Origin of the sequence: Brachybacterium aquaticum (assembly GCF_014204755.1) — a bacterium.
GTDB classification, from domain to species: Bacteria; Actinomycetota; Actinomycetes; order Actinomycetales; family Dermabacteraceae; genus Brachybacterium; species Brachybacterium aquaticum.
The window spans coordinates 2,728,414-2,784,665 of the sequence record NZ_JACHLZ010000001.1 but is presented as its reverse complement, the minus strand read 5'-3'; the positions used below and the strand labels follow the sequence as shown (position 1 = coordinate 2,784,665).

Genomic DNA, 56,252 nt, shown 5'->3' with positions numbered 1-56,252 from the left:
CGAGAAGGACGCCTTCGCGCGGGCCCTGTGCTCCCCGATCGCCGGCAGCGACCTGTCGCTCACCGCGATCTCCCACCGTCTGCGCGCACGGGGCCGCCCCATCAGCATCGCGACCCTCAGCAACTGGCGATCGGGGCGCAGCCTGCCCAGCGGCGAGCACTCCCTGGGCGTGCTTACCGCGCTCGAGGCGCTGCTGGATCTCGCCCAGGAGGTCGGCGTCATCGATTCGGGCCGCTCCGTGCAGCGCTTCGCGCACCGCGCCACGGTGCGTGCGCTGCAGTCCGGAGTGTGCCGGGTCCCGGTCGTGCACGTGCTCGATGCCGATGAGCCCGATCGTGCTCCGCAGGTGACGGTGCTGGAGGGCAGCTCCGTGGGGCCGACGCTGTGCTGGTCGGTCCGGCGCACCTACGGTGTGGAGCTGCTGGTCGACGGACGGCTCGACGCCGGGCAGGTCGCGGTTCTGAGCGATGAGGTCGACCTCCACCTCGAGGCCACCCAGGTCACCAGCGCGAAGTACTCCATCCCCCGCACTGCCAACGACGTCGTGCTCGAGGTCGAGTTCCGCGGTCGGAGGCGGCCGCTGGAGTGCGAGCGCTACCGCCGCACGGAGGCCGGCGAATCGGTGTCCCCGGTGCGGCTGGACCATCGGGGCCGGCTCCAGCTCAGCGAGTCCCGGTTCGACCCGGGCACTTTCGGGCTGCGCTGGGCCTGGGGGCCGGACGAAGACCAGGCGGAGGAGTGACCGCCCTGGTCGCAGACACGGTCCCGACGTAGAATCGACGCACCGAGGAGCGCTGCACGAGGAGGTGCGGACGATGGGCGAGACGGGCCGGACGATCCTGGTGGGCTACGACGACACCACCGCCTCGATGGCGGCGGTGCGCTGGGCGGCGGAGCTCGCCCGCGACACGAGGGCCGAGGTGCAGCTGGTCCACGCCTGGACCTGGCCGCTGCTGGGGCAGGGCGTCTCCGGACTCCCCGTGCTCGACCCGACCGGCCCCCGCAACCAGGCACGGCGCCTGCTGGACGATGCGGTCGACCGCATCACCGGCACCTTCCCCGAGGTCCCCGTGAGCGCCGAGCTCGTGGCCGGCATGCCGCGCGAGGTGCTCGAGGAGGCCTCCGGACGCGGCGAGATGCTGGTGGTCGGCACGCGCGGCCTCGGCGCGGTGATGGGCACCCTGCTCGGCTCGGTCAGCCGCGGCCTGCTCCACGACGCGGGCTGCCCGGTGGCGATCATCCGCTCCGACCAGCACCGCGCCGGTCCGGTGCTCGTCGCCTACGACGGCTCAGGCGTCGCGGGGGAGGCGGTCGACGTCGCCGCCGACCTCGCCGCAGCCTGGGGTGCGACGCTGCGCGTGGTGCACGTGCGTGCTACAGGCCACGCCCCCTACGAGAACGGCGGCGAGGCGTGGAGCGCCGGCCACCGCTCCCGCGGGACACTCGACGAGGGCGTGGACAGGGCGCGGGCACGCCATCCGGAGCTCACCGTCCAGTCCCGGACCCTCGAGGATCGCACCGTCGCGGAGGGCCTGCTGAGCGCGGCCGCCGGGGCGCGGATGCTGGTGCTCGGTCACCGCGGGCAGAGCCGCGGCCAGTTCGGCTCCACCGCCCACGCGACCGTGCTGCACGCGACGGGGAACGTGATCGTGGTGCGGCGCGGCCCGGCCGGGGGTGCGGCGTCGGAGAGCGAGGGGACGGGCGCGGCGGCCGACGGGGGCTCCCGCGAGTGAGTGCCCGCGAGGGCGCGTCTGCGAGTGATGTGACTCGCGTCCTGGCCGCTCCGGTTTGAACGCACGGTGGCCGGGCGGTTACCCTGGTCGACGGTAGCGTGTCCGAGCGGCCGAAGGTGCATCACTCGAAATGATGTGTACGGTAACCCCGTACCGCGGGTTCAAATCCCGCCGCTACCGCTCCTGACCTGGGGTTTCTCCCCGGTCGACGAAGGCCCCCGCCGATCCCGGCGGGGGCCTTCGTGCATGTGCGGACGCCGTCCCTACGGCCTCACTGATCCTGGAACGCCTCGTCCAGGTTCGTCTCGAGCAGGTCGGCGAGGGTCGTCAGCGACTCCTCGGCGCCCTCGCCCTCGGCGCGGAGCGTGACCTCGTCCCCGTGGCCGACGTTCAGGGTCAGCAGCATGAGGATGCTGGAGGCCCGGACCGGCGTGCCGTCGGTCGTCTCGATGGTGACGGGGGCCGGCTGCTCACTGGCGGCCTGGGAGAAGATCGCGGCCGGGCGGGCATGGAGGCCGCTCGAGCTCGCGACCTTCACGGTGCGTGCTGGCATCGCGTGCGCCTTTCTCGACGTGGAGGGCTCCAGGGTATCGCCGTCCGGAGGTCCGTGCGGCCAGCGGCCGCGGTTCGTCCCGAGGGGTCCGCGTCACCTCGCGTTCACCTCCCGTTCCCGAGAGAGATGCCGAGTCGGAGAGGTTTCGGACAATCGGCTGGAACTTCTCGTCCCCCGGGCGCGGGCGCGGATACGGTGACCCGGGCCGTCAGGGGTGTCGGGCCAGGGGGTGCCGGAGGGCCGGACCGGGGGTGGTCCGGTGGGTGCGCGGGGAGGGTCTTCACCCTCCTCGTCCCCTTCCCCGCATCTTCACCGAACGGTCCCGCCTCCTTCGCTGGGCAGCGAAATCGCTGGTCTACCATGAGTCAATGCCGAATCTCAGCGAGCGCGCTCCCGATCCCCGCCCCGCACGCACCCGAGCGGCGATCTTCGCCGCTGCCCGAGACCTCGGCGCCGACGACGGTGAGGTCACCGTCAACGCCCTCGCCAAGCGCGCCGGAGTCAGCCGCGCCGCCTTCTACAGCCACTTCACAGGCCTGGACGACCTCATGGGCGCGATGCTCCAGGACATGTTCGACGCCGCCTGGCAGCGCGGCCGCCTCGCCGGTGCCGCGGGCCGCACCATGGACGAGCACGTCCAGCACGGCTTCGCGATGCTCGTCGCCTACGTGGAGCGGCACCATGCCTTCCTGCGCGGTGCCCTGGACTGGAAGTTCACCCACCGCACCTACATGATCCTGGTCGAGACCGTGACCGAGCTGCACGTCGCGGCGATGGCGTACGTCGGCGAGGACGTGCCCGCGGTGCTGAAGTCCGAGGAGAGCTGCCGGGCGATCGCCGGGGCCGCCCTCGCCCAGTGCGCGCGATGGCTGGTGGACACCGACGCCCAGTGGCGCGCGGGCGTCGCCCCGGATGCGACCGGCCTGCTCGAGACGATCCTGCGCTTCGCCCCGTCCTGGTACACGGGCCTCGGCCTCGAGGATCCGGTCCCTGCCGAGCGCTGGATGGCCGAGTGCCGCACCTACGGCCAGGACGAGCCGGCCGGCGCCTGAGCCCCGTCGGCCGCGCGCCCCGCGCGCCCGCGCCCCCGCCTGCCGGGGCCGCCCGGCCCCGTCGGCCGCGCCCCTCAGCAGTCGCCGAGCAGGCGCAGCAGCACCCGTGCGCCGAAGCGGACCGCGTCCACCGGCACCCGCTCGTCGATCCCGTGGAATAGCGGGGCGAAGTCGAGGTCGGCGGGGAGCTGCAGCGGCGTGAACCCGTACCCGGCGATGCCGAGGGTGCTGAGCGGCTTGTTGTCGGTGCCGGCGCTGAGGCAGTAGGGGAGTACCTCGGAGCCGGGGTCCTCCGCCTGCAGGGCGCGGCTCATCGCGTCGTACAGATCCCCCTCGCGCGGGGCGTCGGCGTCGATGCCGAGGTTGTCGACGATCAGCTCGACGTCGGGGCCGATGAGTTCGCGCAGGAGGTCCAGCACGTCGTCGAGGTGGCCAGGCAGGTAGCGCACGTCGAAGCCGGCCTCGGCGGTCTGCGGGATGACGTTGACCTTGTAGCCGGCGTCGAGCTGGGTGAGGTTCGCGGAGTCGCGCAGGGTGCCGGTGACGAACTGGCGCGCCCCGCCCAGCAGCGGCAGGAAGGACTCGATGTCGCCCTCGTCCCAGCCCACACCGGTGATCTCGGTGACCCCGTCGAAGAGGGCGCGGACGCTGGCGACGTACTCGATCGGGAACTCGTGGTCGTCGATCGCGGTGATCGCGCGGGCGAGGCGCACGATGGCGTTCTCGTCGTTGGGGACGGAGCCGTGGCCGGCGCGGCCGGTGGCGCGCAGGCGCCCCCAGGCGTAGCCCTTCTCCGCGGTCTGGATGAGATAGGCGCGCACGTCGCCGCCGTCGTCCTTGCGCGGCAGGGTGATGGAGTAGCCGCCCACCTCGCTGATCGCCTCGGTGTACCCCTCGAACAGCTCGGGATGCTCCTTGACCAGCCACTTCGCGCCCCAGACGCTGCCGTTCTCCTCGTCGGCGAAGAAGATCAGGCGCAGGTCGCGCGGCGGGGTGGCGCCGGCGCGGGCGAGGTGGCGGACCACGGCGAGCATCATCCCGACCATGTCCTTCATGTCCACGGCGCCGCGGCCGTAGATCATCCCGTCGCGGATCTCGCCGCCGAAGGGGTCCACCGACCAGTCCTCGGCCTTCGCCGGGACCACGTCGAGGTGGCCGTGCAGGATCAGCCCGCCGCGCTCGCGGTCCTCGCCGGGGACCGTGACGAGCACCGTCGGCCGCCCGGGCGCGGACTCGTACACCTCGGGCTCGAGCCCGACCTCGCGCAGCTTCGCGACCACGTACTCGGCGGCCTCGGCCTCGCCCTTCCCCCAGGTCTCGGGGTCATCGCCGCCGAAGTTCGTGGTGTCGATCCGGATGAGCTCCTGGGTGAAGGTCACCGCCTCGTCCTGCAGCAGGGCGAGTTCGTCGGCGGTGGGGTCGGCGATCGGCATGGCGGGAACCTCCTCGGGGTCGGGGTCTCTCACCGTACTCGGCGGTGCGGGTGCGCGCGGACTTCGACGTCACCGTGGGACATGCGGCCGACGGGACCCGCGTGAGCCCCGGGCCCTGAGCGACCCCCGGGCGCTGAGCGGGCTCCGGGACCTGCGTGAGCCCCAGGGCCTATCCGGCCTCGCGCCGTACGATGGGCGCGTCCGTCGCCGACCCTGGAGCCGACCCCTGGAGGTGCGCGTATGAAGCCCGTCGACGAGCTGCGGGACCGCCTGGCGGAGGTCCGCCGCCGCGCCGAGGCCGGGACCGCCCGGTCGCTCGTGCTCGCGGACGCCCGCGCCGTGATGCCGGAGATCCCGCGGGACGCGGACGCCGGCCACCTCGAGCGCGCCGCCCGTCGCCTAGTGCGCCGTGCCGCGCAGGACGACTTCGCCCGCGAGGGCATCACCCGCATCCCGGTGCCGCGGGGCACCACCCGCGCCGCGCTGCGCGAGGCCGACGTCGCGGGCGACGCCCGCTTCCACGCCGTCGTGGAGGACGTGCTCAGCGGCATCGACATCGGCCCGAGCCCGCTCGAGGCCGACGACGCGGTCGCGCTGCGGGACTCGCGCACCTCGGCCGACGCCTATGGCCTCTCCCCGGAGGCCGCCTCGGATCTCGCCTCCTACCTGCTGGGACTGGCGTTCACGCTGCGGGAGGACGAGCACGATCTGGACGCCTACCTCGCCCGGCACGAGGCGCAGATCCGCCAGGACGTGCGCGAGGCGCTCGTGCGCACGGTCCGCGTGCCGCTCGAGCTGAAGGTGGCCCGCGACCGGCACAACCGGATCGAGAGCGGGCTGCGGCCCGAGCCTGACGATGTTCGGCCGACGGGGGCTGCCGGCGGCGCCGTCAGGTCCGGCGCGAGCGGCTGGGGCGGCGGCGGGGGCGGCAGGGCCGGGGGAGCGGCCGACGGGGCAGACGGCTCCGGCGGACGCGGGCGGCTGTCCGCGCAGGCGCGCGCGGCGATGGACCGCGCCCAGGCGGAGGCCGGGAAGGCAGCGCTCGGCGTGCTGCGCAGCGGGGCCGGACGCGCCTTCGAGCGCTACGGGCGCGGGGCGGAGAGCCGCGGGGCTGACAGTCGCGGTGCAGAGAGTCGCGGTGCAGAAAGTCGCGGTGCTGAGAGCCGCGGTGCAGAGTGGCCGGACGATCCCGCCCCGGACAGCACGAAGGGCGGGGAGCATGCGCCCCCCGCCCCGCAGTCGCCGCCGTCGTCCTGACGGGCGGCGGTCCGGCTCACTTCTCTCCGGCGAGGATCCGGTAGATCCGTCGCCGGTCCTCCTCGAGCAGCTGCGCGACCTCGCGCACCTGCTCGTCGGTGCCCGTGCGGGCGACCTCGCGGACCGCGCCGAGCAGGCCGTGGCCCAGCTCGCGCAGGTCGATGGCCTGGTCCTCGCCGTCCTGAGCGGCCGGCGGGAACGGATCGGGCCAGGACGCGGAGTTCTCCTCCACGTGGCTGCGGCCCGCCTCGGTGAGGCTGACGAGCTTGCGCCCGCCCTCGGGGGTGGAGGAGACGAGCCCCTCGTCCTCGAGCTGGCTGAGGGTCGGGTAGACCGCGCCCGGGCTCGGGCGCCAGCGGTCCCCGGTCCGCTCGGCGATGGTCTGCATCAGCTGGTAGCCGTGCATCGGCTCCTCGGCGAGGAGCAGCAGCACCGCGGTGCGCACGTCCCCGCGCGGGGCGCGGTGCGGGCCTCGTCGGCCGCCGCGGCGATCAGGGCCTCCGCGACGATCGCCGTCGCGACGGTCGGGACCGCCCCGTCGGCCGCGCCCGCCGCCCCGGCTCTCGAAGTCCTCGAAGTGGTGCCCCGCGGGATCGTGGTGGCGTCGGCCGCCGCGCTCGAAGCCCGGCTCGGTGCCGCGCCCGTCCTGCGAGAAGCCGCGTCCGCCCTGCTGGGGGCGGTGATGATGATGGTGATGGTGGCGTCGCATGTGCGACCCCCTTTCTATTGACGTGCTATCACGATATATCGCAACGTATCGCGAACGCAAGGGCCCGCCCGGCGCTGAGAGATTCAGCGCTGCGCGGGCCCGTGCGGGAATACGTGCGGACGGTCAGGGACGGGTCAGAGCCCGGCCTTCTCGGACAGCTGGCGCTTGATGCGCGCGAGCATCCCGGCCATGCCGTTCAGCCGCAGGGGGCTGACCACCTCGGCCAGGCCCAGCGAGTTCGTCACCGTCTCCGGGGTGTCCAGCACCTCGCCCACCGACCGGCCATCCAGCGCCTCGGCGAGGATCGACGCGAAGCCGCGGGTGGTCGGCGCCTCCTTCGGGGCGGAGAAGAACAGGTGCGCGGTCGCGTCCCGGCCCTGCCCCTCCACCTCGGTGATCAGGAAGATCGGGGACTGGCACTCGGGCACCGGCTCGAGCAGCTCGGGGTGCTCCGCGTAGCGCTCGGGCAGCTCGGGCAGGGAGTTGGAGAACTCCAGCAGCAGCTGCAGGCGGTCCCGACCGCCGAGGGCGTGGAAGTCCTCGGCGATCTCGGCGAAGCCCTCCGGCAGTGCGGCCGCGGAGTCCGTGCCGGTCGCGGTCATCGGGCGGGGACCTCGCCGGGCTCGGTGCCCTGGACGACCGGGACGCGCACGGCGTTGCCCCACTCGGTCCACGAGCCGTCGTAGTTGCGCACCGACTCGAAGCCGAGGAGGTAGGTCAGCACGAACCAGGTGTGCGAGGAGCGCTCGCCGATGCGGCAGTACACGATGGTGGGCTCGGCGGCCTCGAAGCCAAGCTCCTCCTGGTAGATCGCCTCCAGCTCCGCGCGGGGCTTGAAGCGGCCGTCCTCCGCGGCGGCGCGGGCCCACGGCACCGAGCGCGCGGTGGGGATGTGCCCGCCGCGCACGGTGCCCTCCTGCGGGTAGTCGGGCATGTGGGTGCGCTCGCCGGAGTACTCCTGCGGGGAGCGCACGTCGATCAGCGGACCGCCGAGGAAGCCCAGCACGTCGTCGCGGAAGGCGCGGATCCGGGCGTCCTTGCGCTCCAGGACCGGGTAGCCGGAGGTCGCGGCGGGGCGGCCCTCGTCGGACGTGGTCATCTCGCGGCCCTCGGCCTCCCAGGCCGTGCGGCCGCCGTCCAGCAGGCGCACGTCGGCATGGCCGAACAGCTCGAACACCCACAGGGCGTAGGCGGCCCACCAGTTGGACTTGTCGCCGTAGATCACCACGGTCGTCTCGGGGGTGATGCCGGAGGCGTCCATGAGGCGGGCGAAGCCCTCGCCGTCCACGTAGTCGCGGGTGACGGGGTCGTTGAGGTCCAGGTGCCAGTCGATCTTCACCGCGCCGGGGATGTGGCCGGTCTCGTAGAGCAGCACGTCCTCGTCGGACTCGACGACGACCAGGCCGTCGGTGTCCCCGGAGGCGAGGCGGTCGGCGAGCCACTGCGTGGTCACGAGCTTCTCGGGGTGGGCGTACTCCTGCAGGGCAGGGGTGGGATCGGCGGGGACGGTCATCACTTCACCTTTCGAGGGTCGATGGCAGACGGCACTGCCCCAGTCTGTCACCGACGCGCGTGCGGTGGTGGTCCGGGCGCTCCGCCCTGGGCGGACACGGGCGGCCGACGGGGCGGGCGGGGCCGGGAAGTGGGGCAGGCGCGGTGGGGCGGGCGCGGCCGACGGCATGCGGACACGCGCGTGTCCTGCCGGATGTGCTTCCCGTGGGGCCCGGGGCCTCCTACCGTGGGGCCATGATGGAGAACCTCGACACCGAGCCCGTCGTCCCCGCCCTCGATCTCACCGTCCTCGACTGCCCCGACGCCCTCCAGCTGGCCACCTTCTACGCAAAGCTGCTGGGCTGGCGGGTCGAGGAGGGCAGCGACGCCGACTGGGCGGAGCTGCTCCCGCCCGGCGGCCGCGTCAGCGCCGACGAGCCGGGCGGCCAGCCCTCCCTCGCCTTCCAGCGCATCGACGACTTCCAGCGCCCCACCTGGCCCACCGGGTCGCACCCCCAGCAGTTCCACCTGGACCTCTCCGTCACCGACATCGACGCCGCCGAGCCGCGGGCCCTGGCCCTCGGCGCCACCGTGCACGACCACCAGCCCTCGGCGTCGGGCAGCTTCCGGGTCTACGTCGACCCCGCCGGCCACCCGTTCTGCTTCACGCAGGCCGTCTGACCAGGCTCTTCGCTCAGCAGCACCTGCTGCAGCGTCAGCTGGCGAAGGGGGCGAACAGCTCCCGCACGCCCTCGGTCGTGACCTCGGCGCCGCTCTCCCGGGCGGCGCCGAGGTGCGTCTGGAGCAGGAGCCGCGCCTTCTGCGGGGGCAGCAGCCCGGCCATGGTCGCCCCGGCCTCCAGCAGGTCCACCTCCGAGCCCGGGTAGGCGTAGTGGTGGGTGGAGGTGCCGCCCGAGGGGATGCGGGTCGCGACCACCACGGGCGTGCCCGCCTCCAGCAGGGCGCGCAGCCGCGGCATCGCGGCGGGGGAGACGTGCCCCATCCCCACCCCGGCGATCAGGAGACCCGCGAGCTGCGCGGAGGGGACGTGGTCCAGCAGCTCCAGGTCCTCGTCCAGGCCCGCGATCAGCAGCGGCACCGGCGGGAAGCGGTCCGGGAGCGTCCCGCCGATCTGCGCGACGCGGGGTCGCGGGGCCTGCAGCAGGTGCAGGTCGTGCGCCTCGACGATCCCGAGCGGCCCCGTCGGCGCGGAGGAGAAGGCCGAGACGGAGCGGGACGAGGACTTGGTGACCTCGTCGGCCCGATGCGCATGCCCGTCGAACACCACGAGCACACCGAGGCCCCGGGCCGACGGCGCGGTGACCGTCCGCACCGCGTCGCGCAGGTTCGCCGGCCCGTCGGCCCCCACATCGCTGGCCGGGCGCATCGCCCCGGTGACCACGAGCGGCGCCTCGCGGTCCCAGTACCGCTCGAGCAGGAACGCGGACTCCTCCAGGGTGTCGGTGCCGTGGGTGAGGACCACCCCGTCGGCCCCGGCGTCCACCACGGCGCGCGCCCGGTCCAGGACCGCGGCGAGGTGGTGGGGGCGCACGTCGGAGGAGGACGTGTTCGCGAGCGTCTCGGGCAGCAGCTGCACATCGCCCGCGAGGGTCGCCAGCAGCCGGGCGGCGGCGCCGTCGTCGGGTCGGGCGTTGTCGCCCTCGCCGTCCTGGGACATGAAGATGGTGCCGCCGAGGGACAGCACCGCCACGGTCGCGGTCACGGCAGGTCGATCTCCTCGCCGAGGTAGAAGGCGGCGGTGCGCACCGATGCCTTGCGGGCCGGCTTGCGGTCGGCGCCCGCGGCGACGTGCGCCTCGTACCAGGCATCCGCCGTGGCGCGCGTGAACTCGGCGCCCTCGGAGGAGCCGGCGAACCGGCTCAGCCGCGGCAGCAGGTCCGCGCCCGCGTCCTCGAGGTGCAGAGTCAAGCCGTACAGCGCCGCATCCCAGGAGCAGCCGGTCGCGGCGGGGCCGAAGGTCGCCCAGTGGGCGTCGGCCGGGACGTTGTGGCGCAGGGTGAGGGTGCTGCGGGTCGCCGGGAAGGCGTCGGTCTCCTCGGCGTCGGTCTCCTCTGCGCCGATCTCCTCTGCGTCGGTCTCCTCGGTCGCGGGCTCGACGCGCAGCTCGAGGTCGCTCGAGCTCTTGCCGAACTCCCAGGTCAGCAGCGCCCGACGGGGCGGGTCGACCTCCTTCAGAGTCCCGTGGGTCTCCATGTCGGGCAGCTCGTAGCGGCCACCGGGGACCACGTCGCCGCTCGCGCGGCCGAACCAGCGGGCCAGGCGCTCGGCGGTGGTCAGCGCCTCCCACAGCGCCTCGGGGGCGACGTCGAAGGTCTGGGAGAGGATCACGTCGTTGCCGCGCTTGGCGGGGGCGACGGTGCGGGTGACGGCGGTCAGCTGCTGGGTGGGGGCGGTGGTCATGGAGTGCCTTCCTCGCCTCGGTGGGGCGCGGCGTCCTGACGACGCAGGCGCACGATCACCTCGGCGTGCTCGGTGTGCGGGAACATGTCGACGTAGCGACCGGCCGTGATGCGCAGCGACGGCATCGCGGCGAGATCGGTCGCCAGGGTGGTGGGGTTGCAGGAGGAGTAGAGGACGTCGCGGACCCCGGAGCGCTCGAGCCAGCCTGCCAGCTCCGCGCCCAGTCCGCGACGCGGCGGGTTCACGACCACCAGTTCCGGGGCGCCGGAGCGCTCCGCCTCGCGCGCGGCCCAGGCGGTCGCGTCGTCCGCGAGGAAGGTCGTGTTCGCAAGACTCAGGTGCGCGGCGCCCTCGCGGGCCCCGTCGATCGCCTGGGCGGAGACCTCCACGCCGGTCACGTGCGCGGCGGGCAGTGCGCGGGCGAGGTGGAGGGCGAAGCCTCCCAGGCCGCAGTACAGGTCCCAGACGCGCGGCGCCTGCTCCTCGCTGCTCGGGGTGAGCAGCTCCGTCGCCCAGGTCGCCCCCTGCCGGTACAGCTGCGCGGCGACCTCGGTGTTGGTCTGCAGGAACGACTGCGGGCGGGAGAACAGCGTGACGTCCCCGGTGCGCACGGCGAGGCGTCTGGTGCCGGCGAGGGCGATCTCGGTGTCGCCCTCGACGCGGGTGGTGTGCTCGGGGTGGATGTTCGCGCTGACGGACACGATCGAGGGATGCGCCTCGAGCAGCCGCGGCAGGTGCTCGCGGAGCCGGGGCAGGGCCTTCTCGCTGCGCAGCACGAGGCGGAGCAGGTGCTCCCCGTCCGGTGAGGCGGTGACCAGCACGTTCTTGATCTCGCCACGGCGGCGGGCCACGTCATAGGGCGGGACCTGGGCGCGACGGATCAGGGCCTTCACCCCGTCCAGGACCTCCTCGACCCCGTCCGGGTAGAGCGGGCAGTCGCACAGGTCGGTGCCGGCGCTCTGGCCGGGCAGGGTGAGGACCGGGTCCTGGGCGGTGCCGCCGACGGCCATCTTGCCGCGAGCGCGGAAGCCCGCCTCCGGGCCGAGGATCGGCGCGTCCCAGGACACCCCGGGGGCCAGGTGCGGGGCGAGCAGCGCCTCGACGCGGCCGGTGCCCTCGCGCAGCTGCCGTGGACGCGGCAGGTCCAGCAGCGTGCAGGACCTGCACGCACCGGAGTCGAAATGGGGGCAGCGCACCCGAGGAGTCTACGAGGCGCCCCGCCGGTGCGGGGCGGGGGTAGGGCGGGCAGAGGAGCGCGGGCGCAGGGCGACCGGTTCGTCTGTCGGACCCCGTGGGTACCGTCGCAGACGGGTCACGAGACGCGGCCGGACTTCCTCGGCAGAGGCCGCGCGGCAACCGGAACCGTCCCCGGTGCCCGTCGAGGAAGACCCGGCCGGAGGGCGACCGCCCATCCGGTCAGACGGCCCGCGCGGCCCTTCTCGGAAGGCCAGAGACATGCACGATCAGAACCGCCACCCCCAGCACGACGAGCATTGCGGCCCGCTCGGTCCCGGTGACATGGCCGCCCCCTCCGGGCGGCTCGGTCGCAGTTCCGCCGACGGCCGCGCCGGGGCCGAGGACGAGCACGCCGCGACCTGGCGCGACCAGCTGATCGAGCTGTCCCTGCCCGGCCTCGGCATGATCACCGCGAGCGCGGACCCGCTGCTGCTCGTCGATCCCGGCAGCGCCGGGGATGCGGCAGACTGGCCGGATCCGGCCGACGGGGTGGACGACGGCCCGTGGGACGACGACGGGATGGACTTCGACGGGATGGACGAGGACGGGTGGGACGAGGACGCCTTCCGCCGTCGGCCGCCGACCTCCCCGCCGCAGCCTGAGCGCGTGCGCCGCACCCTGCGGGATCGTCCGCCCCTCGAGCTCGAGCACACCTGGCTCGTCGTCCCCGCGCTCGGCCCGGTCCTGCCCTCCACCGCGCTGGAGGGGACGCCGGTCGGGGATCTCTCCGGACGTCGCTCCCCGATGGCGCCGCGGACCCCCGCCGAGGAGCCCGCCGTGCGCCCGAGCCGGGAGGGTCTGCAGGTCGGCGCGCCGGGAGAGGGCGGCCGGCGCCCGCCGCTGTCCCCGCGCCGCGGCTGGTTCCGGCTCCCCGCCGTCGCCGCCGCCCTGCGCGCTCGCGGCGGGATGGTGGGGCGGGGCGCCCTGGTGGGCACCCGCCGGGACTGGTTCGAGCCGGCCGTCGCCGTGCGCGAGGACCTGCTCGCCGCGCATCCCGACCAGGCCCTCGAGAGCGCCCTGGCCGTCGCGCGCGAGTTCGGTCAGCCGGCGGCGGTGCGTATCGGTCCGCGGGGCCTGGACGTGATTCCCACCGGCACGGATCCGCGGGTGCCGCTTCTGGAGGGTCTGCCGGTGCTGGTCACGGCCCGGCCGATCCACTGCCCGCTGCAGGGCGAGGACTGCGAGGATCCGTGCCGACCCGTCGGCGGGCCGTGGATCCGCGCCTCGCAGGCCGCGCAGATCGAGTGGGAGGCGCGCCGCTCCCAGGCCCTCGCCGTGCAGGGCTGCGGGGTGTGCTTCGGGGAGGCGCTGCCGCCTGAGCCTGATCAGCCACAGACCCCGCGCCTGTCCCGGGCGGTGCCCGTGGCGGACCTGGACCGGCTCCACCTGCGCGGCGGGGAGGTGGTGCGGATCGACCCGCTGGCCGGGAACCGGTGACGCCCCGGGTTGGTCAGGTCAGGAGAACCACTGCGTAGGCGGGCCCAGCTGCAGCAGCACGGTGAACACCACCGCGACCGCGACCAGGGCGATCACCACGGCGAGCACCGGATGGCGCAGCGCCCAGGCCACCAGCTTCTCCGGTGCGGTGCGGCCCGGCTCCTCGCGCAGCCGCCACACATCGCCGAGCAGGCCCTTGCGGTGCGCCCACCGCTCGAAGGGCACGGTGAGATAGGGGACGAAGGCGGAGCCTAGGCCCAGCGCCAGGCGCCCGAGGCTCCAGCGCTGGTCGACCGCGACCAGCACCGTCGCCACCACGTAGGAGAGAAACACGAAGCCATGCGCCGAACCGCCGATGCGCACCAGCGCCTCGGTGGAGCCCACCACATACTTCAGGAACATCCCCGCCAGCAGCAGGGTCCAGGTGACCATCTCGGCGAAGGCCAGTAGGCGGTAGAGGCGGGACGGGGTCTGGAACAGGCGCATGGTCTCTTCTCGGGCTCGCGGTCTCGTGTCGCCGGCAGGGGCGACGGGAGCATGGTGTCAGACGGGACTGAGCACCCGCCGAGGTAGGGGCGGGCGGTCGACTTCAGGGGGATACGCCCCCTGCGGCTCCTCTGGAAGGGTGAGGACATGACGACGCACACGATCCCCGGAGAGCTGTTCCTGCTGCTGACCACCGACGCCGGCAAGCAGGACTCGACCGCCTACCGCCAGCAGGCCCTCGCCGCCGCCGCGATCGCCGAGCTCGCCCTGCGCGAGCGCATCGCGCTCACGGACGAGCGCCGCCCGAAGGTGCAGGTGCTGTCCACCCAGCCCACCGACCTGCCCGTGCTCGACCAGGCCCTCGGCGCGCTCACCGAGCTGAACGGCAAGAACCTCCAGCACGTCATCGGCCACCGCACCATGAACCTCACCGAGGTCATCGGGCAGAGCCTCGCCGCCGCCGGGGTCGTGCAGCGCAAGGACGGCTGGTTCACCACCTCCTGGCCCACCCACGACGACACCGCGGAGCGCGCGCTGCGCGCCCGCCTCGCCGCCGCCCTGCAGGACCCGCGCCGCGCCAGCCTGCAGGACGGGATCCTGCTGGAGACCCTGCGGGCCATGCGCATCGCCCACCGCATCCTGAAGGACGACCTGCCCGGCCTCCCGCGCCGCGAGCTCGATCAGCGTATCGAGGCGCTGCGCATCGACCACCCGGCCGCCGCCGCGGTGCGCCGGATCATGGACGACATGACCGCGGTGCTCGCCGCCACCACGACCACCACGACCATCATGGCCGCCAGCTGAGCTGCTCCCCGACCCGTCCCGGAGCCCCTCCTCTCAGCGGCGCTGCGGCGCGCGGGTGGTGCGGGCGGTCGCCGGGGCCGTCCACGGATCCTCCGGCCAAGGATGCTTCGGGTACCGCCCGCGCATCTCCTTGCGCACCTCCTGGTAGGGACCGTCCCAGAAGGAGCGCAGGTCGTCGGTGACCGCGAGCGGCCGACGGGCCGGGGAGAGCAGGTGGAACAGCACCGGCACTCGCCCGCGCACGAGCCGCGGCGTCTCGGCGAGCCCGAACAGCTCCTGCAGCTTCACCGCCACCACCGGCCGGGCCGACGGGTCCTCCGGATCGGGGTAGTCGATCCGGGCGGTGGACCCCGAGGGGACCGCGAGCCGCTCAGGCACGAGCGAGTCCAGCTCCGCCGCCTCCGGCCATGGCAGCAGCGAGCGCAGCCCCGCGACCAGGTCGATCCGCTCCAGGCGCGTGGTGCGTGCCGAGAGCTGCGGGGCGAGCCACGTCTCGAGCCCGTCCAGCAGTGCCGCCTCGTCCATCGCCGGCCACGGTGCCCCGAGTTCGCGATGCACGAGTGCAAGCCGTGCCCGCAGTGAGGTTGCCGCCTCGCTCCAGCTCAGCGCGCTGAGCGCGTCGCGGCGCACCGCGGCGAGGACCGCGGGGACGGTGTCCTCCGCGGTCGCGGCGACCGGGGTGGAGGCCAGCTCGATCGCGCCCAGCGCCCGGCGGCGCCGAGCCCTGACCGTGCCGTTCTCGAGCACGGCGGTGCGCCCGTCGACTAGCAGCCCGGCACCGAGAGCGAGGGCGTCGGCCTCCGCGAGCGGGGCGGCGGCGCGCACCACCGCGCCGGTCCCGTCGGCCGCCCGCCCCTCCGCGCGCTGCACCTCCCACACCGCGAGCCACTCGACGCCGAGCAGGCCGCTGCCCTCGGGCAGCGCGGCACGCGTGCCGGAAGCGAGCAGGTAGGAGCGCGACCCCTCGCCGACCCGGCGCGCGATCCGCTCGGGCCGGGCGAGGGCGAGTACGGCCCCGGCCTGCTCGGCCGGGTCGGTCGCGGAGATCCCGGGCTCCTCGGGCGCCCCGCTCCTCGACGTCCCTCCCGACGCGAGGCGGGTGAGACGGTCCCGCTCGCGCCGCCACCGCTCCGCTCCCGGGACGCGGCCCGACCGCAGGTCGGTGAGCAGTCTCGGAAGGTCGGCGCCTGCCGGGCGGTGGTCGTCCGAGACCGCGGCGACCACCTCCGCGGCGATCTCCGCAGGCCGAGCTGCGGTGCTGTTCTGTGGCAGGCGGCGGGCGCCCTCGAGCAGGGCCCGCGCCTCGCGCACCCCGATCGGCAGGCGCGCGACCCGGGTCCCGGCCGGGGTGGGGCGGCCCTCGTCGTCCACGAGATCCAGGGCCTGGAGGGTCTGCTCGGCGGCGCGGATCTCCGCGGCAGGCGGCGGGGTCAGCAGCGGCAGACCCTCGCCGCGGGGCGTGCCCCAGCAGGCCAACCACAGCGCCGCATCGGTGAGGTCCGCGGCCGTGATCTCCGGCGGGGACTGCGCCGGCATGCCCGCGAGCTCCGCCTCGGAGAACACCCGCACCGCCCGGCCCGGGCCCTGACGGGCGGCACGGCCCGCGCGCTGCTCGATCGCGGCGCGGGAGGCGCTGACGGTGACAAGGCCCGACATGTCCCGGCCGCGGTCGCGCCGCACCTCGCGGGACAGTCCCGCATCGATCACCAGGTGCACGCCGGGGACGGTGAGGGAGGACTCCGCGAGCGCCGTGGAGACCACGATCCGGGGCGGCTCGCCGGGGCGGCGCCCGCTGGTCGCGCGGTCCTGCTGCGCGGCGGGGAGCCGGCCGTGCAGTGCCAGCACCTCCACCTCGTCGCTCCCCGCGCTGACCAGTCCCTGCAGACGATTCACCACCTCGTCCGCCTCCCGCGCCCCGGGCAGGAACACGAGCGCGTCGGTGCCCTGCTCGCGCTGGGCCCGGGCGGCCGTGCGGGCGAGATGGTCGAGGTACTCGCGGGTGACGCCGCGGGCGTCCAGGCGCGGCGCGGGGGAGGGGGCGTGCTCGATCGTGAGGGGGTGCAGGGCGCTCGGGACCTCGACGATCGCCGCACCGTCCAGCACCTCGGCGACCGCCGCAGCGTCGAGCGTCGCGGACATCGCCCCGACCAGCAGGTCCTCGCGCAGCTGCCCGGCCTCGGCGAGCATCCCCAGCAGCAGATCCGTCTCCAGCGACCGCTCGTGCACCTCGTCGAGCACGACCGCGGCGACCCCCGGCAGCGACGGATCGGCCAGCAGGCGTCGCAGCAGCACACCCGGGGTGAGCATCTCGACCGCCGTCTGCGGGCCCACCTCGCGCTGCCCCCGCACCGTGAACCCGACCGGCCCGCCGAGCGCGCTGCCGTCGAGCGAGGCGAGGCGCCGCGCGGCGGCGCGCACCGCGACCCGGCGCGGCTGCGTGACCAGGGTCAGGCCGCCCGTGACGTTCGCGACCAGCGGAGGGACCAGGGTGGTCTTGCCGGTGCCGGGCGGGGCGGTGACCACCATCGCCCCGCTGCGCGCAGCCTGCTCCAGCTCCTCCCGTGCGTCGGCGACGGGCAGACCGGCCCCCACGGCGTCGAGGTCGAAGCGATGCGGCGCAGGGCTCGGCGCAGCGGCGGACGCGGGGGAGGGAGCCATCCCTCCATGATGCCGCGCCGCGGGTCGAGCCCCGCGCGACCGGCCCGGCTGGTCCCCGTCGGCCGTGCCCCGCGCCGTCGACACCCGTCCACCACCCCGCCACCTTCTCCACCCCACCGGTTCATCCGGCGCTGATGGGATCGTCCGGACCCCCTCGCGATCCCCAGGAGCTCGCGTGCGCCCCAGCCCCCTCCACCTCCCCGCCTGTCGAGCCGCCGTCGGCCGCGCCGCCGCGGTCACCGGCACCCTTGCCCTCGCCCTGCCGCTGGCCAGCACCGTCATCGAGCCCGGTGCGCTGCTCGTGCTGGACCACGAGAACACCGTCGACGGCGGTTTCGACGTCGGCCTGGTCGGTGCGGACACCGTGCGCCTGTACGCCGCGGACGGCACCACCCTCATCGACGAGCTGGCCTGGACCGAGCACGCGCCCGCCACCTACATCGTCGTCGACGGGCAGATCGTCGCCTCCGCCGAGCCGACCAAGGGCGCCCCGAACTCCGGCCCCTACGTCGCCCCCGAGGTCCCGGGCGATCACCCCGATGCCGACGCCATCGACGTCACCGAGGTCTTCTCCGACGGCGACGACTGGGTCGAGGTCACCAACGTCTCCGATCGCGAGGTCGACCTCTCCGGCTGGTACCTGCTGGACGAGAAGGACATCCCCAACGAGGTCCCCGCCTACGTGCCCGACGGCACCGTCCTCGCCCCCGGCGAGAGCTACGTCTTCACCGGCATGCCCTACGGCCTCGGCCGCGGCGACTCCGCCCGCATCTTCACCCCCGACGGGGTTCTGGCCGACGGCACCACCTGGCCCGCCGGCGAGCATGCCACCCCCTCCTGGCAGCGCGGCACCGACGGCACCTTCTCCATGAGCCGCGTCGCCACCCCCGGCGCCCCCAACGCCCTCGGCGACGTGCCTATCAACGAGACCAACTCCTCAGGTGACGACTTCGTCGAGCTGAAGAACCTCGGCGACGCCCCGGTGGACGTCTCCGGCTACCGCGTCCTGGACGCCGAGGACGACCACGTCTACGTCATCCCCGGCGGCACCGTGATCGCGCCCGGCGCCCTGCTGCTGATCACCGGCGACCAGCTCGGCTACGGCCTCGGCGACGAGGGCATGGTCCGCCTGCAGGATCCCAGCGGCGCCCTGCTCGGCCAGCTCTCCTGGACAGCGCACGTCACCCGATCCTTCGCCCTGTGCGCCGACGGCTACCTCCCCTCCGGTGCCGCCACCCCGGGCGCCGAGAACGACTGCGGCGAGCCCGAGGAGATCGTCGGCCAGCAGCTGCCGACCGACGGGAACCTCACCGTCAACGACGAGGCCGACGAGTGGGGCGAGGACCTCTCCGGTCTCGACCTGCAGATCCTCGAGGACGGCACCCAGGTGCTGTGGGGCGTGAACAACGACGCCGGCCAGATCTCCCGCCTCGTCCAGGACGAGACCGGCATCTGGCAGCAGTCCGAGGGCTGGCCCACCGGCGGCAAGCACACCCGCTTCGCCGACGGCACCGGCACCCCCGACGGCGAGGGCATCTCCTTCGGCCTCGACGGCCGCGTCTACGTCTCCGCCGAGCGCGACAACGACAACTCCGGCGTCTCCCGCAACACGGTCCTCGCCTTCGACCCGGCCGCTGAGGGCGACACCCTCACCGTCGTCGCCGAGTGGAACCTGACCTCCCTGCTGCCCGCCACCGGCGCCAACGGCGGCATGGAGGCCGTGGAGATCGTCCCCGCCAGCGCCTTCGCGGAGCTCGGCGCCGACGTCCCCGCCGCCGAGGCATACGCCTTCGTGGTCCTGGAGACCACCGGCGACGTCTACGCCGTCGCCCTGCAGTCCGGCGGCGAGGCGACCCTCGTCGCGACCCTCGCCTCCCCGCTACCGGGCCTGATGGCGCTGGACTACGACACCGCCTCGAACACCCTGTGGGCCTTCGCCGACGAGGCGCTCGAGGGCCGCTCGGTCCTCTACGACCTCTCCGCCGCCGACCCGGCCGCGGCCCCAGTCGTCTTCGAGCGCCCCGACGGCATGCCCGCGAACTTCGCCAACGAGGGTATCGCCCTCGAGCCCACCGACGTCTGCGAGGACGGCGTGCGCCAGGCCTGGTTCTCCGACGACGCCGACACCGACGGCCACGCCCTGCGCGGCATCGGCCTGATCGACGAGAACTGCGACGCCGCCCCGGCCGTCCCGGGCGGTGACGAGGACGACGACGAGGAGGAGCCCGCGCCGAGCGGCAACAACCGTCCTGACTGGGCCGGCCCCGAGGGCAAGGGTCCGGAGTGGAAGGGTCCGGAGGGCAAGGGCAACCAGGGCAAGGGCCAGGGTCTCGCCAACGGCAACGGCCCCGACTCGAACAGCGGCAGCGCTCCGGGGCAGAACAGCGGCAAGGCCCCCGAATGGGCCGGCCAGAAGGGCAAGGGCGCGAACGGGAACTGACCCCGCCCGCGACCTGAGCGCAGCGCTGCTGCACTCGCCCCGCTGACGCACGGCGCAGCGGTCCCTCCTCACAGGGGCCGCCGCGCCGTCGTCCGTTCGGGGCTGCAGGGACAGTCGCTGCGAGGGTCAGTCGATGAGGTCGAACTCGACCTGCTGGGTCCCCTCGCACACGCTGGTCACCGACAGAGTCCACAGATCCAGCGTCACGATCTCCCCGAGGGTCATCGGCTCGATGTCCCGGGCGGGGCTGTCGCCGATGGTGGCGCGCAGCTGCGCCTGATCGCCCTCGATGCTCACGAGGTCCACGGTCAGGCTCTCCCCGGCGCGCTCGGGCAGGTCCGGGGTCGCGGAGGTGCCGACCTCGGTGAAGTAGGCGCCCTCGCCGGTGCACGGCTCCGGCGGCACGAAGCCCTCCGGGGCCGGGGTGACGGGGTAGGGGTCCTGCGGGACGGCCACGGCGGTCGCCCCGCCCCCGTCGGACGCACCGGCGCCCCCGTCGGCCGCACCCTCCGAGCCCCCGGCGGCCGTGCCCCCGGAGTCCGAGGCGGTGGCCTCCGACGCAGCCGACTCCGAGGCGGCGGGGGAGGACTCCTCCGGAGAAGAGGAGCCGCCGGTGCAGCCTGCCGCGAGCGCGGCGACGGCGAGCATCGAGGCGACCGTGCCGAGGACCGCGCGGGCGCGGGACGGACGACGGGCGGTGGCGACTCTCATGGGGGACCTCACGACGGGCGGGCGACGACAGGCGTCACCGTAGCGGAGCGGCTCCGCCGTGGCACCATCAGGGGAGGAGCCCCGCGCGGAGACCGACGGGGAGCACGCGAGAGCACTGGAGGGGGAGCGATGTCAGAGAGTCCCCGGTCGCCTCGACCGCGCCCCACACCCCGGGCGCTCGCCGGCCGCACCGACCCCGCCCGCGCCGTCACGCCGGTGGACTACACGGCCGTGCCCCGGCGCCGAGCGGAGAGCGACGCGAGGGGCGCCGACGCCGCGGGGCCGTCGGCCGACCCCGAGCACGACGACCCCCAGGCGCCGGGCTCCCAGCCCTCGGCCCGCCTGCCCCGCCGTCGTGCTCGCACCGTCCAGCTCCCGCGCCCCGCCGCGCCCGCCCCCGCGGACGCCGTGCACACCCTGGACGCCTCCGACCCTCGTCCGCTGCCGCGCCCCCTGCGGATCCGCGACGAGGACATCCGCGCGGTCGGCATCGCCGACGTCCGCTCCGAGGAGATCGTGCAGGCCGTCGCCGACCCCGAGGACGCCTGGACCGCCGACGCCGGCACCAGCGACCACTTCCAGCGCGGCGGGCTCGTGGTGCAGGTGCGCCGCGCGGACAACGCCGTAATCGGCCTGTTCTCCACCCGCTACGCCCTGTCGGTGCGGCCCGAGAAGTACCAGCCCGCGCTCGACATCGCGGACGACGCCGCCGGGCACAGCACCCGCGGCGGGCAGGGGACGCGCCACCCCACCACGCGCCGGGAGCTGATGCGCAGGATGGAGGACGCCGGGTTCGTGATCACCCCCGGCGCGACCCACGGCCGCGTCACCCACCCCGATCACCCCGGACTGGTGCTGCCCTTCGCCTCGACCCCCTCGGACCGGCGCTTCACCCGCCACGCGGTCGCCCAGATCCGGCGCGTGTTCGGGATCGACCTGCGGCGCTGACCGGCGGCGCTGAGCTGCGAAGGACCCCCGAACAGGAAAGTGCCCCGGCTCGTCCCCACGAGCCGGGGCCATCCCTTTCCCCCGCGTCCCGGATCAGATGGATCCTGCCTCCTCCTCAGTCAGCAGGTCCTCCGGTGACGCGTTGGGACAAGTTAAACCCCCCTCCCAGGAAAAGCACTGTGCCGAGGCTGGCGATTTGCTGAACCGGGGGAGTCGGGGGCGTGACGGGGCGTCATCCGGATCCATGACAGATGTGATGGGAGGGGGTGCGGCGGCCTTCCTAGGGTCGAGCCATGGACGCCTTCACGCCCGTGATCACCCTCCACGCCCTCGCCGCGCTGTACGTGCTCCTCCTCGGCCCGGTGCAGATCCTGCGCCGCCGCCGCGACCTCGCCCACCGCGTCCTCGGCGCCACCTGGGTCGCCGGGATCGTGGTGACCTGCGTGACCAGCTTCTGGATCGCGCCCGACGGCTTCTCCTGGCTGCACGGCCTGTCGATCTGGACCCTGGTCTGCATGGTCGCGGCGCTGCTGGGCATCCGCACCGGCGACGTCAAGGTTCACCGCGGCTTCATGATCGGCTCCTACCTGGGCACCCTCGCCGCCTTCGCCTTCGCGGCCCTGGTGCCGGCGCGGCTGATCGCGCGTCTGCTCGCCTCCGAGCCGGTGGTCGCGCTCGGCACCGCCGCCGGGGTCGCGGTGATCGTCGCGATCCTCGCCGTGAGCGTGGTGCGCGCGGCGGGGGAGCGCGGGAGCGGGACCGCGGCAGAGGATCGTACCGCGCGGGTCGACCGGTCGGTCAGCCGACAGGGAAGCTGACCTCCTGGCCACCGGTGCCGACCTCGTCGGTGTAGCTGACGCGGTCCAGCGTCGCGTCCCCGGGAACGTCCGCGTACAGCTCCGCGACCGCCTCCTCGCCGGGCGCGATCTGCGGCCCTGAGGTGGAGAACGCCCCGTAGCGCAGCGTGTAGGACTGCCCGTCCTCGTCGTAGAAGAGGAAGTTCTCCCCGGACAGGCCGATGTCGCTCGTGCCGTTGTTCGTGATCGTGACCTCCACGCCCACGAACTTCCCGTTCTGGCTCTCCAGCACGTCGTCGTGCGTCTCGAGCGTGGTGTCCTCCGACGTCGGGCCGATCTGGACGGAGATCGACGAGGCGCCGTCGGAGACGGCGTCCGACTCTGGGGGCTCGGTGGGATTCTCGGCCGGGCGATCGGTGTCCAGGTCCGTGCTCGGCGGCTCGGAGGTGGGGATGCCCGTGGTCGGGGCCTCAGTCGCGCGGTCCTCAGTCGCGGGGTCCTCCGACGCGGGGTCCTCCGACGAGGTCGTGATCGGGGCTCGGGTGGGCTCCTCCGCGTCCTGCCCGATGACGAACAGGCCGGCACCCGCGACGAGCACCACGATCGCGACCAGCAGCGCGCAGCCGCACGACAGGGCTATGAAAAGCGGGGCCCGGTTCTTCCGAGGAGGCGCGGGCGGCGGGGACGGGTAGCCGCCCTGGCCGTTGCCGCTCTGCCCGTACCCGCCGGACGGTGCGCCGTAAGGAGTGCTCATGGGTATCCCCGCCTCGCCGCCGCCCTCCGCGGCCTCGCCGTCGGCCCCGATCGGCCGCTCATCGCCACGCTAACGGCGCCGCGCCGGCCCGGCCATGGGGAGGACTCCCCATGCACCTCCTCACACCGCATTGTCGGACACGCGGACAGAAACTTCGACATACTGGGGCGCGTCCGGAAGACCTGCCCACCCCCGGCGGGCCGGCCTGGGAGCACTCCTCGCAGTCGTCGGCGCCGTCGCACGAGAGATGACCTTCATGCTGACGAGACTCCACGACCTCCTCCACCTGCGCACCTCGCCGGTGATCTTCTTCGGTTCGGCGGCGATCATCCTCGCCTTCGTGCTGGGGACCATCCTGTTCACCGACCCCCTGAACGCCGCCGTCTCCGGCGCCTCGGACTGGCTGCTGACCAACCTCGGCTGGTTCTACATCCTCGGCGTCACCACGTTCCTGGTGTTCCTCGTCGTCATCGCGGTGGGGCGCTTCGGCCGGGTGAAGCTCGGCCCCGACGACGAACCGCCCGAGCACTCCGGGCCCGCCTGGTTCGGGATGCTCTTCGCCGCCGGCATCGGCTCGATCCTCATGTTCTGGGGCGTGGCCGAGCCGATCAGCCACTTCGGCGACCCGCCGCGCGGGGCCGACCTCGGCATCGAGGCCGGCACCCGGGCCGCGGCCAAGGACGCCATGAACTTCACCTACTACCACTTCACGCTGCACACCTGGGCGATCTTCACCCTGCCCGCCCTGTGCTTCGCCTACTTCATCCACAAGCGCAACCTGCCCCCGCGGGTGTCCTCGATCTTCCAGCCGCTGCTGGGCGAGCGCATCCACGGTCCGATCGGCAAGGCCATCGACATCGTCGCGATCGTCGGCACCATCTTCGGTGTCGCCGTCTCGGTGGGCCTGGGGACCCTGCAGATCAACGGCGGCCTGAACCAGCTGTTCGGGGTCCCCGAGAGCGCCGGCTGGAACCTGATCATCATCGGCGTGGTCAGCGGCCTGGCCCTGATCTCCGTCTCGCTCGGCCTGAAGAAGGGCATCAAGGTACTCTCCAACCTCAACATCGTCGTGGCCGTGCTGCTGCTGATCTTCGTGCTTGTCGCCGGTGGCTCCACCCTGTTCGTCCTGAAGGGGACGCTGGAGAGCTTCGGCAGCTATCTCGTGAACCTCCCCGAGCTCGCGCTGTGGAACGACACCTTCGCGAACACGGGCTGGCAGAACACCTGGACGGTCTTCTACTGGGCGTGGACCATCACCTGGTCGCCCTTCGTGGGCATCTTCATCGCCCGCATCTCCAAGGGCCGCACCATCCGCCAGTTCGTCTCCGGCGTGCTCGCCGTGCCGTCCGCGTTCTCCGTGCTGTGGTTCGGCATCTTCGGCTACGCCAGCTTCGACATCGAGCTGCGCGGCGAGGGCGGCCTGGTGGACCGGGTGGTCACCGACGGGGACATCCCAGGTGCGCTGTTCGCCTTCCTCGATCACTATCCGGCGTCGTTCCTCGTCTCGGTGATCGCGATCGTGCTGGTGGTCATCTTCTTCGTGACCTCCGTGGACTCCGCGGCGCTGGTGACCGACTCGATGGCCAACGGCCACGAGGACTACAACCCGCTGGGCCAGCGGATCTTCTGGGGCCTCGCGATCGGCCTGGTCACCGCGACCCTGCTGGTGTTCTCCGGCGAGGACGGGCTGACCGCCCTGCAGTCCACGATCATCCTCGTGGGCCTGCCCTTCTTCGTCATGGGCTGGTTCCAGATGTATGCGCTGCTGCGCGCGCTGCGGGAGGACGCGGGCGAGCTGCCGCAGATCCGCACCCGCGAGTGGGCGCAGGTGCTGCCCCCGGAGGAGTACGAGCGCCGCGAGGAGGACGACGAGTTCGACACCGAGGACTACGTCGTCGAGCCCACGAGCACCACGGGCGTGCCGGTGATGAGCGACCTCTACGAGGACCCGGACGGTCCCGGGGACGAGACGCCGACGAGCGGTACCCTGCCGGCCCGCACCGGCAGCGCGCGTGCCCCGCTCCCGGAGCACGGGCGCGACGAGTCGCGCTGAGGTCCGACCTGCCCGACCCGGACGGAGAGAGGGCCGACGACCGCTGGTGCGGTCGTCGGCCCTCGTCGGGTCAGGTCCTGGTCGGCCCTTGGTCGGCCCCGGGGGCGGGGATCAGACGCTGACGGCGCGCACCGGATCGGCCTGGTGCCGGTCCGCGCTGCGGCGGTAGTACATCGCCAGCACCGCGCCGGAGAGGTTGTGCCAGATCGAGAAGATTGCGGCGGGCAGCGCGGCGGCGGGGCTGAACGCGCTCGCGGCGAGCGTCGCGGCCAGGCCGGAGTTCTGCATGCCCACCTCGATGGAGGTGGTGCGGGCGGCGCGCTCGCCCTGGCGCAGCAGCCGGGCGGTCCAGTAGCCGATCAGGTAGCCCAGGCCGTTGTGCAGGATCACGGCCAGCAGCACGATGCCGCCGGCGGCGACGATCGCCTCGGTGGAGCCGGAGACGACGGAGATGACCACCAGCGAGATGCCGGCGACGGAGATCCAGGGCAGGGCCGGGAGGATCCGGTCCACGAGCTTCCCGGCGATCAGGCGCACCACGAGGCCGCCCACCACGGGGATCAGCACCATCTTCACGATGGACAGCGCCATCGCGCCGGCGTCGACCGGCAGGTAGGAGCCCGCCAGCCACAGGGTCAGCAGCGGGGTCATGAGCGGGGCGAGGAGGGTGGAGATCGAGGTCATCGTCACCGACAGGGCGGTGTCCGCCTTGGCGAGGTAGCAGATGACGTTGGAGCTGGTGCCGCCGGGGGCGCAGCCCACGAGGATCACGCCGACGGCGAGCTCGGGGGGCAGCTGCAGCACGATGGTGACCAGCAGGCCGATCAGCGGCATGATCACGTACTGGGCGACCACGCCGATCAGCACCGGCAGCGGGCGCTTCACGACCAGGGCGAAGTCCGGGATCGTGAGGGTCAGGCCCATCGCGAACATGATCACGCCCAGGTAGATGCTGGTGTACGGCGCGAGGGTCTGGCCGAAGCCGGGGGCGAAGAAGCCCACCGCGGCGGCGAGGAGGATCAGGGCGGGGAAGACCGTCACCGCGATGCGCGCGGAGCGGTCCTCGGAGGCGCGGGCGGCGTCGACGGCGGGGACCGTGTCGGTTCCCGGCGCGGGAGTGGGGGACTGGGTGCTCATGGCCCGCACTGTACTGCCGAATGAGACGGCATCCCATGATGTGGACGCTTGGTGAGACAGGTGTCAGCGAGTGTCGTGCGACGGCGGCCGACGGGCCTGGCCGGCGCGCCGCGGCGTCAGGGCTTCTGGCGGGCGGGCACCTGCCAGGCGTGCACGGGCTCGCCGGAGTCGACGTTCGCGCGGTAGCGGCGGGTCATCTCCGCGAGCGCCTGCTCCCGGGTGCCGCCGCGCAGCTCGAGCGAGGTGACGGTGTCGATCTGCCAGCGGGCGCCGTTGCGGCCGGTGCGGGCGCGCTCGGTGAGGATCTCCTGGTAGCGGGAGATCACGTCCTCGTCGGCCCCCAGCACCCGCAGACCCTCCATGGCCTGCGGGATCAGCTGCTGCTGCAGCAGGTCCGCGACGCGGATCGGACCCACCTTGGGCCAGCGCACCCGCGCCTCCAGGCCCCAGCGCGCGCACTGCTGGAAGGCCTCGTCGGCCTGCTCGAAGCTCATCCGCGACCACAGCGGGCGCCGCTCGTGCACGAGCGAGGAGAGGATGCCGTAGAAGAACGCGGCGTTCGCGGCCATGTCCGCCGGGGTGGGTCCGGCCGGCAGCAGGCGGTTCTCCAGGCGCAGGTGGGGCACGTCGGTGCCGGGATCGTAGATCGGCCGGTTCCAGCGCCACACGGTGCCGTTGTGGAGCATCAGCTCGTGCAGACGGGGGGAGTGCCCCTCGGTGAGCAGCGGCTCCTCAGCCATCTCGCGGGACTCGGGGATCAGCGCCGGGAACAGGCGCACGTTCTCCTCGAACAGGTCGAACATCGAGGTGATCCACCGCTCCCCGAACCACACCCGCGGGCGCACGCCCTGCGCGGCGTACTCGGGCGGGCGGGTGTCCAGCGCCTGCACGAAGGTGGGCACGCGGGTCTCGTGCCACAGCCGCTTGCCGAGCAGGTAGGGGGAGTTCGCGGCGAGCGCGACCTGCGGCCCGGCGATCGCCTGGGCCGCGTTCCAGGCGGCGGCGAACTGCTCGGGCGGGACCTGCAGGTGCAGCTGCATGGAGGTGCAGGCGCTCTCGGGGGCGATCGAGTCGAAGGTGGTGTCCAGCCCCTTGCCCTCCCCGGAGATCCGCAGCGCGATCTCCTCGCCGCGGGCCTGGAGGACCGTGCCCTCGAGGGCCTCGTAGCGGGCGCCGGGGGCGCGCCATGTGTCGCCGTCGAAGAGCTCTTCGGTGATGGTGGGCAGGTGGCCGATGGGGATGATGCGGGCGCCGCGGGCGCGGGCGGCGGCGTCGGCCTTGTCGATCGCGGCGGTCAGGGCGTTCTCGAGGTCGCGCAGCCCGGACCCGATGGGGTGGGAGACGGGGAGGTTCACCTCGAGGTTGTAGCGGCCGATCTCGTGGACGTAGTCCTCGTCGTCCATGTCCTCCAGCAGCAGGTCGGAGATGAGCGCCGGGGCCATTGAGGGCTCCTCGGCGAGGTTCATCTCCAGCTCCACCCCGACGGTGCCCTCGTCCACGAACTCGGCGGTGTCCAGGAACGACTCGAACAGGTCGAGGTTGCGGGCCAGCTCCTGGCGGTAGCGCGTGCGCTGGGATCGGGTGTACTCGGTCGAGCCGATCTCGCGTCCCATGGTGACCTCCGGTCGGTGCGGGTGTGCCCGCTCATGAAAGCACGTGCGGGGACGCGGCGGGGAGGCCGGACCATTGCCGCCCGGTCGGCGCGGGCATAGCGTGGAGGTCCGCGCTCGCCGAAGGAGGCTCCGATGACGGACCTGCAGGAACGCTACGACCACGTGATCATCGGCGGAGGGATCGCCGCGGACGCCGCCGCCCGCGCGATCCGCGAGGAGGACGAGGACGCGACCATCGCGATCCTCTCCGCCGACCCCCACGGCCCCGTCTACCGCCCGGCCCTGTCCAAGACCCTGTGGACCGGGGACGACCCCGACCCCGACAGCCAGGACCTCGGCACCGCCGAGGCGACCGGCGCGGATCTGTTCACCTCCACCCTCGTCACCTCCCTGCTGCCCGCCTCCCGCACGGTCGTCACCGCCCGCGGCCACCGCGTCCACTACGGCACGGCGCTGCTCGCCACCGGCGCCTCGGCCCGGCGCCTGTCGGGGGTGGACGACCAGCGCGTGATGAGCCTGCGCACCGTCGGCGACTACCGCCACCTGCGCAGCCTCGCGGCCGACGGGGCCCGCGTGGTCGTCGTCGGCGGCGGCTACATCGGCACCGAGGTCGCCGCGGCGCTCACCCGCACCGGCGCCGAGGTGACCCTCGCCCACGGCGGCACCCGGGTCCTCGAGCACATGCTCCCGGACTCCCTGACCGGGCACCTCGAGGAGGTGTTCACCGACAGGGGCGTCCAGCTCGTGGGCGGGTTCCGGCTGGGCTCGATCGCGTCCGGCGCGACCCTGACCCTCCACGCCCACAACGGCGAGACCCTCACCGCCGACGCGGTCGTGCTGGGCCTCGGCGCCGAGCTGAACACCTCCCTCGCCCGCGCCGCGAAGATCTACACCGACCGCGACGCCGTGGTGGTGGACCCGCACCTGCGCACCAGCTCCCCGCACGTCTTCGCCGCCGGGGACATCGCCCTGTACGACGACGCGCTGCTGGGGCGGCGGCACGTCGAGCACGTCGATCACGCCGAGGCCTCCGGCGCCGTGGCCGGGCGCAACATGACCCGCCCCGAGGAGGAGCGGGAGGTGTACGACCACACGCCGCTGTTCTTCTCGGACCTCTTCGACGACGGCTACGAGGCCGTGGGGAACCTGGACACCTCGCTGGAGACGGTGGAGGTGTGGAACGAGGACCGCACCGCCGCGGTCGTGCACTACCTCGACGACGGCGCGGTCGAGGGCGTGCTGCTGTGGAACACGTGGGACTCCGTCCCCTCCGCCCGCCAGCTCATCGCCGACTCGCAGGAGGACGGCATCGACCGCGAGGACCTGGAGGCACGGATCGTCCCGGGCGGGTGAGATCGTCCCCGGCGGGTGAGATCCCCCGGCGGGTGAGCCTGGCCGGTCCGGCCCCGTAGACTTCCGGCCGTGCCAGCGACGACGCAGAACACCACCGCGAGCAGCCCCGAGAACCGCTCCGAGCACGGCGCCGCGAGCAGCCCCGCCGTGCGCCGGGCCGTGATCCTCGCCCGCGGCCTCGGCACCCGGATGCGCCGGGCCGACGACTCCGCCCGCCTGGACGCCTCCCAGGCCGCCGTCGCCGACAGCGGCGTCAAGGCGCTGATCGACGTGGGCCGTCCCTTCCTCGACTACGTCCTCAGCGTCCTCGCGGACGTGGGCGTCGAGGAGGTGTGCCTGGTCATCGGGCCCGAGCACGACGTGCTGCGCGAGTACGCCGAGCGCACCACGGGCGGGCGCCTCACCGTCACCACCGCCGTGCAGGCCGAGCCCCGCGGCACGGCCGACGCCGTCTCCGCCGCCCGCGACTTCGCCGGGGACGAGCGTGTGATCGTGCTGAACTCCGACAACTACTACCCGTCGGCCGCCCTCGCGGCGCTCGCCGCCGCCCCCGGCGCCGCCCTGGTCGGCTTCGACCGCGCCGCGCTGGTCGCCGGCTCGAACATCCCCGCTGACCGGATCCGCGCCTTCGCGCTCATCGCCGCGGACGATGACGGGCACCTCGCCGACATCGTCGAGAAGCCCGACGAGCAGACCCTCGCCGCCTACGGCGAGGACGCGCCCGTCTCCATGAACGCGTGGCTGTTCACCCCGGCGATCTTCGACGCCTGCGCGCGGATCTCCCCGTCGGCCCGGGGCGAGCTCGAGATCGTCGACGCCGTGCGCCTGATGGTCTCCGAGGGGGAGGCGTTCACCGTCGTGCCCGCCGCCGCGGGCGTGCTGGACATGTCCTCCCGCGGTGACATCGCCGCTGTGCAGGAGGCGCTCGCCGGCATCGAGCTGCGGCTGTGAGCACTGCGGGCGCGGGGGCGTCGGTCGGGGGCTCGTCGGTCGGGAGCCCGTCGGCCGACGGGGAGCGCCCGACGGGCGACGTGCTCGCCCAGCTCGCCGCCCGCGCCGGGGAGCGCCCGGCCGGCGTGAGCTGGTTCGTGCCCGGCCGCATCGAGGTGCTCGGCAAGCACACCGACTACGCCGGCGGACGCTCGCTGCTCGCCGCGGTCGACGCCGGCCACACCGTCACCGCCCGCGCCCGTGAGGACCGCACGCTGCGGGTCCGCTCCCAGACGGCCGACGGGGAGGTCGTCCTCGACCTCGACGACCCCTCCTCGACCCTCGACCCCTCCGGCGCGCCGGCCGACCTCCCGGCCGGGCACTGGGGCGGCTACGTCCGGACCGTCGCCGCCAGGCTCGCGGCGAACTTCCCCGGACGCCTCCGCGGCGCGGACGTGGAGATCACCTCCACCCTCCCGCTCGCGGCCGGGATGTCCAGCTCCTCCGCGCTCGTCGTCGGCCTCGCCCTCGCGCTGATCGACCTCGCCGGTCTCGCCGCGGATCCCGCCTTCACCGCCGAGATCACCACCCCCGAGCAACTCGGGGAGTACCTCGGCACCGTCGAGAACGGTCAGAGCTTCGGGAGCCTGCGCGGCGAGCGCGGGGTGGGCACCTTCGGCGGCAGCGAGGATCACACCGCCATGCTGTGCGGCGAGGCGGACGCCCTGGTCCAGTACGCCTTCTGCCCCGTGCGCCGCGAGCGCGTCGTGGCCTTCCCGGACGACCTCGCCCTGGTCGTCGCGGTCAGCGGCGTGGAGGCGGCGAAGACCGGCGCCGCCCGCGACGACTACAACCGCGTCTCCCTCGCCGTCACCGAGATCCTGCGCCGCTGGCGCGAGGACACCGGCCGCGAGGACGCGACCCTCGCCGACGCCGTCGCCTCCGGCCCCACCGCGACCTCGCGGCTGCGGGAGCTGGTGGTGGGGGAGGGGGCGGCCGGTGCAGGGTCCGACGGGTACCTGCGTGGGCGGCTCGAGCAATTCCTCGCCGAGTCAGAGCGCCTCGTCCCCGCCGCGGCGCTCGCCCTCGAGGAGGGGGACCTGGCCGAGTTCGGCCGACTGGTCGACGAGTCCCAGGCCGGCGCCGAGCAGGGCCTGCGCAACCAGGTCCCCGAGACCGTCGCACTGCAGCGCCTGGCCCGCCGCCTCGGCGCCGCGGCCGCGAGCGCCTTCGGGGCAGGGTTCGGCGGCAGCGTCTGGGCGCTCGTGCCGCGCGAGAGCGCCGAGGACTTCGCCGCCCGCTGGCTCGCCGCCTACCGCGAGGAGCACCCCGGACGGGAGCACGCCACCACCGCCGTCACCCGCCCCGGAGGCGCCGCCCGGCGCGTGGGGTGAGCGCCGACGCCGCATGGAGTGAGCGGGACGGGCCAGGGGATGCGCGGAGCGGCAGCGGCCACCGCGCAGGGCGCCCCTGGGACGGCGTGCGGCGGCCGTGTGCGCGGCGGAGCGCGTGACAGACTGGAGCGGTGAGCACGCCGATGAACAACTCCCTGCCCTGGCCCACCGGCGCCGAGGTGCTGCCGATCGCCACGGTCCGCCCAGTCCTGGACCGCCTCTCCTCCCTTGTCACCACCCACGCGGACGACGCCGCGCTGGTGCCCGGCCTGGCCGTCGCCGAGGAGGACGTGGCCGGGGACCCGCCGCCCGCCCTCGAGCAGCTCACCGACGAGCTCGGCGGGATCACCGTGTGCGGCCTTCCCGTGCTGGACCTGCTGGTCGAGAACCGCACCGACGTGGGCCCGTACACCCTGCTCGGCGACACCACCGCCTACTACCCGCTGTACGAGACCCCGGACGCGGCCGTGATCCTCACCCTGGACGAGGACGGCAACCCCGGCGCCGTGTACGGCATCGGCGAGGACCTCGCCCTGCAGCTCGCCGCCCGCGACCTGCCCACCTACCTCGGGCTGTTCGCCGACGCTCTCGAGGCGACCCTCACCGACCTCGCCGCTCGCGGCCCCGCGGCCGACGACACCGACGCCGACCGCACAGACGCCGCCGAGCAGCTCATGGACGCCCACCTCTTCGCCGCGATCCTCGGCATGGTCGAGGCCGACGACGTGCCCGAGGCGCCCTTCACCGCCCCCGGCGCCGACACCCCGGCCGGCGTCCCCGACGGCGCGCTCGCCGTCGCCGACCTGCGCGATGCCGAGCCCGGCACCCGCACCGACGCCATGGAGGTCGAGGTCGACGGCGACCCGCTGGACGTGCGCCTGGCCTGGAGCTCCGCCGGTCTCGTGCTGAGCGTCCACACGGACTGACCCCGGCCGGAAGGCCACGTCGGCCGCGCCGTCGGCACCCGGCCGCCAGGCCCGTCGGTACCCGGCCCCGTCAGCCGCGCCGAGGGGCACGGAGACGGCATCGGGGCAGGTCCGGGCATGGGTAGTCCTCCCCATGGTCGTGGGCGGGGACGCGCAATACGGTGGGCACGACACGGGGAAGCGGCGTCCGCGGACCACCGCGGCACGGGACAGGGGAACCGCAGGGGATGAACGGGATCTGGGGTGCGGACACCGACGCGCTGCGCACCATGGGCGCCGTCTGCTCGCGTCGCGCGGAGGCGCTCGAGGAGCTGGCCGGCCGCCTCGCCGCGACCATCGACGCCACCGAATGGACCGGTGAGGACGCCGAGCACTTCCGTGCCGAGTGGTCCGGCATCGTCCGCCCCGGGCTGCTGGACGGCGCCGTCGAGCTGCGCCAGCGCGCGCGTCGCCTGCGCGCCCACGCCGAGGAGCAGGAGGGCGCGTCGAGCCCCGACAGCATCGGCGGCGGCGGGGGAGGCATCGGCGGCGGTGGCAGCGGTGGCGGGCCTGGCAGCGGCGGGCCTGGCAGCGGCGGGTCCCGTGGGGGCGGGGCCGGCGGTTCCGGGAGCGGGGGAGCGTACAGCTCCGGCTATGGCGGCGCGCCCGGTGCAGGCTCGGGCGAGCCGGGAGCGGGCCACCCGGGAGCGGGCGAGCTGCTCGGCGCCGCGGGCGGCGTGGCGACCGGTGCGGAGGGCGCGGTCGGCGAGCTGCTCAGCGGCCTGTTCGGCCCGGAGCTCGGCCAGGCGCTCGCCGGCGGTCCGCTCGGCGATGCGCTCACCGCGGCCCTGCAGGGCGGGATGTTCCCCGCGGGCACCGACGCGGCCGTGGAGGCGCTGCTGGGCGAGCTGCTGGCCACCCCCGAGGGTCGGGCGGCATTCCTCGGCTCGTTCCTCAGCAGCGTGCTCGGCGGGGCGCTCGCCGACATGGTCGCGCAGGCGCTCGGGCTCGGCATGGCGCTGGACCAGCTGCTCACAGGCCTCGGCCTCACCGCCGGCCTCGGCAACCTGATCGGCGAGAGCGGCCGCCTGGGCGCGGAGGGCCTCGCAGGCGGCGCGCTGGGCGCGCTCGGCTCCGGGACCGGCTCGGCGCTCGGCTCCGGGATCGGCTCGGCGCTTGGCTCCGGGATCGGCGCGGGCGCCGAGGGCGTGCTCGGCGACGGGTCGGCCGACGGGGCCGCCGGGGGTGCGGCCGACGGGTCGGGCTCCGGTGCGGCCGACGGGGCTGGACAGAGCGGCGGCGCCGGGGAGGGCGCAGGCTCTGGTGGGGTGGAGTCCGGTGGGTCCGAGTCCGGTGCCTCCGGCAGCGGCGGATCCGGCAGCGGTGCGGGTGGCGGTGCTGGTGGTGCCGCTGGCGGTGCCGGTGGTGGCGCCGGAAGCGGTGCTGCGGGCGGTGCCGGGGACGCCGCGGCGACTGGGGCCGGCGAGAGCGCCGACGACGCGGTGCAGCCGGGCAGACCGCTCGGTCCCCAGGGCGTGGAGGGCCCCGCGATGTCGCCCGGCAGCGTTGGCGGCAGCCGGATCGCCCCCGCCGCGCTCGACGCGCCGACCACCCTGTTCGAGCGACTGCTCGCCAACCTCGGCGAACTGGTGAGCGGCATCACGGGAGGGTCCGCGACCGGCGCCGCGGTGGGCTCCGCGCTCTCCGCCTCGACCGGCCTCGGCGCGGCCTCCGCGGCGGAGGGCATCGGCTTCGGGGACGGCGGTACCCCCGGCCGCTGACGCCCGCTCGCGCGGGCCGCCCGGCCCGGGTCTACCCTGGTCGGAGTGCCTCGTCGCCCGCGAGGCCCCGACCAGGAGCATTGCCATGAGCGCGACCAGTCCTTCCGCCCCCGCCCCGGTGCTCGTCCTCGTCCCCGGGGTCACCGGCGCCCCGGCCGACGGCGGCGCGGCCTTCCACGTGGCCGACGCGACCGTCCCCCAGCTCTCGGTCACCGACCTCGTCGCCACCCGCGGCGACGGGATCTTCGAGACCATCGGCGCCTTCGACGGCACGCCCGTGAACGTCGGCCCCCACCTGGCGCGCCTCGCCCGCAGCGCCGAGATGGTCGACCTGCCCGCCCCCGACCTGGGAGTCCTCGCCGACGCGGTCGACGCCGTGATCGCCGCGCACGAGCCTGTCGCCGAGCTGAGCGTGCGCGTGATGTACACCCGCGGGATCGAGGGCGCCGGCGAGCCGACCTGCTGGATCCACGCCCGCGTCTCCGACGACTGGAGCCCCTACCGCGCCGGGATGAAGGTCGCCGCGCTCGATCGCGGACTTCCCACCAGCGCCCCTGCCACGAGTCCCTGGCTGCTCGCCGGCGCGAAGACCCTCAGCTACGCCGTGAACATGGCCGCGGTGCGCGAGGCGAAGCGCCGTGGCGCCGCCGACGTGCTGTTCGTGTCCAGCGACGGGTATGCGCTCGAGGGCCCGACCTCCACGCTGCTCGTGCGCCGCGGCGACACCTTCCTCACCACGCCCGTCAGCGCCGGGGTGCTCGCCGGCACCAGCGTGCAGACCCTCTTCGCGTGGCTGCGCGAGCAGCAGGGCCTCGCCACCGGCGAGGAGCTCATGACCCTGGACGACGTCGCCGCCTCCGACGGGGCGTGGCTGCTGTCCTCCACCCGCCTCGCCGCCCCGATCGCCCAGCTCGACGACCGCGAGCTGCCCACCGACCCCGAGCTCACCGCCCGCTTCGAGCGCGTGCTCAAGGGCGGGATCTGAGCCGAGCCTCCATGGGGGCGCCTCATCCCCGGCCGGGCCCGCAGACCCAGAGAGCCACAGACCCACAGATAGGTCGATTCCGTTCCAGTTCGCCCGCGAATCTGGAATGGAATCGACCTATCTGTGCATGTGAACCGCGGGGCATGTGATCTGCGGGCTCAGGTGCCGGCGAGGAGGTCGCGGGCGAGGTCCACGTCCACGACCAGGGTGCGGATCACGCCGCTGCGAAGCACCCCGGCCACGCCCCGCGCCTTCTCCGCGCCCGCCGCGACGCCGAGCACCTCGGGGATCCGCAGCAGCTCGGAGAAGGTGACGGCGAGGACCCGCTGGTCCGTCGGCGCCCCCAGCGGCACGCCGTGCGCGTCGATGAACCGTCCGCATACGTCCCCGACCGGGCCCTGCGCCTCGAAGGCGGCGCGCTCCTCGTCGCTGAGCGCCATCAGCTCGAGCACGTGCGGGGAGGAGTGCTGGCCCATCGAGCCGATGCCCACTACGGCGAGCTCGACCTGCGCGGCCGCCTCGAGCACGGTGCGGATCGAGGACTCGGCCCGCAGCGTCTCCGCGGCCGTCGCGGACTCGAGCACCGCCGGGGCGTAGAGGGTGCGGGGCGTCGCGCCGAGCCTGGAGGCGAGCACGCGCAGCACCGACTCGCCGGAGTCGAACTGGTCCAGTGCGCTGTGCCCTCCCACCAGCGGCAGGACGGTCGGCGTCGGCCGCGGGCGCAGGGTCTCCATCCGCGCCACGACGCTCTGGACGGTCTGCCCCCAGGACACGCCGATGCTGCGCACGGTCGCGGCGCGCTCGGAGATCAGCGCCGCCCCCTCGCGGGCCACCGCCTCCATCGCCGAGGTGCGCGGGGCAGAGACGACATGCACCTCGGCCAGGGAGAAGGTGGCGCGCAGCGCCGCCTCGAGCGCCTCGTCGCGGCGCGGCGGACCGTCCGGGTCGTGGATCGTCACCTCGACGATCCCGCGCTCCTTCGCCTGGGACAGGATCCGCGACACGTTCGAGCGGGACAGCCCAAGCTCCGCGGCGACCTCGGTCTGCGAGCGGCCCTGCTCGTAGTACAGGCGCGCCGCCCGCACCACGAGGGCGGTGTCGCGAGCGGCGGGCATCGGGGCTCCTGGAGGGCTGGGGGAGTGGAGGACGAGGGTCCGCGCGAGCGGCGGGGCCGGTGCTGTTCAGGGTACGCACCCGGGCCGGTGCGCGGCGCCCGTGTCGCCGAGGGGCCCGGGAGTGCCAGAATCGGGGAGCCGCCATCCGGGAGGAACCATGAGCACTGATCCCCGACACCGCGCGTCCGACGGCGCCGGCGCCGAGCACCCGTCGGCCGACGGCGTCGCGCCCAGCGCGCCGGGCGGGCCCGCGCCGCTCGCGCTGAGCGTGGTCGTCGCGCACCTCGACGTCACCGACGCGGAGGACGTGCTGCGCTCCCTGGCCGGGCGGCTGCTGGACCACGGCGCGGTGACGCTCGGCTTCCCCGAGGCGCTGCGCGCCCGCGAGCGCCGCTACCCGACCGGGCTGCCCACCCCGATCCCCACCGCCATCCCGCACGCCGACCCCGAGCACGTGCTCGTCCCCGGCCTGGCGCTGGCGACCCTCGCCCGTCCCGTGCCCTTCGGCGAGATGGGCGGCGCCGGCGGGAGCGTGGAGGTGCAGCTGGTGGCGATGCCGCTGCTCACCGACGCGCGCGAGCACCTGGTCGCGCTCCAGCGGCTGATGGCGCTGCTGCGGGACGAGGCGTCCGTCGCGGCGCTGCTGGATGCGGCCGACGATGACGAGCTCGAGGCCCGCGCGAGCCTGCTGCTCGCCCAGATCGCGGCCGACAGCCGCACCGACACCCGGGAGGGGACCGCATGAGAACACCGCGCGTGGGCGTGAAGGCACTGATCATCCGCGACCAGCAGGTCCTGATGAACCGCTACCTCGACCCCGACGGGACCGAGATCTACGCCCTGCCCGGCGGCGGCCAGGAGCACAGCGAGGACCAGCGCAGCGCCATGGTCCGCGAGTGCCGCGAGGAGATCGGCGCGACGGTGGAGGTGTTCCAGCCCGCCTGCATGTTCGAGATCATGATGGATCACCGCATGGTCGACGGCTCCCCGATCCCGCCGTTCCACCAGGTCAACATCGCCTACTGGTGCGGACTCGCCGAGGGGGAGGAGCCCGGCGAGGGCACCGAGCCCGACCCCGGCCAGGACGGCACCGCCTGGCTCGACCTCGCCCATCTCGACCGGCACATCGTCCACCCGCCCGAGCTCGCCCGGTGGCTCGCCTCGGACCCGAGCTCGAGGCCGTTCTCGCTGGGGGTCTGCCGGAGCTGAGGAGCGCGTCGGCCGGGAGTCCCGTCGGCCGACGGACGACCGATGCCAACCGGTCGACCACATCCCCGGCCCCGGCGCTAGGCTGGGAGGGAACGTTCCCGAGGGCGCCAGGCGTTCCCGCGGGAAAGCCTCCGTCGGCAGCGCCGCCGCGAGGACCGCAGCCCCCGACCACAGCTAGGGCGTGTTGCTAAAGGGTAGTAGTCAGCCAATGCAGTGTCGCGGCGACGCAGAGCCCGGCGTGATAGTGCCGGGCGTACTTGTCCGAGCGCATCGCGATTCCTCGCCACTGCTTGAGCCGGTTGAAGCACCGCTCCACGACATTGCGTCCCCGGTAGCGCTGGCGCTGGTCTTCACCGAAGTCGATCGGTCTTCCTGGGCGGCGGCGCCGGTGCGCGATCTGATCCGCTCGCTCCGGGATCGTGGCCGCGATGCCATGCCGGCGCAGCCAGGCACGGTTCGCCTTCGAGGGGTAGCCCTTGTCCGCAATCAGGCGGTCAGGCCGTGTCCGGGGCCGCCCACGGGCGCCGGCCACGCTGATCTGCTCCAGCGTGGTGGCCAACATCGAGGTGACGGCCACCTGCCCGCCGGTCACCAAGAACGCCAGCACCCTGCCCTTGCCATCACAGACCAGATGCGACTTCGTCGTCAGACCGCCGCGGGAGCGTCCGATGGCATGATCAGCCGGCTCCGCCCCGGATTTCTTGTAGTTCATCAGGGCCCCCTGTGGGGCGGGGCAGGGTCGCCCCGTGCTGGTGGACGCGCACGATCGTGGAATCGATCGAGGCCACCCAGTCCAGCTCGCCAGCCTGCTGTGCCAAGGACTGGGTCTTCTCCAGCACCCGCTCCCACACGCCCTGAGCGGCCCACCGGTTGAAGTTCTTGTAGATCGTGTTCCAGTTCCCGAACCGCTCGGGCAGATCCCGCCACGGCGCGTCGGTGCGGAAGCGCCACGCGGTGGCCTCGACCACGATGCGCCGATCCACGGGCGGACGCCCGGTGGTCTTGGCTTCGGGGAACAGTGGGCCGATCACGGCCCAGACCTCGTCCGAGATGACATCACGCGACACCCCTCAAGACTGACGCATCCACCCCTTGAAACCTTTTAGCAACACGCCCTAGGGCGTGAGCCCGGATTGGGTCACGCGGCAGACTGTTCTGTGGCTGCTGTGGCGCCCGGGGCGTGTTGTCGGACCGCCTGCACTGCCACGATCACGAGCATCGCCGCACCGGCCGCCGCGGCGCCGGCCGGCCCGGCCACGTGCATGCCCAGGACCGCCAGGAGTGCCCCGCCGAGGCCGAGGGCGACCATGGACCCGCCGATCCACCAGAACACCGGGGCATGGAAGACCCGAGCGAAGGGGAGGAAGTGCGCGCCGACGACGGCGGCCACCAAAGCGCTCTGGGCCGTCGGGGCATGTAAGGCCTGAGCGACCAGGCGCGTGACCGGCATCAGCAGGAGCATTACGACGACGGCGACCCCGTAAACACGTGCCGCCCCCGGTGCAGGCGGGCGCAGCTCGGGGAGGACCCTGCGGCGGAACAGGATCACTGCAAGGGTGAAGGTGGCCAGGGCGGCAGCCAGCCCGCGCAGTGGGCCCTGTGTCGGTGAGGGCACCCCAAGGAGGCCGGCGAAGAGGAAGGCTGTCCCGCCGATGACTCCGATGAGCCCGCCGGAGACCACGGGGTGGCGCAGCGCGCTAATCCCGCGGACTGCCGTGGGAGTCTCGGATGGCTGGCGGCCGGCCGTGGTGGTGTGCGTTGTCATCGGATCCCCTCCGTCGGCGTGTGACCGGGTTTATCGTCCCATGGGGGCCTCGACGTGGGTGTCCAGGCGGGTATGGGTGGAGGCACGTCCCGGCTCGCCGGCGAGGGTTGTGGTGCGGCGTCGGCCTTCCAGAAACAACCGACTCTGCCTCAGTCGCGCCCGGGCGTGGGCCGGGTGCCTGGCGCACCCCAGGGGAGGATTCGGTCGGGTCTATGGCCATGCACTCCCGAAGGTGGGTGGGAAGGGGCCGGGTAGGTTAGCCGCCGTGACTAGCACCGCGTCCACCACGTCCACGGGTCTGATGGCATCGCGCGACATGACTCCAGACTCGCGCATTCACCGTCCCCGAATCCTTTAGCAACACGCCCTAGGAGCACCATGCCCACCTCGCCCCGCCTCACCTTTCACGACGGCCGCACGATCCCCCAGCTCGGCTACGGCGTGTGGCAGGTCGAGAACGAGGTCGCGGCCGACGCCGTCGCCGAGGCTCTCGAGATCGGCTACCGCCACGTCGACACCGCCCGCGGCTACAACAACGAGGCCGGCGTCGGCCAGGGCATCGCCCGCTCGGGCCTCGCGCGCGACGAGATCTTCGTGACCTCCAAGGTCCCCAACCAGGACCAGGGTCGCGACGCGACCCTGCGCTCCTTCGACGCGACCATGGAGGACCTCGGCCTGGACGAGCTGGACCTCTACCTCATCCACTGGCCCGCGCCCGAGAAGGGCCTGGCGCTCGAGACCTGGAAGACCCTGGTCGAGCTCAAGGAGCAGGGACGCATCCGCTCCATCGGCACCTCCAACTTCCGCATCCAGGACCTCGAGCTGCTCGAGGCCGAGACCGGCGTGCTGCCCGTCCTGAACCAGATCGAGCTGCACCCCTACTTCTCCCAGCCCGAGCACCGCGAGTTCCACGCCTTCAAGGGCATCCTCACCGAGTCCTGGTCGCCGCTTGGGCAGGGCGGCGGTGAGCTCGAGGACCCGGCCATCACCGCGATCGCCGACGCACACGGCACCACGTCCGCGCAGGTCATGCTCGCCTGGAACCTGGCGCTGGGCAACGTCGTGATCCCCAAGTCCGTCACCCCCGAGCGGATGGTGCAGAACCTCGCCGCCGTCGAGCTCGAGCTCTCGGCCGACGAGATCGCGAGCATCAACGGCCTCCACAAGGGCGAGGCCGGACGTCAGGGCAAGCACCCCGACGAGTTCTCCGGGCACCAGGGGGCCTGAGGCTCCGAGGCAGGACGCCTCTCGCCGACGACGGGGCCCTGCCGCGCAGGAGCGCGCGACCGGGCCCCGTCGCGCTGGTGCAGGGGGACCGTGTTGCACTCACGACGGGGCCGTCGCAGAATCGTGGGTCACCGCTGACCCGGCGCTCGACGGCGAGCGCCAGGCGGAGTGCAGCGCGCGAAGGAGTGCCTCGTGGAGTCCGACCCCCGCCCGTCCCAGGGCTCAGCTGCTGATCCGGTCGCCGGAGCGCTCGACGGTCCCGCCGATGTGCCCCTGGAGGAGGCGACCGTGCTGCCGGGCGCGGCCCTCGCCCACCTCGACGTGGACGACGCCGAGGCGGTGCTGCGCGCCCTGTCCGCCCGGCTGCTCGAGCTCGGCGCGGTCACCGACTCCTTCGAGCAGGCGGTGCTGGAGCGCGAGCGTCGGCAGCCCACCGGCCTGCCCACCCTCGTCCCCGCCGCGATCCCGCACACCGACCCCGAGCACGTGCTCACGGCCGGCTTCGCGGTCGCGACCCTGGAGCACTCGGTGCCCTTCGCCGAGATCGGCTCCAACGGCTCCCGCGAGGTCGAGGCCGAGCTGGTCGTCATGCTCGTGCTGAAGGACCCCGCCGCGCAGCTCGAGGCGCTGCAGAACCTGGTCGCCAAGCTGCAGGACCGCTCGGGAGTGCGGGATGTGCTCACCGCGGCGGACGATGCGGAGCTGGAGCGGGCTGCGCGGGAGTGGCTGGGGTCGTAGGCGGGGGTGCGGTCGCAGGGAGGCGGCTCGGTCCGGGAGCTCAGCCGTGCCGCAGCTCGGCGGCCGCGGCGAGGTCCTGAAGATCCTGCTCCATGACCTTGCGCGTGGCGGAGAAGCCGACCTTCGCCATTGCCGCGTTCATGAGCCTCGTGATCCCGCGCTTGGCGGGCATCTCCATCCCGAACTCCATCACCAGGTCCGTGCCGCCGGGCTTCTCGACCAGCGAGTGGACGGTGTGGTAGGTGACCTCGCCGTTCCGGGCGGTGACCTCGCTGCGCCGCAGCGGCTCCAGCGCCGTCACCTCGATCTCCTCGGTCGCGCTCATGCCCATCATCCTCCGGGTCTCGCGCCACCGGAAACCGACGGAGTACGGGCCGGGGGTGAGCAGCTCGACCGCCTCGATGCCGGAGAGGTTCTCGTCGGCGTGTGCGATGTCGGTGAGGATCGCCCACACGTCCTCGACTGACGCCGCGACGTGCTGGGTCAGACGGATCTCCTGGGTGCTCATGCCGGGAAGTCTACGGACGGGCCGGGCCGATGGGGCGGACGGGGCGGACGGGGCCGGCGGGCCCGGCCGGGCCGCCCGGCCCCGTCGGCCGACCCCTCACAGCGGCAGGCGCACGTACGTGGTCTCGAGGTACTCGTCCAGGCCCTCCGCGGCGCCCTCGCGGCCGAGCCCCGACTCCTTGATGCCGCCGAAGGGCGCGGCCGCGTCGGAGGCGACGCCGAGGTTCACCGCGACCATCCCCGACTCGATGCGCTGGGCGGCGGCGGTGACCTCGGCGAGATCGGCTCCGGTCACGTAGCTCATCAGTCCGAACTCGGTGTCGTTCGCGGCGGCGATCATCGCGTCCACGTCGTCCAGGACGATCACCGGGGCGACGGGTCCGAAGATCTCTTCGCGGTTCACGCGGGCGTCGGCTGGGACGTCCCCGAGCACGGTGGGCAGGTAGTAGGTGCCCTCTGCGCAGCCGTCCGGGAGCTCCTCGGCCGACGGGCGGCGCCCGCCGGTGAGGACCCTCGCGCCGCGCTCGACCGCGTCGGCCACGAGCTCCTCGACCTTCGCCACCGCCCCTTCGTCCAGCAACGGACCGAGCGTGGTGGACGGGTCGATGCCCGGCCCGACCTGCAGCGCCGACGCCTTCTCGACCAGCGCCTTCGTGAACTGCTCGGCGACGGAGGCATGGACGTAGAAGCGGTTCGCGGCGGTGCAGGCCTCGCCATTGTTGCGGAACTTCGCGGGCATCGCGGCGGCGACCGCGGTGTCGATGTCCGCCGAGGGCAGGACCAGGAACGGGGCGTTGCCGCCGAGCTCCATGGAGGTGCGCAGCACGTGCTCGGACGCCTGCGCGAGCAGGGTGCGACCCACCGGCGTGGACCCGGTGAAGGACACCTTCCGCAGCCGCGGATCGGCCAGCAGCGTGCTGGACAGCCCCTTGGAATCGGAGGTGACCACGCAGTTCACGACCCCGGCGGGAACCCCGGCGTCGGCGAGGACCTGCATCAGCAGCAGCGAGGTCAGCGGTGTGGAGCTCGCGGGCTTCAGCACCACGGCGCAGCCGGCCGCGAGCGCCGGACCGATCTTGCGCGTCCCCATGGACAGCGGGAAGTTCCACGGCGTGATCGCGAGGACGGGGCCGACGGGCCGCGCGACCGTGAGGATCGCCTGATCGGCCGACGGCGCCTGCCGGAACCCGCCGGGCAGGCGCACGGCCTGCTCGCTGAACCAGCGCAGGAACTCGGCGCCGTAGGTCACCTCGCCGTACGCCTCGGCCAGGGGCTTGCCCATCTCCAGCGTCATCGCGAGCGCCAGGTCGTCGGCCCGCTCGTGGCACAGCTCGTAGGCGCGGCGCAGGATGTCGGAGCGGTCGCGGGGGAGGGTTCGGGCCCAGGCGTCCTGCGCGGCGACCGCGGCGTCCAGCGCCTTGGTGCCCACGGCGGCGGCGTCCGCGTCGACCACCTCGACGAGGGCGCGGCCGGTCGCCGGGTCGGTGACCGGCAGCGACGGGGTGCCGCCGAGGAAGCCGCCGTCCACGAAGGAGCTGCGCGGCACGCGGTCCAGCAGGTCGGCGATGCGGGCGTCGGTGATGGTGGGCAGGTCGGGCACGGGGGTCCTCCTCGGCGTCGGGGCGGCGGGCGGTGGGCGGTGGGCGTGGCGGGGGATGGGCGGGCCCCGTCCAGTGTGCACCTCCGTCGAGGGAGACGGGGCGGGGGCGACCGTGTGGGAAGTGAGCGCCCTGGAAAAGTGCAGTCAGCGTCGGAGCTCCGCCGCATGGCCGTTCCTCCGACGCTGACGACACTGTTCCAGGGCCGACACCAACTCCTTCCGGCCGCCAGCGCATCCACCGCCCGGATCAGCCCCAGGTGGCTGAACGCCTGCGGGAAGTTCCCCGCCATCCGGCCTGCGCCCACGTCGTACTCCTCGGCCAGCAGGTACAGGTCGTTCGCACGGCCCAGCAGGGTCTCCAGCAGCGCCTCGGCATCCCCGCGCCGGCCGGAGCGGGCGTACTGCTCGACCAACCAGACGCAGCGCACCAGGAACGGGTGCTCGTCCCCGGGCAGACCGTCGGTGCCGGTCGCCTCGCCACTGGTGCGGTAGCGCAGCAGCAGACCGTCCCCGACCTGCAGGTCCGCCTCGATCCGGGCGACGGTGGCGAGCATGTGCGGATCATCGAACGGGACGAAGCCGGTGTAGGGGATCTGCAGGAAGGACGCGTCGACTTCGGTGCTGCCGTAGGTCTGGGTGAATGCCTCGTCGGCCCCGACCTCGCGGGTGAGGATCTCGGCGCGCACCTGCTCCCGCAGCGCCGTCCACCGGGCGAGCTCCTCCTCGGTCGCGGGCAGGCCGTGGTCGGTGACCGCCCGGACCGCCCGGTCGATGGTCGCCGACACCATCACCCGGCCGTGAGTGAAGGACGCAGGCGCCCCGCGCATCTCCCAGATGCCCTGGTCGGGCTGGTCCAGGTGGTCCTCGACGAAACGCACCAGCGCCTTCTGCAACGGCCAGGACCAGCGCGTCTCGGCCACGCCCGCCTCCCGCATCGAGGCCAGCGCGATCATCACCTCGCCCACCACGTCCGCCTGGTACTGGCCCGCCGCGCAGTTGCCGATGCGCACCGGGGCGGAGCCCACGTAGCCGGGCAGGTGGGGCAGCTTGCGCTCGCCCAGGTCGCGGTCCTCGGGGATCGAGTGCATGATCCGCAGCGACCAGTGCCCGTTCGAGTCGTCGCCCAGCAGCTTGCACAGCACCGCCTCGGAGTCGAAGCGCGGCAGGCACAGCCAGTCCACGTCCCCGTCGCGGGTGACCAGCGCGGCGGTGCGCTGGTCGGAGAGGAGGGCGTGGTCCGCGATCGGCGGGGCTCCGGCCGACGGGGCGGGGCGGGCGGAAGGAGCGACGGGCTGTGCGGACGTGGGAGCAGTCCACCGCGTCCGACCCCCCGCCGACGCCCGGTCGCCGGGTCCACGACCGAGCGGCGGCTCGAGGTGGACGCGGTGCTGCTCGCCACCGGCCGCCGCCCCGCCACCGACGACCTCGGCCTCGAGACCGCGGGCATCGACACCGGCGAGCACGGCGCGATCGTGGTCGACGAGCACCTGCGCACCAGCGCCCACGGTGTCTACGCCCTCGGCGACGTGCACGGCGGCGCCCAGCAGACCTACCTGTCGCTCGACGACCGCCGCGTGGTGCTCTCGCAGCTCACCGGCGACAGCTCCCGCGCGACCACCGACCGCGTCGCCGTACCGACCACCACCTTCCTCACCCCGCCGCTCGCGGCCGTGGGCCTCACCGAGGCCGAGGCTCGGGCGCGGGGGAAGGACGTGCTGGTCGCGACCCAGAAGGTCGCCGCGATCAAGGCGATGCCGCGACCGAAGACGCTCGGCGACCCGCGCGGCATGATCAAGCTGGTCGTCGACGCCCGCACCGACGAGATCCTCGGCGCGCGCCTGTTCCACGTCGATGCGCAGGAGGTCATCAACCTCGTCGCCCTCGCGATGCGCACCGGCACCACCGCCGCTCAGCTGCGCGACGGGATCTGGACCCACCCCTCCTCGACGGAGGCGCTCAACGAGACGCTGGGACTGCTCGCCCCGGCGGAATGAGTCCGACCGAGCGGGCATGAGCGAGCGGCCGGCGAGGGCTCTCCCCCGTCGGCCGCTCGCTCCTCCGCGCAGGGGTCCTCAGCGCACCGCGTCGAGGTGGGCGGGCAGCACCGCGTCGACGTGGCCCTCGATGTCGTCGTGGCGGGACACCCACTTCTCCACGTAGGGGCAGATGGGCACGATGCGCCGCCCGGCGGCGGTGGTCTGCGCGAGGGCGTCGCGGGTGAGGGTCGAGGCGAGGCCCTGCCCGCCGAACTCGTCGCCGATCACGGTGTGGAAGAAGATGCGCTGCGGGGCGTCGGTGATGTCGTCGACGTCGCGGTACATCGAGAACCCGACGCGCTTCCCGCCCACGCGGATGTCGAAGCGGTGGCGGTCGGGGTTGTCGACGACCTCGACCTGCGCGTCCTCGGGGCTGGTGGATGCGGGCTGCTCGGTCATGGCGGCGGTCCTCTCGGTCGTCGTCGGCTCGGAGGGCCAGGATAGGACGCGGCGTGCAGGCCCGGTGGAGGGCTCGGGGAGTCGCGGTGCGGGAGCTGTGCGGTGAGGCAGCTCATCAGCGATGAGTGTGCAGGTCGCCGCTGCTTTCCGTGGTGTTTCCAGGCAACCTTGAGCAAGCCGTGCGGAAGCCTGGAGGGTCCGGGAGAAGCCTCGGGACATGACCTCCTCCTCCCCGCACCGCTCCTCCGCGCCCCCGGGTGCCTCGACCGGCCTCTACCTGTCCGAGGACCTCGCGTCCGACCAGGGCCAGGCAGCGCATGGCCCGTCCGAGCGCGCACTGGGCGCGCACGACGCGATGGCGCTGGACGTGAGCGCGCAGGCCTCGAGCGTGGACGACGCGAGCGTGGACGACCGCTCGTCGCAGCAGGATCCCGAGGTCGACAGCAGCGACGTCCAGGATTCGCAGGTCAGGAGCCTGTCGATCCCCGGTCTGCTCGCCGGCGGTGCCGCAGCGGCGACCACGTCGGTGATCGGCGGCCAGCTCGGCATCGGCGGCACCGTCGCGGGCGCGGCGATGACCTCGGTGATCTCCGCAACCGTCGTCGCGCTCTACACCGACTCCGTCAACGGCACCACCCGCAAGCTCAAGCGGCTGAAGTCCAGGGTCGACGAGAAGGCGCAGCGCAAGGGCGCGGTCGCGGGCTCGTCCAAGACCGGGCGCGGCATGGCGGCTGATGGCGCGGCGGGCAGCGCCGGCACGGCCGACGGGGACGGCACGACCGGCGCGGACTCGTCGGATCGGACGCTGGGCCGCGGACGAAAGGCGGGACGGATCCTCCTGATGAGCGTGGTCATCGCGCTCATCGGCTTCGGTGCTGTGTTCGGAATCCAGCACACGACGGGCACCGAGCTCTCCCCGGGCACCGGCGAGATCCAGCGTTCGGTGACCGGCGCCGAGTCCGTCACCCCGCGCGACTCCTCCGGCTCCCAGGACCAGGACGGCTCCGGCACGGAGCAGGACGGCACGGACGAGGAGGGCGCTGGCGACGACGGATCGGGGACCGACGGCACCGACGGCACATCGACCGACGGTTCGACCACGGACGGCACCGACAGCACCGACGGATTGGGCGGCACCTCCACCGACGGGTCGACGGACGGTTCGACTGACGGCACCACGGGCGACGGATCCACCGGCCAGCAGGATGGCACCGGCTCGAGCGGCACGGGAAGTGGCACGGGCTCCAGCGGGTCCGGGGCCAGCGGCAGCGGCTCCGGCGCGGCCTCGGGTGACAGCTCCGGCACCACTACCGGCAGCGGGTCGGGCACCTCCAGCGGCTCCGGCTCCACGAACAGCTCCGGTGGCGCGACCTCGGGCAGCTCCGGCTCCGACACCGCAGCCTCGGGCGCCACGGGCAGCGGCACCACCGACGAGACCCTCGCCGCACCGAGCACCTCGGGCACCGACACAGGCACGTCCAGCAGCTCCGCCACCCCTTGAACCCGTGACCGTCATTCCAGCACCTTCTCCCCGCGCGTCGTGAGGAGGGAGCGTGTGGCGTGACGCGAGGCGATCAGCCCGCGTCGTCGGCACCCGCAGCGTCGCCCGCTTCCGCCGACTCCTCGTCCCCGCCCATGAACTCGCGCAGGTGCTGGGACAGGGCCAGCCGGCTCGGCTCGTGGCAGTACATCATGTGCCCGGCCTCGTAGTACTCCACGCGGATCCGGTCGGTGTAGTCGTCGCGCGGGATCGCGAGCTGGGCGAGGACGTGCTCGCTGGCGTGGAACGGGGTGGCGGCGTCGTGGTAGCCGTGGGAGACGAGCACGCGGGTGTGCGGGGACTTGCGCAGCAGCGAGGAGAGGTCGGAAGCGACCTCCACGGAGCGGTTCTCGAAGTCCTTGTAGCTCCAGGGGTGCACGCGGCCGGACATGATCTCGTAGACCACGTCGGTAGAGAACTCGAGCTCGCCGCGCAGGTACTGGTTGATCGCGGCGGTATAGGACGGGGCGAGCTGGTCGATCGACGGGTCGGTCTCCATCTGTGCGGCGTTGCGGTTCCCGGCCGGGGCGGTGAAGCGTCCGTCGATCCGGCCCACCACCTTCCCCTCGTCCCGCAGCAGCTCGGCGAGGAAGGCCATGTGCTCGATGCGCAGGTCGGCCCGCTCGACCCAGTCGGGGTCGACGCCCACGAGCGCGCCGATCCGTGCGGCGGCCTCCTGCTTCTGCGCGGGGTCCAGGCGCAGACCGGCTGCGAGCAGCGCCGGGTACTCCTGCTCGGCGAAGGCCTCGGCCTCGTCCACCACGTCCTGCAGCAGACGCCCCTCGTGCTTGCCGTGCGCATGCGCGATCGCCGCATAGGTGGGCAGGTAGTGCAGGTAGGGGCGGTCGTTGCCGAAGGAGAACTCGATCGATCCGAAGTCCAGCACCGGCGAGATGAGCGCGACGCCCGCGACCGCCACGTAGTAGCGGTCCATGAGATGCGCGGCCACGGCCGACGCGCGCGTGGTGCCGTAGGACTCCCCGGCCAGGTACAGCGGCGAGGTCCAGCGCTGGTGGCGGGTGAGCCAGTCCAGGATGAACGCGGCGATGAGGTCGCGGTCCGCCGCGAGACCGTGGTGCCTGTCGGGCTTCTGTCCCGGGGCGGGGCGGGAGTAGCCGGTGGTCATCGCGTCGACGACCACCAGGTCGGCGTCGCGCAGGATCGTCTCGTGGTTGTCCAGCAGGCGGTGCGGGGGAGCGCCGGGCGCGCCCGCGTCCCCGGAGTCCACGCGGCGCGGGCCGAGCAGCCCCAGGTGCAGCCACACGGTCGAGGCGCCGGGCCCGCCGTTGAAGGCGAACACCACCGGGCGCGGCGCCGGCGCATCACTGCCGGGAGGGGTGGAACCGGGCGCCGTGGCGCCGCGAGCGGTGGAGCGGGAGGCGACATACGAGACGGAGAACAGCTCGGCGTAGGCGGCGCCGCGCCCGTACTCGGCGCCCTCGGGCTCCTCCCGCAGCACCACGGTCCCGGCCGTGGCGGTGTAGTCCAGCGGCCCGTCCGGCAGGTCGAGGGTGTGAAGGGTGGTGACCAGGTGGTCCGTCGGCGGGGGAGTCGGGGCGGCCGACGGGGCCGCGCCGGCCGACGAAGCCATCCCGGCCGACGCGGCCGCGCCGACAGCAGGGCCGGACTGCGCGCTCGCGGCCGACGGGGTCGCGCTGCCGGGTGCGTCAGCGGGGGTGCCGCCGGGGGCGGCGGGGCCGGGCGGGATCTGCGGCTCGGTGTTCACGAGTCTCCTTCGATCGCGAGTCACTGGCGCAGGCGGGTATTCGCACAGGGACGTTCGCGGGTGGTCGAGAGGGCGGACGGGCGCGGGCGGGTGCGCCTCGATGGTACGTGGGTCACGTCCGGTGTGGTCTGCGGCGGATTTCCTGCGGGTCGACTGCGGGCGGTCCGGTGCGCCGACCCTGCGTCACCCGCACGTCCTCCACGCATCGCGCACTGCCCCCCGGCATGAATCCTGCCGGGGAGCATCGGCCCTGGGTCGCACCCCTCCCGTCGACCCCGTGCGCAGCGAGGCGCAGGTCACGGCGTCCTCCCAGGGTGACGCGGCGGGACCGGCGCCGGCCCCGTCGGCCGTACCGAGGGGTCACTCGAGGGCTGAGCGATGACCCTGTCCCGCCCCGGAATGCCAATTCCCCCATGACCTGCGAACGTGAACGTTCCCGTTCGTTACCGAACCTTGACCGGCGAAATGGTGTAGATCCACGGATTCGCGAGTAGTGTGACCGCAACCTCATTGCCGAGGACTGTGGAGGAGAACGATGACGCACCGCCTGACACGACGCTCTGCGCTGGCGGGAGGTGGCGCCGCGGCACTTGCCGGCGCCCTTGCCGCCTGCGCCCCACCGAACCCTGGCGAGATCAACGCCGAGCCCACCATCCCTGCTGCGGACGGGAAGGTCACGCTGACCTACTGGGCGTGGCTGAAGGATCTCCAGAAGGTCTGCGACGTCTTCAACCAGTCGCAGGACCGCATCCACGTGGACGCCACCTGGATCCCCGGAGGCAACTCCGGCGGCTACGCGAAGATCCTCTCCGCCGTCGCCGCGGGCGGTGGTCCGGACATCGCCCAGGTGGAGCTGCGCCAGATCCCCGAGTTCGCGCTCGCCGGCGCGCTCGTGGACCTCACCCGCTACGGCTTCGACCAGGAGGAGCCCGCCTTCGACCCCGGCGCGATCAGCCAGGCGAAGGTCGGCGACACCATCTGGGGCGTCCCGCAGGACACCGGCCCCGTCGCCGGGTTCTACAACCGCGAGGTGCTCGAGGGCGAGCTGGGCCTGACCTACCCCAAGACCTGGGACGAGTTCTACGAGACCGCCGGCGCTGTCAAGGACGCCGGCAAGGCGCTCATGAGCCTGGACCCCTCGGACGGCTCGTACCCGATCGCCTGGGCGATGCAGTCCGGTGCGGTGTGGTTCCGCCCCGAGGGCGACGGCTGGATCGTGGACATGGTCGGCGAGGCGTCGATGCGCGTGGCCGAGTACTGGGACCGCATCCTCGGCGAGAAGCTGCTGAACACCGGCTTCGGCGCCTTCTCCACCCCGTGGTACGCCGCGGCGGGCGACGGCAACGTGCTCTCGGCGATGAGCGGCTCCTGGGGCGACGCCCTGGTCTCCACCGTCCCGAACGGTGCGGGGAAGTGGGCGGTCGCGCCCATGCCCACCTGGCCCGACGGCTACGCGTCCGGCGGCCACGGCGGCTCGTCGGCCGCGGTGCTCGCCAACTCGCAGCACCCCGCCGAGGCGATCGAGTTCCTCACCTGGATGTGCACCGACCCCGCCGGCATCGACGCGATGATCGAGTTCTCGGGCATCGGCTGGTCCCCGGCGGCGGACTACATCGGCGAGGCCCGCCAGCAGCCCAGCGAGTTCTTCTCCGGCCAGAACTACAACGAGGACGTCATCGTCCCGATGGCGGCCGGGCAGAACCTCGAGTGGACCTGGGCCCCGCTCATGCAGCGCGCCCAGGCGATCATCGGCGACGGCATGACCGAGGCCGTCACCGGAGCCGTCCCGCTGGTGGACATGTTCGCGAACGCGCAGAAGGAGATCGTCGAGATCATGCAGACGATGGGTCTGAACGCGGAGGAGGCACGATGAGTCACAAGACCGCACCGTGGGCGCTGCTGGCGCCCTTCCTGATCCTGTTCATCGGCACCATGATCGTCCCGATCATCATGGCCATCGGCTACAGCTTCACCCGCGTCCAGCGGCACGGCCTGCTCGGTGAGGACGGCATCACCAGCGGCTTCGCCGGGTTCGACAACTACATCGCGGCGCTGAGCAACGCGAACTTCGTCGCCTCCATCGGGCGCATGATCCTGTTCGGCGTGGTGCAGGTGACCGTCATGATCGTCGCCGCGACGATCCTGGCGCTGCTGCTGGAGAGCGCCTCGGCGAAGTGGCCGGGCTTCTTCCGGGCCACCTACTTCCTGCCCTACGGCATCCCCGGCGTGATCGCCACGATCCTGTGGTCGTTCCTGTACATCCCGGGCTTGTCCCCGATCGTGGACGTGCTGCAGATGGTGGGGATCAACGTCGACTTCCTCGGCCCGAGCACGGTGCTGTGGTCGATCGCCAACATCGTCACCTGGACCTACACCGGCTACAACATGCTGATCATCATCGCGCAGCTGAAGTCGATCCCCGGTGAGCTCTACGAGGCCGCGAAGATCGATGGCGCCGGCGCCTTCCGCGTGGCCCGCTCGATCCAGCTGCCGCTGATCCGCCCGGCCCTGATGCTCACGATCATCTTCTCGATCATCGGCACCCTGCAGCTGTTCGCGGAGCCGCGACTGCTGCAGACCATGAGCGCCGGCATCACCTCCGAGTACACCCCGAACATGTCCGCCTACGCGTTCGCGTTCCAGTACAACGACATCGGCATGGCCGCGGCCCAGGCCGTGATCATCGCCGTGGCCGCCTTCCTCTTCTCGGCCATCGCGCTGGGCATCTCGAACTGGACGGAGAAGCGTCGATGAGCACCGCCGACACCACCACGACCCCTGTGAAGGCGCGCCGCCGCAAGGACCCCGTCACCGACGGACGCTCCGGCAGCCGCGAGGCCGGGCGCAGCCCCGCCAGCACCATCATCGTCACCGCCATCCTCGCGATCGCGGCGATCTACTTCCTGGTCCCCGTGTACTGGGTGGTCATCAACGCCACCAAGACCACCGAGGACCTGTTCGGCACCAGCGGCTTCTGGTTCGGCAACAGCTTCAACCTGGTCGAGAACATCCAGGCGGTCTTCACGGCCAACGGCGGGATATTCCCCCGCTGGGCCCTGAACTCGCTGCTGTACTCGGGCATCGGCTCGGTGCTGGCGACCTACTTCGCCACCGCCGCCGGCTACGCGCTGGCGAAGTACAAGTTCCGCGGCCGCGGCCTCGTCTACGGGCTCGTGCTCGGCGGCGTGCTCGTGCCCGGTACCGCCGTGGCCCTGCCGCTGTTCTTCGTGTTCAGCTCCATCGGCATCACCAACACCTACTGGTCGGTGCTGATCCCGTCCCTGGTCAGCCCCTTCGGCCTGTTCCTCGCCTCGATCTACGCGGGGGCCGCGATCCCCGACGAGATGCTGGAGGCCGGGCGCCTGGACGGCGTGGGCGAGCTGGGCCTGTTCCATCGCCTGGCCCTGCCGCAGCTGGTCCCGGCGCTGGTGACGATCCTGCTGTTCCAGTTCGTCGCCATCTGGAACAACTACATGCTGCCGCTGGTCATGCTGGCCGACGAGAGGCTGTACCCGATCACCCTGGGCCTGGACAACTGGCGTGCCCAGACCGACCGACTGCCCGAGTTCTACCAGCTCACCACCGGCGGCGCCCTGCTGTCGGTGATCCCGCTGGCGATCCTCATCCTGGTCCTGCAGCGCTTCTGGCGCGGTGGTCTGACGGAGGGCTCGGTCAAGGGCTGATCGACGTGCTGCGAGGCACGAGCGGTAGGAGATCAGCCGCTTAGGCAGGGCTGATCGCAGGAGGGGCCTCCCTCGACAGCAGACAGCGGGGAGGAGTTGCTGGAACGGCTCGGTCGTTCCGACAACTCCTCCCCGTTCGTCGTGGGGTGCGCGCCCCTGGGTCCCTCGGGGAGTGCTCTGCGGGGGAAGGCGCTGGAATGGCGCGGTCGTCCGGACAACTTCTCCCCGTTCGTCGCGAGGTGGGGGAGTTGCGCGCGCTCACGGTCGATGTGGAGCTCGGCATCGACCGTGAGCGCGCACAGGTTCGGCCGCTCGATGCTGCGGCGGACGGCTGGGCTGCGGGCCCAGGCTGCCCGCGCCTCGTGCGCCGGAACGGTGCGGAACCGCAACCCGGCGCCTCTTGTGCCCGTCGGCCGACGGGGGCTTCGATGACCCCATGACCACCGACGACGCCCGGTCCCGCGAGCTCCGCGACGCTGCCGCGAGCCCCGCGCGTGCGCGCCCCGTGCTCGCGCACCCCGCCCCTGCGCGTCCCGCCCCCGCGCGCCTCACGCCCCGGAGCCCCGCCTCCGTGCCCCGCCGCACCCTCCTCACCGCCTCCGCGCTCGTCCCCCTGACCGCCGCCACCCTCTCCGCCTGCGGCCTCACCGGCACGGGCGGGGCGGAGCCGGAGCTGCGCGCCGAGCTGCCCCGCGCCGAGCCCGGCGATCCCGCGACCGCCGGGGAGCTCACCATCCCCTTCGCCGCGCGGATGCTCGGGGCGCTGGACCGCGCGCCGGTCAACGCCGTCTGCTCGCCGCTGTCCGCGCAGGTGGCGCTGACCATGCTCGGCATGGGCGCCGCCGGGCAGACCCGCACAGAGATGGAGGAGGTGCTGGGCGGGTCGATGGACGAGCTCGCGGAGGCCGCGAACACCCTCTCCCAGACCCTCGCGACCGTCGGCGATGCCGAGAGGGAGGCGGCCGAGGAGGTCGGTGGCGGCGAGCTGCCCGAGCCCCCCCGCGCCTCGCTCGTGAACGGCACCTGGGCGCAGGAGGGGCTCGAGATCCAGGAGTCCTTCCTCGAGGACCTCGCCACCTGGTTCGGCAGCGGCGTCTTCCAGGCCGACTTCACCGCCGACGGTCCCCGCGAGCAGGCCCGCGAGGAGATCAACGGCTGGGTCGCCGACAGCACCGAGGACCTCATCCAGGAGCTGCTCGCCGAGGGGGTGCTGCGCCCCAACACCCGCCTCGTGCTGGTGAACGCCCTGCACCTGAAGGCGGCATGGCCGGAGGAGCTGACACGCCAGGGCGGCACCTTCACCCCCGCAGGCGGCGGACCGATCAGCTGCGAGATGCTGCACGGCATGACCGTCGGCTGGTACGAGGACTCCCTGTGCACGGCCACGCGCCTCGCGACCCACGGCGACCAGCTGTCCCTCGCGCTCGTACGGCCCGAACGGGATCTCAGCAGCGTGCTGGACGAGTGGTCCGCGTCGGCCGACGACCCCGCCGCCGGCCTCGCCGCCCTGCTCACCGGCCTCGAGGACCCCTCCGAGCAGGTCCAGTTCGCCGTGCCCGCCCTCGACATCGGCTGGGATGACTCGCTGAAGGACCTGCTGGTCGGCCTCGGCATGGGCTCCGCCTTCAGCGACGGCGCCGACTTCTCCGGTGTGACCGGCGCGCCTGAGCTCGCGATCGACGAGGTCGTCCAGAAGGCCGTGCTCAGCCTGGACGAGCAGGGCATGGAGGCCGCGGCCGCGACCGCCGTCATCGCGCGCGAGACCTCGATGCCGGTGATCGAGCACGAGATCACCTTCGACCGGCCGTTCCTGCTGGTCGCCTACGAGCGCGCGACGGGCGCGCCGCTGGTGGCCGGCTGGGTGGGGGACCCGACGCAGACCCGGTGAGGGCGGGTCGGCCGACGGGTCGCCGGCGGGCTCGTCGGCCGGGTCGCCGGCAGGCCCGTCGGCCGACGAGGCCAGCACCCCGGCCCGCACCCCACCCTCGCCCTGGCACACTGGTGCAAACCGATTCACCCCGAGAGGATCACCGCCGATGCCCGCTCTCCTCCAGCCCACCCCCGACGGCTTCCTCCGCTGCGGCGCGCGGCACCTGATCGTCTCCGGCGCGATGCACTACTTCCGCATCCACCCCGCGCAATGGCGGGACCGGCTGCGGCGCCTGGTCGCGCTCGGCTGCGACACCGTGGAGACCTACGTCGCCTGGAACGTGCACCAGCCCGCGCCGGGCGAGACGACCTTCGAGGGCATCGCCGACCTCGGCCGCTTCCTCGACCTCGCCGCCGAGGAGGGGCTCGATGCGATCGTGCGCCCCGGCCCGTACATCTGCGCCGAGTGGGAGAACGGCGGCTTCCCCGGCTGGCTGCTGGCCGACCGGAACCTGCGCCTGCGCCACCGCGACCCCGCCTACCTCGCCGCCGTCGACGCCTGGTTCGATCAGCTGATCCCCGTGATCGCCGAACGTCAGGCCTCCCGCGGCGGGAACGTGGTGATGGTCCAGGTCGAGAACGAGTACGGCAGCTACGGCGACGATGCTGAGTATCTCGCCCACCTGCGCGACGGTCTGCGCGCCCGTGGCATCGACGAGCTGCTGGTCACGTCCGACGGGCCCGCCCGCATGTGGCTCACCGGTGGCACCGTCGACGGGGCGCTCGCGACCGTCAACTTCGGCTCCCGCACCGCCGAGGTGCTCGAGATGGCCGCGCGCGAGCTGCCGGGCCAGCCGCAGATGTGCATGGAGTTCTGGAACGGCTGGTTCGATCACTGGGGCGAGGAGCACCATGCCCGACCGGCCGACGACGCCGCCGGCGAGCTCGCCACCATGCTCGAGCGCGGCATGAGCGTGAACCTCTACATGGCCCACGGCGGCACCAACTTCGGCCTCACCGCCGGCGCCAACCACAACGGCTCGCTCCAGCCCACCACCACCAGCTACGACTACGACGCCCCGATCGCCGAGAACGGCGCGCTCACCGGGAAGTTCCGCGCGTTCCGCGAGGTCATCGCCGCACACCGCGACCTGCCCCCGCTCGAGGAGCACCTCGCACAGCTCGGCCTCGAGGCGGAGCCCGGAACCCTCCCCGCCGGGCCCGTCGAGATCGAGAAGGTCGTCTCCCTGCGCGACACGCCCCGCTTCACCCGCGACGCGCCCGTCCACCCCGTCCCGCCCGCCTTCGAGGACCTCGGGCTCGAGCGCGGACTGCTGCGGCTCTCCCGCGAGCTCGAGATCGCCCGCAGCAGCCGCGAGGACGGCCCCGCGATCGCCCCGCTGAAGCTCTACGACCTGCACGATCGCGCCTGGGTCTACGTCGACGGGCACTACGCGGGCGCGACCGGTCTCGACCCCGCCCAGGCCGGCGTCCCGCACGCCGAGCGCACCGACGCCACCGACCCCGCCGTCCTCGACCTCTCCCCGCTCGCGGACGTGCTCCTGCCGGACGGCGGTCACCGCACCGTGCGCGTCGAGATCCTCGTGGAGAACCTGGGCCGCACGAACTTCGGCCCCCGCCTCGGCGAGCGCAAGGGCATCCTCGGCGGTGTCTGGCACACGATCCGCTTCCACAACGACTGGCAGGCCGACCCCTGGCCGCTCGAGGAGATGGGGGAGGAGCTCGCCGGGCTCCTCGCCGGCGGCG

Annotated in this window: 47 protein-coding genes, 1 tRNA gene and 3 pseudogenes (2 of these 51 only partly in view); 29 read left to right on the top strand and 22 right to left on the bottom strand. The window is 73.4% G+C overall.

The window, feature by feature from the left end; all coding sequences use genetic code 11:
• The 3 genes from HNR70_RS12480 to HNR70_RS12470 form a co-directional block, all read left to right on the top strand.
• Positions 1–742, top strand: partial view of an XRE family transcriptional regulator gene (locus tag HNR70_RS12480; protein WP_184325940.1) — the 3' portion only. The gene continues 5 nt to the left of window position 1, outside the view; the window shows 742 of its 747 coding nt (coding positions 6–747); its start codon lies beyond the left edge, outside the window; its stop codon occupies positions 740–742.
• Positions 743–815: 73 nt separating this feature from the next.
• On the top strand, positions 816–1,733 hold the full coding sequence (locus HNR70_RS12475; protein ID WP_184325939.1) for a universal stress protein: 918 nt from the start codon (positions 816–818) through the stop codon (positions 1,731–1,733).
• Positions 1,734–1,825: 92 nt separating this feature from the next.
• Positions 1,826–1,913, top strand: a tRNA-Ser gene (locus HNR70_RS12470).
• 91 nt (positions 1,914–2,004) lie between these two features.
• On the opposite strand, the gene HNR70_RS12465 is transcribed toward HNR70_RS12470, so the two are convergent.
• A complete protein-coding gene (locus HNR70_RS12465) occupies positions 2,005–2,286 on the bottom strand; it encodes an HPr family phosphocarrier protein (protein ID WP_184325938.1) in 282 nt (93 codons plus the stop codon).
• Positions 2,287–2,654: 368 nt separating this feature from the next.
• Between HNR70_RS12465 and HNR70_RS12460 the strand changes: the two genes are divergently transcribed.
• The gene (locus HNR70_RS12460) at positions 2,655–3,338 is read left to right on the top strand and encodes a TetR/AcrR family transcriptional regulator (RefSeq protein WP_184325937.1); all 684 of its coding nucleotides are present in this window, start codon (positions 2,655–2,657) and stop codon (positions 3,336–3,338) included.
• A 74-nt stretch (positions 3,339–3,412) separates the two neighbouring features.
• On the opposite strand, the gene HNR70_RS12455 is transcribed toward HNR70_RS12460, so the two are convergent.
• Positions 3,413–4,771, bottom strand: coding sequence for a M20/M25/M40 family metallo-hydrolase (locus tag HNR70_RS12455; protein ID WP_184325936.1), 1,359 nt, complete (start codon positions 4,769–4,771; stop codon positions 3,413–3,415).
• A gap of 240 nt (positions 4,772–5,011) precedes the next feature.
• Here HNR70_RS12455 and HNR70_RS12450 point away from each other — a divergent pair, with 240 nt between their 5' ends.
• The gene (locus HNR70_RS12450) at positions 5,012–6,028 is read left to right on the top strand and encodes a hypothetical protein (RefSeq protein WP_184325935.1); all 1,017 of its coding nucleotides are present in this window, start codon (positions 5,012–5,014) and stop codon (positions 6,026–6,028) included.
• A gap of 16 nt (positions 6,029–6,044) precedes the next feature.
• Here the strand turns inward: HNR70_RS12450 and HNR70_RS12445 are convergent, their stop codons facing one another.
• The 3 genes from HNR70_RS12445 to HNR70_RS12435 all read right to left on the bottom strand — a co-directional run bounded on the left by HNR70_RS12445 (position 6,045) and on the right by HNR70_RS12435 (position 8,250).
• Positions 6,045–6,737, bottom strand: coding sequence for a PadR family transcriptional regulator (locus HNR70_RS12445; RefSeq protein WP_184325934.1), 693 nt, complete (start codon positions 6,735–6,737; stop codon positions 6,045–6,047).
• Between the two features lie 134 nt (positions 6,738–6,871).
• The gene (locus HNR70_RS12440) at positions 6,872–7,339 is read right to left on the bottom strand and encodes a SufE family protein (RefSeq protein ID WP_184325933.1); all 468 of its coding nucleotides are present in this window, start codon (positions 7,337–7,339) and stop codon (positions 6,872–6,874) included.
• Positions 7,336–8,250 carry a sulfurtransferase gene (locus HNR70_RS12435; protein ID WP_184325932.1) on the bottom strand — a complete coding sequence of 305 codons (915 nt, stop codon included), beginning with the start codon at positions 8,248–8,250 and terminating at the stop codon, positions 7,336–7,338. Before HNR70_RS12435 ends, HNR70_RS12440 begins: the two co-directional genes overlap by 4 nt.
• 236 nt (positions 8,251–8,486) lie before the next feature.
• On the opposite strand from HNR70_RS12435, the gene HNR70_RS12430 reads away from it, so the two are divergent.
• On the top strand, positions 8,487–8,909 hold the full coding sequence (locus HNR70_RS12430) for a VOC family protein (RefSeq protein ID WP_184326683.1): 423 nt from the start codon (positions 8,487–8,489) through the stop codon (positions 8,907–8,909).
• 34 nt (positions 8,910–8,943) lie between these two features.
• On the opposite strand, the gene HNR70_RS12425 is transcribed toward HNR70_RS12430, so the two are convergent.
• Genes HNR70_RS12425 through rlmC form a run of 3 tightly spaced genes read right to left on the bottom strand, consistent with a single transcriptional unit; the run spans position 8,944 to position 11,845 of the window.
• Entirely contained in the window at positions 8,944–9,951 is a 1,008-nt protein-coding gene (locus HNR70_RS12425; RefSeq protein WP_184325931.1) for an asparaginase, read from the bottom strand.
• Positions 9,948–10,649: an SRPBCC domain-containing protein gene (locus tag HNR70_RS12420; RefSeq protein WP_184325930.1), complete on the bottom strand. Its 702-nt coding sequence runs from the start codon at positions 10,647–10,649 to the stop codon at positions 9,948–9,950. Before HNR70_RS12420 ends, HNR70_RS12425 begins: the two co-directional genes overlap by 4 nt.
• Positions 10,646–11,845, bottom strand: a complete 1,200-nt coding sequence (gene rlmC, locus HNR70_RS12415) for a 23S rRNA (uracil(747)-C(5))-methyltransferase RlmC (protein WP_184325929.1) — start codon at positions 11,843–11,845, stop codon at positions 10,646–10,648. Before rlmC ends, HNR70_RS12420 begins: the two co-directional genes overlap by 4 nt.
• A 259-nt stretch (positions 11,846–12,104) precedes the next feature.
• Here rlmC and HNR70_RS12410 point away from each other — a divergent pair, with 259 nt between their 5' ends.
• Complete coding sequence (locus HNR70_RS12410) at positions 12,105–13,322, top strand: hypothetical protein (RefSeq protein ID WP_184325928.1); 1,218 nt, start codon at positions 12,105–12,107, stop codon at positions 13,320–13,322.
• A gap of 18 nt (positions 13,323–13,340) precedes the next feature.
• On the opposite strand, the gene HNR70_RS12405 is transcribed toward HNR70_RS12410, so the two are convergent.
• Complete coding sequence (locus tag HNR70_RS12405; protein ID WP_184325927.1) at positions 13,341–13,808, bottom strand: DUF3817 domain-containing protein; 468 nt, start codon at positions 13,806–13,808, stop codon at positions 13,341–13,343.
• A gap of 147 nt (positions 13,809–13,955) precedes the next feature.
• Here HNR70_RS12405 and HNR70_RS12400 point away from each other — a divergent pair, with 147 nt between their 5' ends.
• Positions 13,956–14,612 carry a GOLPH3/VPS74 family protein gene (locus HNR70_RS12400; RefSeq protein WP_184325926.1) on the top strand — a complete coding sequence of 219 codons (657 nt, stop codon included), beginning with the start codon at positions 13,956–13,958 and terminating at the stop codon, positions 14,610–14,612.
• Positions 14,613–14,645: 33 nt separating this feature from the next.
• Here HNR70_RS12400 and hrpB read toward each other — a convergent pair whose 3' ends face one another.
• Positions 14,646–17,270 (bottom strand): ATP-dependent helicase HrpB, encoded by a 2,625-nt coding sequence (hrpB, locus tag HNR70_RS12395; protein WP_184325925.1) that lies wholly within the window; start codon positions 17,268–17,270, stop codon positions 14,646–14,648.
• Positions 17,271–17,445: 175 nt separating this feature from the next.
• Between hrpB and HNR70_RS12390 the strand changes: the two genes are divergently transcribed.
• Positions 17,446–19,710: a lamin tail domain-containing protein gene (locus HNR70_RS12390; protein WP_184325924.1), complete on the top strand. Its 2,265-nt coding sequence runs from the start codon at positions 17,446–17,448 to the stop codon at positions 19,708–19,710.
• A gap of 126 nt (positions 19,711–19,836) precedes the next feature.
• On the opposite strand, the gene HNR70_RS12385 is transcribed toward HNR70_RS12390, so the two are convergent.
• Positions 19,837–20,421: a hypothetical protein gene (locus HNR70_RS12385; RefSeq protein WP_184325923.1), complete on the bottom strand. Its 585-nt coding sequence runs from the start codon at positions 20,419–20,421 to the stop codon at positions 19,837–19,839.
• 129 nt (positions 20,422–20,550) lie between these two features.
• On the opposite strand from HNR70_RS12385, the gene HNR70_RS12380 reads away from it, so the two are divergent.
• Both HNR70_RS12380 and HNR70_RS12375 read left to right on the top strand, forming a co-directional pair.
• On the top strand, positions 20,551–21,369 hold the full coding sequence (locus HNR70_RS12380; protein ID WP_184325922.1) for a hypothetical protein: 819 nt from the start codon (positions 20,551–20,553) through the stop codon (positions 21,367–21,369).
• 293 nt (positions 21,370–21,662) lie between these two features.
• Positions 21,663–22,187, top strand: a complete 525-nt coding sequence (locus HNR70_RS12375; protein WP_184325921.1) for a DUF2306 domain-containing protein — start codon at positions 21,663–21,665, stop codon at positions 22,185–22,187.
• On the opposite strand, the gene HNR70_RS12370 is transcribed toward HNR70_RS12375, so the two are convergent.
• Positions 22,168–22,920, bottom strand: coding sequence for a DUF4352 domain-containing protein (locus tag HNR70_RS12370; RefSeq protein ID WP_184325920.1), 753 nt, complete (start codon positions 22,918–22,920; stop codon positions 22,168–22,170). The two genes, HNR70_RS12375 and HNR70_RS12370, sit on opposite strands and share 20 nt — an antisense overlap.
• A 256-nt stretch (positions 22,921–23,176) precedes the next feature.
• On the opposite strand from HNR70_RS12370, the gene HNR70_RS12365 reads away from it, so the two are divergent.
• A complete protein-coding gene (locus HNR70_RS12365) occupies positions 23,177–24,973 on the top strand; it encodes a BCCT family transporter (RefSeq protein ID WP_184325919.1) in 1,797 nt (598 codons plus the stop codon).
• Positions 24,974–25,084: 111 nt separating this feature from the next.
• On the opposite strand, the gene HNR70_RS12360 is transcribed toward HNR70_RS12365, so the two are convergent.
• The gene (locus HNR70_RS12360) at positions 25,085–26,110 is read right to left on the bottom strand and encodes a bile acid:sodium symporter family protein (RefSeq protein ID WP_184325918.1); all 1,026 of its coding nucleotides are present in this window, start codon (positions 26,108–26,110) and stop codon (positions 25,085–25,087) included.
• Between the two features lie 116 nt (positions 26,111–26,226).
• The gene (locus tag HNR70_RS12355) at positions 26,227–27,723 is read right to left on the bottom strand and encodes a glutamate-cysteine ligase family protein (protein ID WP_184325917.1); all 1,497 of its coding nucleotides are present in this window, start codon (positions 27,721–27,723) and stop codon (positions 26,227–26,229) included.
• A 132-nt stretch (positions 27,724–27,855) separates the two neighbouring features.
• Here HNR70_RS12355 and HNR70_RS12350 point away from each other — a divergent pair, with 132 nt between their 5' ends.
• The 6 genes from HNR70_RS12350 (at position 27,856) to HNR70_RS12325 (ending at position 35,071) form a co-directional block, all read left to right on the top strand.
• On the top strand, positions 27,856–29,076 hold the full coding sequence (locus tag HNR70_RS12350; protein ID WP_184325916.1) for an NAD(P)/FAD-dependent oxidoreductase: 1,221 nt from the start codon (positions 27,856–27,858) through the stop codon (positions 29,074–29,076).
• A gap of 69 nt (positions 29,077–29,145) precedes the next feature.
• A complete protein-coding gene (locus tag HNR70_RS12345) occupies positions 29,146–30,027 on the top strand; it encodes a nucleotidyltransferase family protein (RefSeq protein WP_312857660.1) in 882 nt (293 codons plus the stop codon).
• Positions 30,024–31,400 (top strand): GHMP family kinase ATP-binding protein, encoded by a 1,377-nt coding sequence (locus tag HNR70_RS16395; RefSeq protein WP_312857659.1) that lies wholly within the window; start codon positions 30,024–30,026, stop codon positions 31,398–31,400. Before HNR70_RS12345 ends, HNR70_RS16395 begins: the two co-directional genes overlap by 4 nt.
• Before the next feature lie 131 nt (positions 31,401–31,531).
• Positions 31,532–32,326 carry a hypothetical protein gene (locus tag HNR70_RS12335; RefSeq protein WP_312857658.1) on the top strand — a complete coding sequence of 265 codons (795 nt, stop codon included), beginning with the start codon at positions 31,532–31,534 and terminating at the stop codon, positions 32,324–32,326.
• A 227-nt stretch (positions 32,327–32,553) separates the two neighbouring features.
• Positions 32,554–34,086, top strand: coding sequence for a hypothetical protein (locus HNR70_RS12330; RefSeq protein WP_184325915.1), 1,533 nt, complete (start codon positions 32,554–32,556; stop codon positions 34,084–34,086).
• 85 nt (positions 34,087–34,171) lie between these two features.
• Entirely contained in the window at positions 34,172–35,071 is a 900-nt protein-coding gene (locus HNR70_RS12325) for an aminotransferase class IV (protein ID WP_184325914.1), read from the top strand.
• A 158-nt stretch (positions 35,072–35,229) separates the two neighbouring features.
• On the opposite strand, the gene HNR70_RS12320 is transcribed toward HNR70_RS12325, so the two are convergent.
• The gene (locus HNR70_RS12320; RefSeq protein WP_184325913.1) at positions 35,230–36,186 is read right to left on the bottom strand and encodes a sugar-binding transcriptional regulator; all 957 of its coding nucleotides are present in this window, start codon (positions 36,184–36,186) and stop codon (positions 35,230–35,232) included.
• 157 nt (positions 36,187–36,343) lie between these two features.
• Between HNR70_RS12320 and HNR70_RS12315 the strand changes: the two genes are divergently transcribed.
• Positions 36,344–36,931, top strand: a complete 588-nt coding sequence (locus HNR70_RS12315) for a PTS sugar transporter subunit IIA (RefSeq protein ID WP_184325912.1) — start codon at positions 36,344–36,346, stop codon at positions 36,929–36,931.
• On the top strand, positions 36,928–37,395 hold the full coding sequence (locus HNR70_RS12310; protein ID WP_184325911.1) for an NUDIX domain-containing protein: 468 nt from the start codon (positions 36,928–36,930) through the stop codon (positions 37,393–37,395). The genes HNR70_RS12315 and HNR70_RS12310 overlap by 4 nt, the downstream gene beginning before the upstream one ends.
• 187 nt (positions 37,396–37,582) lie before the next feature.
• On the opposite strand, the pseudogene HNR70_RS12305 reads toward HNR70_RS12310, so the two are convergent.
• Both HNR70_RS12305 and HNR70_RS15990 read right to left on the bottom strand, forming a co-directional pair.
• Positions 37,583–38,462 (bottom strand): annotated as a pseudogene (locus HNR70_RS12305) (IS5 family transposase).
• A gap of 71 nt (positions 38,463–38,533) precedes the next feature.
• Complete coding sequence (locus HNR70_RS15990; protein WP_246375217.1) at positions 38,534–39,160, bottom strand: hypothetical protein; 627 nt, start codon at positions 39,158–39,160, stop codon at positions 38,534–38,536.
• 378 nt (positions 39,161–39,538) lie between these two features.
• Here HNR70_RS15990 and HNR70_RS12290 point away from each other — a divergent pair, with 378 nt between their 5' ends.
• On the top strand, positions 39,539–40,387 hold the full coding sequence (locus HNR70_RS12290; protein ID WP_184325909.1) for an aldo/keto reductase: 849 nt from the start codon (positions 39,539–39,541) through the stop codon (positions 40,385–40,387).
• A gap of 192 nt (positions 40,388–40,579) precedes the next feature.
• Positions 40,580–41,125 carry a PTS sugar transporter subunit IIA gene (locus tag HNR70_RS12285; protein WP_184325908.1) on the top strand — a complete coding sequence of 182 codons (546 nt, stop codon included), beginning with the start codon at positions 40,580–40,582 and terminating at the stop codon, positions 41,123–41,125.
• A 40-nt stretch (positions 41,126–41,165) separates the two neighbouring features.
• Here HNR70_RS12285 and HNR70_RS12280 read toward each other — a convergent pair whose 3' ends face one another.
• The 3 genes and pseudogenes from HNR70_RS12280 to HNR70_RS12270 all read right to left on the bottom strand — a co-directional run.
• Entirely contained in the window at positions 41,166–41,633 is a 468-nt protein-coding gene (locus tag HNR70_RS12280; protein ID WP_184325907.1) for an SRPBCC family protein, read from the bottom strand.
• A gap of 96 nt (positions 41,634–41,729) precedes the next feature.
• Positions 41,730–43,232, bottom strand: coding sequence for an NAD-dependent succinate-semialdehyde dehydrogenase (locus HNR70_RS12275; protein WP_184325906.1), 1,503 nt, complete (start codon positions 43,230–43,232; stop codon positions 41,730–41,732).
• A gap of 296 nt (positions 43,233–43,528) precedes the next feature.
• Positions 43,529–44,695 (bottom strand): annotated as a pseudogene (locus HNR70_RS12270) (glycoside hydrolase family 15 protein); the annotation flags it as partial.
• On the opposite strand from HNR70_RS12270, the pseudogene HNR70_RS12265 reads away from it, so the two are divergent.
• Positions 44,597–45,226, top strand: a pseudogene (locus tag HNR70_RS12265) (oxidoreductase dimerization domain-containing protein); the annotation flags it as partial. The pseudogenes HNR70_RS12270 and HNR70_RS12265 sit on opposite strands and share 99 nt — an antisense overlap.
• A gap of 78 nt (positions 45,227–45,304) precedes the next feature.
• Here HNR70_RS12265 and HNR70_RS12260 read toward each other — a convergent pair.
• Positions 45,305–45,667: a GNAT family N-acetyltransferase gene (locus HNR70_RS12260; RefSeq protein WP_184325905.1), complete on the bottom strand. Its 363-nt coding sequence runs from the start codon at positions 45,665–45,667 to the stop codon at positions 45,305–45,307.
• A gap of 217 nt (positions 45,668–45,884) precedes the next feature.
• Between HNR70_RS12260 and HNR70_RS12255 the strand changes: the two genes are divergently transcribed.
• Positions 45,885–47,168 (top strand): hypothetical protein, encoded by a 1,284-nt coding sequence (locus HNR70_RS12255; RefSeq protein ID WP_184325904.1) that lies wholly within the window; start codon positions 45,885–45,887, stop codon positions 47,166–47,168.
• 73 nt (positions 47,169–47,241) lie between these two features.
• On the opposite strand, the gene HNR70_RS12250 is transcribed toward HNR70_RS12255, so the two are convergent.
• Positions 47,242–48,933 carry a S10 family peptidase gene (locus HNR70_RS12250; protein ID WP_312857657.1) on the bottom strand — a complete coding sequence of 564 codons (1,692 nt, stop codon included), beginning with the start codon at positions 48,931–48,933 and terminating at the stop codon, positions 47,242–47,244.
• 535 nt (positions 48,934–49,468) lie between these two features.
• Between HNR70_RS12250 and HNR70_RS12245 the strand changes: the two genes are divergently transcribed.
• From HNR70_RS12245 to HNR70_RS12225, 5 genes are all read left to right on the top strand, one after another.
• Positions 49,469–50,806 carry an ABC transporter substrate-binding protein gene (locus HNR70_RS12245; protein WP_184325903.1) on the top strand — a complete coding sequence of 446 codons (1,338 nt, stop codon included), beginning with the start codon at positions 49,469–49,471 and terminating at the stop codon, positions 50,804–50,806.
• Entirely contained in the window at positions 50,803–51,687 is an 885-nt protein-coding gene (locus HNR70_RS12240) for a carbohydrate ABC transporter permease (RefSeq protein WP_184325902.1), read from the top strand. The genes HNR70_RS12245 and HNR70_RS12240 overlap by 4 nt, the downstream gene beginning before the upstream one ends.
• Positions 51,684–52,616: a carbohydrate ABC transporter permease gene (locus HNR70_RS12235; RefSeq protein WP_184325901.1), complete on the top strand. Its 933-nt coding sequence runs from the start codon at positions 51,684–51,686 to the stop codon at positions 52,614–52,616. The genes HNR70_RS12240 and HNR70_RS12235 overlap by 4 nt, the downstream gene beginning before the upstream one ends.
• A gap of 436 nt (positions 52,617–53,052) precedes the next feature.
• Complete coding sequence (locus tag HNR70_RS12230; protein WP_184325900.1) at positions 53,053–54,504, top strand: serpin family protein; 1,452 nt, start codon at positions 53,053–53,055, stop codon at positions 54,502–54,504.
• 148 nt (positions 54,505–54,652) lie between these two features.
• Positions 54,653–56,252: the 5' portion of a glycoside hydrolase family 35 protein gene (locus HNR70_RS12225; protein WP_184325899.1), read on the top strand. 425 nt of this gene lie beyond the right edge of the window; only the first 1,600 of its 2,025 coding nucleotides appear in the window; it begins with the start codon at positions 54,653–54,655; the stop codon falls past the right edge of the window.

What these genes read in the sequence shown, in the direction of transcription:
- HNR70_RS12475 (WP_184325939.1), top strand. Translation starts at nt 816, where the DNA reads ATGGGCGAGACGGGCCGGACGATCCTGGTGGGCTACGACGACACCACC.
- HNR70_RS12465 (WP_184325938.1), bottom strand. Translation starts at nt 2,286, where the DNA reads ATGCCAGCACGCACCGTGAAGGTCGCGAGCTCGAGCGGCCTCCATGCC.
- HNR70_RS12460 (WP_184325937.1), top strand. Translation starts at nt 2,655, where the DNA reads ATGCCGAATCTCAGCGAGCGCGCTCCCGATCCCCGCCCCGCACGCACC.
- HNR70_RS12455 (WP_184325936.1), bottom strand. Translation starts at nt 4,771, where the DNA reads ATGCCGATCGCCGACCCCACCGCCGACGAACTCGCCCTGCTGCAGGAC.
- HNR70_RS12450 (WP_184325935.1), top strand. Translation starts at nt 5,012, where the DNA reads ATGAAGCCCGTCGACGAGCTGCGGGACCGCCTGGCGGAGGTCCGCCGC.
- HNR70_RS12445 (WP_184325934.1), bottom strand. Translation starts at nt 6,737, where the DNA reads ATGCGACGCCACCATCACCATCATCATCACCGCCCCCAGCAGGGCGGA.
- HNR70_RS12440 (WP_184325933.1), bottom strand. Translation starts at nt 7,339, where the DNA reads ATGACCGCGACCGGCACGGACTCCGCGGCCGCACTGCCGGAGGGCTTC.
- HNR70_RS12435 (WP_184325932.1), bottom strand. Translation starts at nt 8,250, where the DNA reads ATGACCGTCCCCGCCGATCCCACCCCTGCCCTGCAGGAGTACGCCCAC.
- HNR70_RS12430 (WP_184326683.1), top strand. Translation starts at nt 8,487, where the DNA reads ATGGAGAACCTCGACACCGAGCCCGTCGTCCCCGCCCTCGATCTCACC.
- HNR70_RS12420 (WP_184325930.1), bottom strand. Translation starts at nt 10,649, where the DNA reads ATGACCACCGCCCCCACCCAGCAGCTGACCGCCGTCACCCGCACCGTC.
- HNR70_RS12410 (WP_184325928.1), top strand. Translation starts at nt 12,105, where the DNA reads ATGCACGATCAGAACCGCCACCCCCAGCACGACGAGCATTGCGGCCCG.
- HNR70_RS12405 (WP_184325927.1), bottom strand. Translation starts at nt 13,808, where the DNA reads ATGCGCCTGTTCCAGACCCCGTCCCGCCTCTACCGCCTACTGGCCTTC.
- HNR70_RS12400 (WP_184325926.1), top strand. Translation starts at nt 13,956, where the DNA reads ATGACGACGCACACGATCCCCGGAGAGCTGTTCCTGCTGCTGACCACC.
- hrpB (WP_184325925.1), bottom strand. Translation starts at nt 17,270, where the DNA reads ATGGCTCCCTCCCCCGCGTCCGCCGCTGCGCCGAGCCCTGCGCCGCAT.
- HNR70_RS12385 (WP_184325923.1), bottom strand. Translation starts at nt 20,421, where the DNA reads ATGAGAGTCGCCACCGCCCGTCGTCCGTCCCGCGCCCGCGCGGTCCTC.
- HNR70_RS12380 (WP_184325922.1), top strand. Translation starts at nt 20,551, where the DNA reads ATGTCAGAGAGTCCCCGGTCGCCTCGACCGCGCCCCACACCCCGGGCG.
- HNR70_RS12375 (WP_184325921.1), top strand. Translation starts at nt 21,663, where the DNA reads ATGGACGCCTTCACGCCCGTGATCACCCTCCACGCCCTCGCCGCGCTG.
- HNR70_RS12370 (WP_184325920.1), bottom strand. Translation starts at nt 22,920, where the DNA reads ATGAGCACTCCTTACGGCGCACCGTCCGGCGGGTACGGGCAGAGCGGC.
- HNR70_RS12365 (WP_184325919.1), top strand. Translation starts at nt 23,177, where the DNA reads ATGCTGACGAGACTCCACGACCTCCTCCACCTGCGCACCTCGCCGGTG.
- HNR70_RS12360 (WP_184325918.1), bottom strand. Translation starts at nt 26,110, where the DNA reads ATGAGCACCCAGTCCCCCACTCCCGCGCCGGGAACCGACACGGTCCCC.
- HNR70_RS12355 (WP_184325917.1), bottom strand. Translation starts at nt 27,723, where the DNA reads ATGGGACGCGAGATCGGCTCGACCGAGTACACCCGATCCCAGCGCACG.
- HNR70_RS12350 (WP_184325916.1), top strand. Translation starts at nt 27,856, where the DNA reads ATGACGGACCTGCAGGAACGCTACGACCACGTGATCATCGGCGGAGGG.
- HNR70_RS12330 (WP_184325915.1), top strand. Translation starts at nt 32,554, where the DNA reads ATGAACGGGATCTGGGGTGCGGACACCGACGCGCTGCGCACCATGGGC.
- HNR70_RS12325 (WP_184325914.1), top strand. Translation starts at nt 34,172, where the DNA reads ATGAGCGCGACCAGTCCTTCCGCCCCCGCCCCGGTGCTCGTCCTCGTC.
- HNR70_RS12320 (WP_184325913.1), bottom strand. Translation starts at nt 36,186, where the DNA reads ATGCCCGCCGCTCGCGACACCGCCCTCGTGGTGCGGGCGGCGCGCCTG.
- HNR70_RS12315 (WP_184325912.1), top strand. Translation starts at nt 36,344, where the DNA reads ATGAGCACTGATCCCCGACACCGCGCGTCCGACGGCGCCGGCGCCGAG.
- HNR70_RS12310 (WP_184325911.1), top strand. Translation starts at nt 36,928, where the DNA reads ATGAGAACACCGCGCGTGGGCGTGAAGGCACTGATCATCCGCGACCAG.
- HNR70_RS15990 (WP_246375217.1), bottom strand. Translation starts at nt 39,160, where the DNA reads ATGACAACGCACACCACCACGGCCGGCCGCCAGCCATCCGAGACTCCC.
- HNR70_RS12290 (WP_184325909.1), top strand. Translation starts at nt 39,539, where the DNA reads ATGCCCACCTCGCCCCGCCTCACCTTTCACGACGGCCGCACGATCCCC.
- HNR70_RS12280 (WP_184325907.1), bottom strand. Translation starts at nt 41,633, where the DNA reads ATGAGCACCCAGGAGATCCGTCTGACCCAGCACGTCGCGGCGTCAGTC.
- HNR70_RS12260 (WP_184325905.1), bottom strand. Translation starts at nt 45,667, where the DNA reads ATGACCGAGCAGCCCGCATCCACCAGCCCCGAGGACGCGCAGGTCGAG.
- HNR70_RS12255 (WP_184325904.1), top strand. Translation starts at nt 45,885, where the DNA reads ATGACCTCCTCCTCCCCGCACCGCTCCTCCGCGCCCCCGGGTGCCTCG.
- HNR70_RS12245 (WP_184325903.1), top strand. Translation starts at nt 49,469, where the DNA reads ATGACGCACCGCCTGACACGACGCTCTGCGCTGGCGGGAGGTGGCGCC.
- HNR70_RS12240 (WP_184325902.1), top strand. Translation starts at nt 50,803, where the DNA reads ATGAGTCACAAGACCGCACCGTGGGCGCTGCTGGCGCCCTTCCTGATC.
- HNR70_RS12235 (WP_184325901.1), top strand. Translation starts at nt 51,684, where the DNA reads ATGAGCACCGCCGACACCACCACGACCCCTGTGAAGGCGCGCCGCCGC.
- HNR70_RS12230 (WP_184325900.1), top strand. Translation starts at nt 53,053, where the DNA reads ATGACCACCGACGACGCCCGGTCCCGCGAGCTCCGCGACGCTGCCGCG.